Genomic DNA, 56,078 nt, shown 5'->3' with positions numbered 1-56,078 from the left:
CGCCGCTGAACGCGGTGATGGGGCTCACGCGCATGCTGATGGAATCGCCGCTGAACGCCGAGCAGACCAAATGGCTCTCGCTCATGGACGCTTCGGCGCACGCCTTGCTGGGCCTGCTCAACGACGTGCTGGATCTGTCGCGCATCGAAGCCGGGCGGCTCGAAATCGAAAACCTGCGCTTCGACCTGCACCAGGCGCTGGAGCTGGCCACCGTCACCTATGCCGAACAGGCGCGCGACAAGGCGCTTGATTTCCGCTTCGACCTGCAGTCCACCCTGCCGCAATGGGTGATGGGCGACGCCGGGCGGCTGCGCCAGGTGATGAGCAACCTGCTCTCCAACGCCATCAAGTTCACCCCCACTGGCGGGCTGGTCGAGGTGCGGGCCAGTGTGCTGGCGCCCTCGGGCGACTCGCCGAAGCGCCTGCAGGTGGCCGTGCGCGACAAGGGCGTGGGCATCGCGCCCGAGCTGCACGCCAACATCTTCAACGCCTTCACGCAGGCCGACGCGTCCACCGCGCGCCGCTACGGCGGCAGCGGGCTGGGCCTGGCGATCTGCGCCCGCCTCGCGCGCCTGATGGGCGGCGACATCGCGCTGGAAAGCAAGCCCGGGCTGGGCAGCACCTTCACCTTCACCATGCCGCTGCGCGAGGTGGAGACGCTGGCGCACAACACGCAGAACACGTCGGTCGAATGGCAGGAGCTGACGCAGGCCGGCACGCGTTACGTGGGCCTGGTGGTGCTGCTGGCCGAGGACCACCCGGTCAACGAACTGATGATGCGCCAGCTGCTGCTGCGCCTGGGCTGCACCGTGCGTGTGGCGCGCGGCGGCGTGCACGCCGTGTCCCAGTGGGAGCAGGGTGGCATCGACCTGGTGTTGATGGACGTGCAGATGCCCGGCATGAGCGGCCTGCAGGCGACGCAGGAAATCCGCGAAATCGAAGCGCGCCGCAAGCTGCCGCGCACGCCCATCATCGCGGTCACGGCCAATGCCATGAAGGGCGACCGCGAGGCCTGCCTGCAGGCCGGCATGGACGGCTACACCGCCAAGCCGGTGAGCCCGCAGGCGCTGATCGCCGAAATGGACCGCCTGCTGCAGTCCGATGAGGCCACAAACGACGCCGCCACCACTGGCAACGACGAAGACGAAGCCACGGAATGGCACGACACGCGGCCACCGCCCGGACCCACCGAACCCACCACCCCGCCCGCGGCGCGCGTGCCAAGCCTGGCGTCGCCCTCACCGGCGCAAGACGCTCTGGACCTGGACAAGCTGCTGCGCCGCCTGGACGGTGACGAAGACACGCTGAGCCAGCTGGCGCTGGCCATGCGGGCCGACCTGGCGTCGCGCCAGCGCGAGCTGCAGCAGGCGCTGGACATGCGCGACACCGCCGCCGCCATCGCCCACGCCCATGGCCTCAAGGGTTCGCTGGGCAGCATGACGGCCGAGCGCGGCGCGCGCCTGGCCAAGGGCCTGGAGCTGGCCGCGCGCGCCGGCGACTGGCACCTGTTCGAACGCGCCCTGCCGCTGATGCAGGCCGAAGCGCGCCTGATCGACAACGCCCTGGCGGCGCTGCTCGACGGGCGCAACGGCCGCGACCTGTTCGACACCCGGCACTGAGCTCGCAGCAGCGAGCCGCTTCAGCGCCTCAGCCGCCCGCCCTGACGCGCGCGAACACGCGCCAGAAAGCCGCGTCCTGCGTGGTCGCGAAGTTGATGCGCATCAGCGTGCTCGGCACCCGCGCGGCATGGAACAGCGCGCCCGGCGCGATCAGGTAACCCTCGTCCAGCATGCGCTGCGCCATGGCGTCGGTGTCCACGCCGGTGTCGACCCAGCCGAACAAACCCACCGGCTCGGCCGCAAAGGTGCAACCGGCCGCCAGCGCCAGCTTCACGCTGCGTGCGCGGGCCGCGTCGAGCCGGGTGCGGATGCGCTCGGCGTGGCGGCGCAGCTGGCCCTGCTCGATGCACAGCGCCAGCGCGCGCTCCAGCAAGGCCGGCGTGGTCAGGGTGGACAGGAGCTTGGTGTCGAGCAGCGGCTCCACCAGGCCCGGTGGCGCGGCCAGGTAACCGATGCGCCAGTTGGGCGCCAGGATCTTGGCGAAACCACTCACGTAGATGGTGCGCCGCAGGCCGTCGAGCGCGCTCAGGCGCGTGGCGTGCGCGGGCGCGAGGTGGCTGTAGGTGTCGTCCTCGACGATGTGGAAGTTGTGCCGGTTGGCCAGCTGCAGCAGGCGGTGCGCGCTGCCCGGCGACAGGCAATAACCGGTGGGGTTGTGGAACACGCTCACGCTCACATACAGCTTGGGCTGGTGCAGCTCGCAGTACTTCGCCATCACCTCCAGGTCGGGCCCGTCGGCGCGCCGCGGCACCGGCAGGATGCGCATGCCGAGCGCGGCCAGGCGCGCGAACTCCACCGCCCAGCCGGGCTCCTCCACCATCACCGGGTCACCCGCGCGCAGCAGGGTGCGGCTCACGATGTCCAGCGCGTGTGTCGCGCCCACCGTGGTGATGATGTGATCGGCCTCGGCGTGAATGTTCAGCGTGGCGAGCTTTTGCGACAGCACGCGGCGCAGGCCGCTGTCGCCCAGCGGCTCGCCGTACTGCAGCGAGAAATCGTGCAGCGCGCGCGTGCCGGTGACCTTGCGCACCGCCGCCGGCATGAAGGTGGCCTCCAGCCAGTCGGGCGGGAACACGCCCATGCCGGGCTGCGGCTTGTTGCTGACCTTGTGGAACATGCCGCGGATCAGCGCCGTGGCGTTGATGGGCGACGCACCCGCTGCGGCGGCGCGCCCCGCCACGCTGCTGCGCGGGCCCTCGGCGGCGCGTGGCGTGGCCAGCTCGCGCACGAAAAAGCCGCGGTTCTTGCGCGCGTCCACCAGGCCCTGGGCCAGCAGCTGGTCGTAGGCCGCCACCACGGTGGACGGGCTCACGCCATGCTGCTCGGCGCACTGCCGCACCGAGGGCAGGCGCGCGCCGGGCGGCAGCAGGCGGCTGCGGATGCGGTCGGCAAAGCGCACGGCGAGTTGCTCGGTCAGGGACTGGGCGGGGGTCTTCATCAACATGGCGGTCGGGTCCGGAGGCGGGTTTTTCTGTACTGTTCAGTCCACCCATACAGTGGATCAACTGCGCTGGCCAACTGTACTGGTGGTGTATTGCCCGGAAGATTACATTGAAGCTCCTGCATTCACAAGACCCGCCCCGCCCATGAGCGCCACCGAATTGACCACCCTGCTGCTGTTCTGCACGGCGATGAGCTTTTCGCCCGGGCCCAACACCACGCTGTCCACCGCGCTCGCGGCCAACCTCGGCCTGCGCCGCGCGCTGCGTTTCTGCCTGGCCGTGCCCACCGGCTGGACGCTGCTGATGCTGGCCTGCGGCCTCGGCCTGGGCGCGCTGGTGCTGGGTGTGCCGGCGCTGCGCTGGGGCGTGAAGCTGCTGGGCGTGGCCTACATGCTGTGGCTGGCCTGGAAGCTGGCCGGCGCCTCGACGCTCTCCGAGGTTGACGCCTCCCGCCTCAACGTCACCTTCCTGCAGGGCGTGGGCCTGCAGTTCCTCAACATCAAGGCCTGGATGCTGGCGCTCACGCTCTCCGCCGGCTGGGTCGTCAACGCCGCCGGGCAGCCGTCAACCAACCCGGGCCAGCGGCTGGCGATCATCTGCGCGGTGATGGTCTTCTTCGCCTTCACCAGCAACTTCACCTACGCGGTGGCCGGTTCGCTACTGCGGCAGTGGCTCGCGCGGGGCTCGCGCCTGGTGTGGTTCAACCGCGCGCTCGCCGTGGTGCTGGTGGCCACCGCGCTCTGGATGCTGACCGTATGAGCACCCGTACCCTGCCCGCCCCGCGCTGGATCGACCAGCCCGCCAACCAGGGCCTGCTGCTCGGCCTGCTGGGCGTGACCACCTTCGCCCTTACCCTGCCCATGACGCGGCTGGCCGTGGGCACGGTCGACGCGCCGCAGATGTCGGGCGTGTTCGTCGCCCTGGGCCGTGCGGTGGTCGCCGCGCTGCTGTCCATCGTGTTCCTGCTGGTCACGCGCGCGCCGTTGCCGCGGCGCGAACAGCTGCTGCCGCTGGCCATCACCGCGTCGGGCGTGGTGTTCGGCTTCCCGCTCTTCACCTCGGTCGCCATGCGTTACGTGGAGGCGGTGCACGCCAGCGTGATCGTGGGCGTGTTGCCGCTGGCCACCGCCGCCGTGGGCGCGCTGCTGCACCGCCAGCGCCCGTCCACCGGCTTCTGGCTCTGCGCCGCCCTGGGCAGCGCGCTGGTGGTAGCTTTTGCGGTGCTGCGCTCGGGCAGTTCCGGCCTGAGCATCCACCCGGCCGACGGCCTGCTGCTGGTGGCCATGCTGTTTGCCGCCGTGGGTTACGGCTACGGCGCACGCCTGTCGCAAGGCATGCGCGCCGAACACGTGATCTGCTGGGCGCTGGTGATCGCGCTGCCACTCACCCTGCCGCTGGCCTTCGCCACCCGCCCGCAGGTGCCGCTGCAGGCCTCGGCCTGGTGGGGCTTTGCCTACACCGCGGTGTTTTCGATGTGGCTGGGCTTTTTCGCCTGGTACCGCGGCCTGGCCATCGGCGGCACGGTGCGCGTGAGCCAGGTGCAGCTGGTGCAGCCCTTCCTCGGCATGTTGTTCGCGGTGCCCTTGTTGGGCGAATCGCTGGACACGGTCACACTCGGTTTTGCCGCGGCCGTGATCGCCACCGTCTTCATTGGCAAGAAAATGCCGGTACACGCAGCCGCGCCCACCGAACGGATTTGAACGGAGCTCTCCTCATGAAACCCAACGACCTGCCCACCCCTCCGCCGTCCAATGCCTGGACCCTGGCGCGCCGCGCCGAGCGCATGAACCCTTCGGTGATCCGCGAGATCCTCAAGGTCACGGAAAAGCCCGGCATCATCAGCTTCGCCGGTGGCCTGCCCTCGCCCAAGACCTTTCCCGTCACCGCCTTTGCCGAAGCCTGCGCCAAGGTGCTGCGCGAAGACGGCCAGAGCGCGCTGCAGTACGCGGCCAGCGAAGGTTATGGCCCGCTGCGCGAAGCGGTGGCCGACATGCTGCCCTGGGCGGTGGACCCGGCGCAGGTGCTGATCACCACCGGCAGCCAGCAGGGCCTGGACCTGGTGGCCAAGGTACTGGTCGACAGCGGCAGCCGCGTGCTGGTGGAAACGCCCACCTACCTCGGCGCGCTGCAGGCCTTCACGCCAATGGAGCCGCAGATCGAGGCCGTGGCCAGCGACGACGAAGGCATCGACATGGCCGACCTCGAACGCCGCATCGGCCAGGGCGCGGACCGCGCGCGTTTCCTCTACGTGCTGCCCAACTTCCAGAACCCGACCGGGCGCAGCATGAGCGAAGCGCGCCGCGCCGCCCTGGTGGCCTGCGCCGCCGCACAGGGCTTGCCGCTGGTGGAAGACAACCCCTATGGCGACCTCTGGTTCGACACGCCGCCGCCACTGCCGCTGAGCGCGCGTAACCCCGAGGGCTGCCTCTACCTGGGCTCCTTCTCCAAGGTGCTGGCGCCCGGCCTGCGGCTGGGCTTCATCGTGGCGCCCAAGGCGGTCTACCCCAAGCTGCTGCAGGCGAAGCAGGCGGCCGACCTGCACACCCCCGGCTTCAACCAGCGCATGGTGGCCGAGGTGATCAAGGGCGGTTTCCTCGAGCGCCACGTGCCCACCATCCGCGCGCTCTACAAGAGCCAGTGCGGCGCCATGCTCGCCAGCCTCAAGCAGGAAATGCAGGGGCTGGACGTGCAGTGGAACTCGCCCGACGGTGGCATGTTTCTCTGGGTGCGGCTGCCGGAGGGCATGAGCGCCATCGACCTGCTGCCACACGCGGTGGACAAGGGCGTGGCCTTCGTGCCGGGTGCTGCGTTCTACGCCGACGAGCCCGATGCACGCACACTGCGCCTGAGCTTCGTCACCGCCAGCGTGGAGCAGATCCGCATCGGCATCGCCGCGCTGGCCCAGGCCGTCCGGGAACGGCTCAAGGGCTGAGCACATGTTGCACCTGTGGGGCCGCCTGAGTTCGATCAACGTGCGCAAGGTGGTGCTGTGCGCGCAGGTGCTCGGCATCGAGCTGCCGCGTACCGACGCGGGCCTGTCGCACGGCGTGGTAAACACCCCCGAGTACCTGGCCAGCAACCCTAACGGCCTGGTGCCGCTGCTGCGGGACGGTGACTTCACGCTCTGGGAATCAAACGCGATCGTGCGCTACCTCTGTGCGCGCGCCGGCCGCCTGTATCCCCACGACCTGCAGCAGCGGTTCAACGCTGAGCGCTGGATGGACTGGCAGCAGACCACACTCAACCCCGCAGGCAGCCCTGCCTTCAAGCAGTGGGTCCGCACACCAACCGAGCAGCGCAATGTCCAGCTGATCGAGCAATCCGTCGCCGCCACCGAGCCGCTGTTCGCCATGCTCGACACGCACCTCGCGCGCCAGGCTTTCATGGCTGGCGATGCGCGCTCCATGGCCGACATCCCGATCGCTTGCGAGGTGCACCGCTGGTGGGGCCTGCCGCAACCACGCCCGCCGTGGCCGCACCTTGAACGCTGGTACGAAGGCTGGCTGGCCATGCCTGCGAGCCGCGGCGTGCTCGACCTCCCCCTGTCCTGAACCTGGAGCACCCCATGGCCCAAGCCCGCGCCTTTCAGCAAGTCGACGTCTTCACCGACATCCCCTACCTCGGCAACCCACTGGGCGTGGTGCTGGACGGCACCGGCCTGGACACCGCCGCCATGCAGCGCTTCACCGACTGGACCAACCTGTCGGAATGCACCTTCGTGCTGCCGCCCACCGACGAAGGCCATGCCGCGGGTGCCGACTACCGCGTGCGCATCTTCTGCCCCGGGCGCGAGCTGCCGTTCGCCGGCCACCCCACGCTGGGCACCTGCCACGCCTGGCTGCAGGCGGGTGGCCAGCCGCGCGCCGAACAGCACGTGGTGCAGGAGTGTGGTGTGGGCCTGGTGCGCATCCAGCGCGACGGTGAGCGCCTGGCGTTTGCCGCGCCGCCTTTGCGCCGCAGCGGCCCGCTGGACGAAGCCGACGTGGCGCAGATCGCGCGCGCCATCGGCCTGCAGCGCGACGACATCGTGGCGCACGCCTGGTGCGAAAACGGCCCGCCCTGGCGCGGCGTGATGCTGCGCTCGGCCGAGCAGGTGCTGGCGGTGCGGCCCGACGCAGCACAACTGGCGGGCATGGAGATCGGCCTGGTCGGCCCGCAACCGGCGGGCTCGGACACCGCCTTCGAACTGCGCGCGTTTTTCCAGGGCCACCAGACCGTGGCCGAAGACCCGGTCACCGGCAGCCTCAACGCCGCCGTGGCGCAATGGCTCATCGGCGCCGGCCTGGCGCCTGCGCGGTACGTGGCGTCTCAAGGCACGGCCATGGGCCGCGCCGGGCGCGTGCACATCGAACGTGATGGCGACGGCACGGTCTGGGTCGGTGGTGCGTCCGTCACCTGCATCAGCGGCGAGGTCACGCTGTGAAACCCGTGGCGCTCACCGCTGCCCAGGCGCCGCTGCGCACCAAGCCCTCCAACTACCCCGAGCCTTTCGCCTCGCGCATGGCCGGGCGACAAAAGCGCCCGCTGGGCGATCTGTTTGGCCTCACGAACTTCGGCGTCAACCTCACGCAGCTCGCCCCCGGGGCGGTCTCGGCGCTGCGCCACGCGCACAGCCGGCAGGACGAGTTTGTCTACATCCTGCAAGGCCACCCCACCCTGCACACCGATGCGGGCCGCACCCCACTCGCGCCGGGTGACTGCGCGGGTTTTGCCGCCGGCACCGGCAACGGCCACCAACTCGTCAACGACACCGCCCAGGAGGTGGTCTACCTGGAAGTGGGCGACCGCACCGCAGGCGATCAGGGCACCTACCCGGACGACGACCTGCAGGCCGAGCAAGTTGACGGCCAGTGGTGCTTCACGCACAAGGACGGCACCCCCTATGAATGACACCCGGCCCCGCATCGACCACCTGGTGGTGGCCGCGCGCACGCTCGACGAAGGCGTGGCCTGGTGCGAGGCCGCGCTGGGCGTGACACCCGGGCCGGGTGGCGAGCACCCGCTGTTCGGCACCCACAACCGCCTGCTGCGGCTGGCGGTGGACGGTGGCGCGCCCGACGCCTACCTGGAGGTGATCGCCATCCAGCCGGATGTGCTGCCGCAACGCCCCCGCGGCCAGCGCCGCTGGTTCGACCTCGACGACCCGGCGCTGCAGCACCGCCTGCAACACCACGGCCCGCAGCTGGTGCACTGGGTCGCCCGCGTGCCCGACATCGACGCGGCGACCGCCGCGCTCGGCGCCATCGGCATCCAGCGCGGCCCGGTGGTGAGCGCGTCGCGCCAGACCGCGCAAGGCCTGCTGCAGTGGCGCATCAGCGTGCGCGACGATGGCCAGCGCCTGTTCAACGGTGCCCTGCCGACCCTGATCGAGTGGACCGGTGAACACCCCACGCGGCACATGCCCGCCAGCGGCGTGTCACTGCGCCGCCTGCAGCTGCGCCACCCCGGCGCGGCCGGCCTGCGCGCGGCGCTGCAAGCCATCGGCATGGCCGACATTGCGGTGGCCGACGGGCCGGGTGGCCTGACGGTGGAACTCGACACCCCGGCCTGCGCCCGCGTCAGCCTGTTCTCGTCGCCATGAACCACGCCCTGCCCACCCTGCACGACATCGAAGCCGCCGCCCAGGTGGTGTACCGCGCCTTCGCGCCCACGCCGCAATACCGCTGGGCCACGCTGAGCGCGCGCCTGGGCACGGACTGCTGGGTCAAACACGAGAACCACACGCCGGTGGGCGCCTTCAAGCTGCGCGGCGGCCTGACCTACTTCGAGCGCCTGGCGGCCACGGGCGCGCTGCCCCGCGAGGTGATCAGCGCCACGCGCGGCAACCACGGCCAGAGCATCGGCTGGGCCGCGCGCGCACACGGCGTGCCCTGCACCATCGTCGTGCCGCACGGCAACTCGGCGGAAAAGAACAGCGCCATGCGCGCGCTGGGCGTGAACCTGATCGAACACGGCGACGACTTCCAGGCCAGCCGCGAACACGCCATCGCGCTGGCCGAGGTTCGTGGCGCCCACATGGTGCCGAGCTTCCACCCCGACCTGCTGCGCGGCGTGAGCACCTATTGGTGGGAGTTCTTCCGCGCCGTGCCGCAGCTCGACGTGGTTTATGTGCCGATCGGCCAGGGCTCGGGCGCGTGTTCGGCCATCGCCGCCAAGCTCGCGCTGCGGCACCCGGTGCGCATCGTCGGTGTGGTCAGCGCGCACGCCACCACCTACGCCGATTCGCTGGCGGCCGGCCGCGTGGTGGAAGCGCCGGTCAGCACCGAGCTGGCCGACGGCATGGCCTGCCGTATTGCCGACGACGCCGCGCTGCACATCCTGCAACCCCATCTGCACCGGCTGGTGCAGGTGAGCGACAGCGAGGTGGCCGACGCCATGCGGGCCTTGTTTGCCGACACCCACAACGTGGCCGAAGGCGCGGGCGCGGCCAGCTTCGCCGCCGCCTGGCAGGAGCGTGGCTCGCTTCAGGGCAAAGTGGTGGGCACCACGCTCAGCGGGGGCAATGTGGACAGCCGCGTGATGGCCGCGGTGCTGGGCGGCGCGGCCTGAGGCCGGGCCCTGCGGTGCTCAGGCCGGCTTGACCAGCCGCGCCACGACCTCGCAGAAGGCCTCGACCGCATCGGTCTTGAACACCACCTCGCGCACGCCGACCACCTTGGCCTCGGCCTGCAGTTCGTCGGTGATGTAGCCCGAGGCCACGGCCACCGTGAGCTGGGGGTTGATCGCCAGCACCGCCCGCGCCACGTCCAGGCCCGACATGCCGGGCATGTTGTAGTCGGTCAGCAGCAGCTGGAACGCGTGCGGCTCGGCCTGCACTGCCTTCACCGCCTGTTGCTGGTCGGTGAACGAAGTCACCCGGTAGCCACGGCGCTCCAGCAGACGGCGTACCAGGAACACCAGGGTGTCGTCGTCGTCGAGGTACAGGATGTGCGCGGGTGCTGCGGGCGAGGCATCTGCCATCGTGGGAGGCTCCTGGTGATCGGCCGTGGTGGCGGCGGGTGAAGGAAGGCCCATTGTGACGGCATCGGTGCGCTTTGGCGAAACACCCGGCAAGGCGAGCAAGGGATCGTCCGGCGCCGCTGGAAAGTACAGCGAAAAGGTGGTACCCCGGTTGAGCTCGCTGACCACGTCGATGGCGCCGCCGTTCACCTCCACGATGCCCAGCACCACCGGCAGGCCCAGGCCGGTGCCGCGGCCCACCACCTTGGTGGTGAAGAACGGCTCGAAGATGCGGCTGCGCACGGCTTCGCTCATGCCGGTGCCGTTGTCGCTCACGCGCAGGCGCACCACGTCCACACCGGCCAAGCGGCAACGCCCCGCCAGCTCGGCCGGCACACGTTCGTCGTCGCGCGACAGGCGGTCGAGCTGGCAGAAGACACGGCCGGCGCGGCCATCGAGCGCGTGCACCGCGTTGGTTCCGAGGTTGATCAGCACCTGGCCCAGCTGCGTGGCGTCGGCCAGGATGGCGGGCGTGCCGGGCGCGCACTCGTGCAGCAGCTCCACCTGCGGCGGCACGGCCGCGCGCATCAGGTTGCAGGTTTCGGTGAGGATGGCGTCCACGTCCACGCGGGTGCGTTCGGCCGGTTGCTGCCGGCTGAAGGCCAGGATCTGCCGCACCAGCTCGCGGCCGCGGCGCGCCGCGGTGCTGATCTCGTGCAGGCTCTCGCGCGCGCTGGCGTCGTGCGCCAGGTCCTGGCGCGCCAGGTCGGCGTTGCCCAGGATGGCGGCGAGGATGTTGTTGAAGTCGTGCGCCACGCCGCCGGCCAGCGTGCCCAGCGCTTCCATCTTCTGCGACTGCGACAGCTGCGCCTGCAGCACCTTCTGTTCGCTCTGCGCGATCTTGAGCGAGGTGATGTCGATGAAGGTCAGCACCACGTGGCGCAGGCCGCCCTGGACGTCGTTCTCCGGGTAGGCGTTGAACAGCGCCCAGCGCACCGCACCGTCGTGGCCCACCGGCACACCGACCACCACGCTCTTGACCGGCTGGCCGGTGGCGAGCACGCGCTCGAACGGCATGTCGTGGCGGCGCATCGGCTGGCCGTCTTCGTACAACATCTGCCAGCCGGGCCCGGTGGGTTCGGCCAGCGCGGTGTTGGCGCCGCCCGCACTCCAGCCGAAGAAGCGGCGCGCCGCGCTGTTGATGCTGGACAGCGTGTGGTTGGGACGGAACACCATCACGCCGGCGCTCAGGTTTTCGATCAACGCGCGCGAATCGGCCTCGCGCACCTGCAGGCCCTGGCGGGCTCGGTCGCCCTCCAGCCGCAGGCGGTAGGTCACCAGGCCGCTGTAGAGCATCACGCGGCACAGGCCGGCGAGCATGAAGAAGAACAGCGTGGCCGGCGCCAGCAGCGGCACCGCCAGGCCCATCCCCGGCCCGAGCAGGGCGAACACCAGCATGGCGGCGATCTCGACCACCGTCAGCATCTTGAGCGCCTGCAACTCGGGCACCCGCCTCTGCGGATCGGCGCGCGCCATGTCGCAATAGGCGAATGCCATGCAGGCGAGCGCCGCCGATGCGAACAGGCCCTGGCGCACCTGGGGCAGGTCCCAGACCAGAAGGAACACCACCTGCAACACCAGCATGGCCAGCACGGCGCCGACCAGGCGCGACACCAGCACCTGGAACTTGAGGTGGCTGCGCAGGCCCATCCAGGCCAGCAAGGGCGCCAGCGCCAGCGTGGTGACACCGACGCCGATGGACAACACGTCGGGCACCAGATCGCGCAGCCACAGGCCCAGCGAGGCGAGGATGGAGGCTAAGGCCGACAGCGCCCACCAGCCCGGACCACCGATGTGACGGTAGCGGCTCAGCAGCCCGAAGAACGCCAGACCGGTCAACAGGTCGATGCCAACGCGCATCGCCAACAACGTGGACAAATCAAACAGCATGAAAACGGCGGAGGGCGCGCATGCAAGGATTGGAGCACAGGCATGTGTAGACACAGCGCGGGAAATGGGCGGTAAAGCCGCGCGATTTCCAACGACCGACGTGCTCAGACACCTGCGCGACTGGCAGCGCCGAAGCAGTCGCTGCGGCGACAAAGTGCAGCCACCGCAGCGTCACAGAATGCCGCCATGGGAACCCTTTACCTCGTGCGCCATGGCCAGGCCTCGTTTGGTGCCGACGACTACGACCAGCTCAGCGAACTCGGCCAGCGCCAGAGCGTGCAGCTGGGCCGCTACTGGGCCGAGCGTGGCCTGCGGTTCGACGCGGTCATCACCGGCAGCCTGCGGCGCCACCACCAGACCTGGGCCGGCATCGCCGAAGGCGCCGGCCTGGCGCTGCAGCCGCTGGTCTGGCCCGGCCTCAACGAGTACGACGCCGATGCGGTGATCCGCTGCATCCACCCGCACCCGCTGCAGAAAGCCACCAGCGCGGCCGAGACGCCCGAGCTCTACCGCAGCCACTTCCGTTTGCTGCGCGACGGCCTCACCCAATGGATGGCCGGCACGGTGAGCCCCCAGGGCATGCCGACCTACAACGACTTCGTGCGCGGCGTGACCAGCGCACTCGACCACGTGCGCGCGCAGCACCAACAGCAGAACGTGTTGCTGGTCTCCAGCGGCGGGCCGATCGCCACCGCGGTGGCGCACGTGCTCGGCCTGAGCCCCGAGGCCAGCATCGAGCTGAACCTGCGCATCCGCAACAGCGCGGTGACCGAGTTCCAGTTCAACCCCAAGCGCCACTCGCTGCTGAGCTACAACACGGTGGCGCACCTGGACCACCCGGACTTCAAGGACTGGGTGAGCTACGCATGAGGGCAGACCCGGCGGGGCCTGCGGGCGCGTTCAGCGCCGTGGCGGGAACGCGGTGCGCTCGCTGAGGGTGTCGGGCGGCAGGCGGTCGATTTCGGCCAGCAGCTGGGCCAGCGAACGGCCTGCGGCGTCGAGCACCGCCTGGCCCTTGTCGGCGCTGGCCGCGGCCGCGTTGCCCACGGCGCCCTGCGGGTTGTAGTCCTGCATCTGCCAGGCCAGCTTGGCGCTCTTGCCATTGCCCAGGATGGGGAAACGCTGGGCGCGGCTCTGCGAAGCGGAGCGGAAGTGTTCGGCCTCGCGCAGGTGCACACGCTCGGGCGACAGCGCCAGCATGAGCGAGGTTTCGATCTCGCCGGCGTGGATGCCGAAGCGGTGTTCTTCGGCGCTGAACAGGCCGTTGAGGTCGTGCCCCTTGGCATCGGTCAGCGGCAGGTGGAACCAGTTGACGCTGTAGACCAGCATGCCCAGCCGCGCGCGCAGGTCGCGCGCCACCAGATCGAGCGCGCCGACCTGGCCACCGTGGGCGTTGAACAGCACCAGCTTCTTCACCCCGCTGGCGGCCACGCACTCGGCCAGTTCGGTCCAGACGCGCATCAAGGTCTCGATCTTCAGCGTCAGCGTGCCGGCAAAACCGGTGTGCTCCGGGCTGTAGCCCACGGCCTGCGTGGGCAACACCAGCACCGGCAGGTCGTTGGCGAGGTGCGGCAGGGCTGCGCGCAGCACGCCGTTGACGATGTCGGTGTCGACCGACAGCGGCAGGTGCGGCCCGTGCTGCTCGGTGGCGGCCACGGGCAGCACGGCGATGGCGCGCTGGGTGTCGAGCGCCGCAAAGTCGGCGGTGGAGAGGTCGGACCAGTAACGTGACGGCGTGGGCATGCGCGCATCTTAGGGCCTGTGCCGCCCTGGTGGAGGCACACGTAAGATGGCGCGATGACCCACGACCTTTTCCGGCAGGACGCTTACCTGCCACAGTGCGACGCCACCGTGAGCGGCATCCAGGAACAGGGCATCGTGCTCGACCGCACGGTGTTCTACCCGCTCGGCGGCGGCCAGGCTGGCGACGCCGGCACGCTCACGCTGGCCGACGGCACGGTGATCACCCTCCTCGACACGCGCAAGGGCAAGGACGCCGAAGGCAAACCCACCGCGGCCATCGTGCACGTGCCGGCACCGGGGCAGGAGGCGCTGCTCGCCACGCTCGCCGTCGGCACGCCGGTCACGGCGCGCATCGACTGGGCGCGGCGCCACCGGCTGATGCGCCTGCACACCGCCACCCACCTGCTGTGCCACCTGGTGCCGGTGCCGGTGAACGGCTGCTCGATCTCGCCCGATGGCGCGCGCATGGACCTGGTGCTGACCGACCCGCTCGACAAGGACCTGCTCACCGCTGGCCTGGCGCGGCTGGTGGCCGAGGCGCATCCCTTGACGGTGGGCGCCATCACCGACGCCGAACTCGACGCCAACCCCGCGCTGGTGAAAAGCATGAGCGTGGCGCCACCGCGCGGCAGCGGCACGGTGCGCACCATCCGCATCGGCGAGCACACGCTGATCGACCTTCAGCCCTGCGGCGGCACGCACGTGGCCAACACGGCCGAGATCGGCCGCGTGGTCATCACGAAAATCGAGAAGAAGTCGGCCACCACGCGCCGGGTGGTGCTCGGGTTTGCAGAAACATCCCCCGCCTCGCCTTCGGCGCCTTCCCCCTGAAAGGGGCGCTGCCCGGGCCCGGCGAAACCGGCGCCTTGGTGTCTCTGCAGGAGGCTGGTTTCCAACGAACCGGCGTGCGATCTATTCGTAGATCCAGCGCCGCGACCACGGCAGGTTCTGCGCCGGCTGGCCGGCCGCGCGGCAGATCACCTGGTAGATCGACACCTCGTCGTGCTCGAAGGCCCAGGCGCAACCGGCCAGGTACACGCGCCAGATGCGCCAGCGTTTTTCGTCCACCAGCGGCTTGATCTGCGCGGTGCGCGCCTCGAAAGCCTCACTCCACAGCTGCGTGGTGCGCATGTAGTGGCGCCGCAGGCTTTCGATGTCGAAGGCCTCCAGGCCGCCTTCCTGCATGGTGCGCAACACGGTGCCGATGTGCGGCAGCTCGCCTTGCGGGAACACATAACGGTCGATGAAGGCACCACCGCCGTGGCGCGTCTCGCCGTCGTGCGCGTCGGTGCTGGTGATGCCGTGGTTCATCGCCCAGCCGTCGGGTTTGAGCAGCGAACGGATGTGGCCGAAGTAGGCAGCCAGGTGGTTCAGGCCGACGTGCTCGAACATGCCGACGCTGGTGATGCGGTCGAACGGGCCGTCCTGCACGTCGCGGTAGTCCTGCAGCCGGATGTCAATGCGGTCTTCCAGCCCGGCGGCCTTCACGCGCTCGGTCGCCAGTTCGTGCTGGTTCTTCGACAGCGTCACGCCCACGCACTGCGCGCCAAACTTCTGCGCCGCGCGCAGCACCAGCGCGCCCCAGCCGCAGCCGATGTCGAGCAGGCGCTGGCCGGGTTGCAGGCGGATCTTGGCCAGGATGTGGTCGATCTTCTTGAGCTGCGCCTCGGCCAGCGTCTCGTCGCCGTTCTCGAAGTAACCGCAGGAATACACCATGCGCTCGTCGAGCCACTGGGCGTAGAAAGCATTGGAGACGTCGTAGTGGTACTGGATCGCCTCGCTGTCGCTGGCGCGCGTGTGCGAGAAGCGCCGCCGCAGCCGCCCGAGCAAGCCACTTTCGGGTTCGGCTGTCTCGGCCAGGCGGTGCGCCACGGCCAGGATGTCGGCCATCGAGCCGTCCACGTCGACCAGACCCTCCACATAGGCCTGGCCCAGGGTGTCCAGGCCGGGGTCGATCAGCAGCGACAGCGCAGAACTGTCACGCACCCGGATCTCCACCTGCGGCTGCTCGAACTCACCCAGTGACAGCGACGAAGACACCGCGTCACCCCAACTCAGGCGCACCGGCAGGTTCACCCGCGTCTTGACCTTTTGCGCCCAGGGCAACAAAGCCCGTTCCACGATCGATCCCATGCATCACCTCCAAGTGCTGGCCAACCCATGTTTCGCAGACTCCCGGTTGTACCCAAACCCCAAACCCCTGTGAAGGGGCAGTCGAAAGACCACATGCCCACCCGGTCTGCCAGAAGAAGGGCGCTGTCTTATATTTGAGCGCGCCACGCCCAGGAACTTGGGCAGCGCCGCCCTCTCATACCCTCGGGCGCCGATGGCGCCCCCTGCCACTTCCCCCGCCCGCCCGCCTGCCCATGCCGCTCAACGCCTTTTCTTCGGTCCGCCGCGCCTCGCGCCTCCTTCTGGGCGGCCTGCTGCTGGCGCTCGCCCCGCTGGCGGCGCCGGCCCAGGGGCTGCTGTCGGCCACGCCCGCGCAGACCGTGGTGCAGAGCGACCAGGCGCGTGCCGAGCTGCTGGCGCACGCGCCCCAGGGCGCCGTCGCCGGCCAGCCGGTCTGGGCCGGCCTGCAGATCACGCACGCGCCCGAGTGGCACACCTACTGGAAGAACTCGGGCGATTCCGGCCTGCCCACCGAGCTGCGCTGGACGCTGCCACCGGGCGTGACCGCCGGCGACATCGCCTGGCCGACGCCGCGCAAGTTCCCGATCGGCAACCTCGCCAACTATGGCTACGACGGCACCGTGGTGCTGCCGGTGCCGCTCACGGTGTCGCCCGACTTCAAGGGCAGCCACATCGACATCCAGCTCGACGCCGCCTGGCTGGTCTGCCGCAAGGAATGCATCCCGGAAGAAGGCCGCTTTGCGCTGCGCCTGCCGGTGCAGGGCTCGACCGGCCTGAACGGCACGGTGTTCGACGCCAGCTTCCAGGCCGCCCCCAAGGACCAGCCCGCCCAGGGCAGCCATGTGGCGCCCGAAGCCGGTTTCCTGAACGTCGCCCTGTCCGGCCTGCCCGCCACCTGGCGCGGCAAGACGCTGGAGTTTTTCCCCGAAGCGCCCGGCCTCATCGAGCCCGGCCAGGCCTGGACGCAAGCTTGGGACGGTGAGCGCTGGAACGCGCGCGTGCCGCTCTCGCCGCACCGCAGCGACAGCCCGGCCAAGCTCGCCCTGGTGGTCGCGCAGGCCGCTCCACCCGGCCAGGGCCCGGGCAGCGCCGGTGTGCGCATGGACGTGCCGGTGCAGGGCAGCTGGCCCGGTGGCGCCGCCGCACCCGCCGCCGTGCCCGAAGCCCTGCAGGCCGCACTCGACGCCAACGCCGCGCGCGCCACGGCCCCCGCCGCCGCATCTTCCGGCAGCGGCGCCTCGTCACTCACCCTGGGTGCCGCCTTGCTGGGCGCGCTGCTCGGCGGCCTCATCCTCAACCTCATGCCCTGTGTGTTCCCGGTGCTGGCGATCAAGGTACTGGCCTTCGCCCAACACGCCGACGACCGCCGCGCGCACCGCGCCAACGGCCTGGCCTACACCGCCGGCGTGGTGCTGTCCTTCCTGGCACTCGGTGCCCTGCTGCTGGGGCTGCGCGCAGCCGGCGAACAGCTGGGCTGGGGCTTCCAGTTGCAGAGCCCGGCCGTGGTGGCCGCACTGGCCGTGCTGTTCACCCTGATCGGCCTGAACCTGGCCGGCCTGTTCGAATTCGGCAGCGTCTTGCCCAGCCGCATCGCCAGCCTGCAGGCCAAACGCCCGACCACCGACGCCTTCCTCACCGGCGTGCTGGCCACCGCCATCGCATCGCCCTGCACCGCGCCCTTCATGGGCGCCTCGCTCGGCCTGGCCATCGCCCTGCCAGCCGCACAGGCGCTGGCGGTGTTCGCCGCGCTCGGCCTGGGCATGGCCCTGCCCTACCTGCTGGCCAGCTGGGTGCCGGCGGTGGCGCGCGCGCTGCCCCGCCCGGGTGCCTGGATGAACAGCTTCCGCCAGCTGATGGCCTTCCCGATGTTCGCCACCGTGGTCTGGCTGCTCTGGGTGCTGGGACAACAAAGCGGTATCGACGGCGCCGCCGCCCTGCTCATGCTGCTGGTGGTACTCGCGCTGCTGGTGTGGGCGCTGGGCCTGCGCGGGCGCAGCCGCACCGTGCTCGCCGGCCTGTCGCTGGCCGGCCTGCTGTGGCTGGGCTGGAGCATCGGCCCGAACGTGACGCGCCTGCAGGACGCCACGCCTGGCCAGGCCGTGGCCACCGCCGTTGAAGGCGTGAGCTGGATGCCCTGGAGCCCGCAGGCCCAGGCCGAACTGCTGGCGCAGGACCGCGCGGTGTTCGTCGATTTCACCGCCGCCTGGTGCGTGACCTGCCAGTACAACAAGCGCACCACCCTGGCCAATGCCACGGTGCTCAACGACATGGCCGGTCGCCAGGTTGCCCTGCTGCGCGCCGACTGGACGCGCCGCGACCCGGCCGTGACCGCCGCCCTGGCCAGCCTGGGCCGCAACGGCGTGCCGGTGTATGCCATCTACAAGAACGGCCAGCCAACCCAGGTGCTGACCGAAGTGCTGACCGTCGAGGAGGTTCGCGCGGCCTTGTCCCGGCTCTAGTGGCTGGCGCGGCGCTGCAGGTTTCACCATCTGTCTTGAGGAGTTCCACCATGCAACGCCGCCCCCTGCTCGCGCTCGCTGCGTTCTCGCCCCTGGGCACCATGCTGGTCACGCCGGCCTTTGCCGCCGCGCCCCTCATCGGCCAGGCCGCGCCCGATTTCAGCCTGACCGACACCGCCGGCAAAACCGTCAAGCTGTCCGACCACAAGGGCAAGACCGTGGTGCTGGAGTGGAACAACCCCGGCTGCCCCTTCGTGCGCAAGCACTACCAGGGCAACATGCAGGCGCTGCAGAAGGAAGCCACCGGCCAGGGTGTGGTGTGGCTGGTGATCAACTCCACACGCGACGACAGCGCCGACTACCAGTCGCCCCAGCAACTCGGCCGCTGGATGGCCGAGCAGCAGGCCAGCCCCACGGCCACGCTGATGGACGAGGACGGCCAGGTTGGCGAGGCCTACGCCGCGCGCGTCACGCCGCACATGTACATCGTCAATGCCCAGGGCGTGCTGGTGTACGCCGGTGGCATCGACAGCATTCCCTCGGCGCGGGTGGACGACATCCAGAAGGCCACCAACTACGTGCGCCAGGGCCTGGGCGAACTGCGCGTGGGCAAGCCCCTGAGCGTGGCCACCAGCCGCGCCTACGGCTGCGCCATCAAATACAAAAACAGCGTGGACTGAAAAGGCTGAAACGCGGGTTTACGGCTGCTTGCCCGCGGCACGCGCCTTGGCCAGCACCTCGGCCACCAGGCCTTCCATCACCAGTTTGGCGTCTCGAAAACCATGCAGGGCCGAGTCGGCCCATTGGCCCAGCACCAGCAAGTCGCCGGTCTGCGCGTCGTAGACGCTTGACGGTGAGGTTCTTCATGTACATCGTGACGTCCCAACGCCAGACGTCGACATAACTCACAAGCACATCCGCCTGGGCCGAGGTGCTGCTGCCTCGGGGCAGCGTGGGTTTGACCACCATGCCCTCCTTCTGCAGCGCCACCAGCAGGTGGTTGTTCATCTCTTCCGAGTTGTCGTGTTCGAGCACCTGCGCGACCGAGACGATGGATTTGCTGAAAGAAGGCTTGGTGAGCGTGACCTCCTGCGTGGTGGAACAACCGGTCACGAACAGGGCCAGGGTCAGCAGGGGCACGAACAAAAAGCGCATGGGAAATCCGCAAAGGTGGGTTGAACAAGGGGGGCCATCGAGCCGCGCCGGATCATAGGCGATATGCCTCAGGCCGCCGCCGCACCCAAGACGGGATAATCCCCGGATACCCACCACCTCAGGACACCGGACCGACATGCCCTTTGCTTCCCTGCAGAACGACACCTTTCTGCGCGCCTGCCTGCGCCAATCCACCGACCATACGCCTGTCTGGCTGATGCGTCAGGCCGGCCGTTACCTGCCCGAGTACCGCGCCACGCGCGCCCAGGCCGGCAGCTTCATGGGGCTGGCGACCAACACCGACTACGCCACCGAGGTGACGCTGCAACCGCTGGAGCGTTATGCGCTGGACGCAGCCATCCTGTTCAGCGACATCCTCACCGTGCCCGACGCCATGGGCCTGGGCCTGTCGTTTGCGCTTGGCGAAGGGCCGAAGTTTGCGAAGACCGTGCGCACCGAGGCCGACGTGGCCGCGCTGGCCGTGCCCGACATGGACAAGCTGCGTTACGTGTTCGACGCCGTGACCTCGATCCGCAAGGCGCTCAACGGCCGCGTGCCCCTGATCGGCTTCTCCGGCAGCCCCTGGACGCTGGCCTGCTACATGGTCGAAGGCGGCGGCAGCGACGACTACCGCGCCGTCAAGTCGCTGATGTACAGCCGGCCCGACCTGATGCACCGCATCCTGGCGATCAACGCCGACGCGGTGGCGGTTTACCTCAACGCCCAGATCGACGCCGGCGCACAAGCTGTGATGGTGTTCGACAGCTGGGGCGGCGTGCTGGCCGACGGCAAGTTCCAGGAATTCAGCCTGGCCTACACGAAGCGGGTGCTGGCGCAGCTCAAGCGCGAGCACGAAGGCGTGGTGATCCCGCGCATCGTCTTCACCAAGGGCGGTGGCCTCTGGCTCGACGACATGCAAGACCTGGACTGCCACGCCCTCGGCCTGGACTGGACCGTGAACCTGGCCCGCGCCCGCGCCCAGGTGGGCGAAGGCCCGAACGGCAAGGCGCTGCAGGGCAACATCGACCCCAACGTGCTGTTTGCCCCGCCCGAGCGTATCGAAGCCGAGGTGGCCGCGGTGCTGGACAGCTTCGGCCGCCCGCACCAGGGCGCCGGCACCGGCCCCACGCACATCTTCAACCTGGGCCACGGCATCAGCCAGCACACGCCGCCCGAACACGTGTCGGTGCTCGTCGACGCGGTGCATTCGCATTCGAAGCGCCTGCGCGCGCAGGCCTGAGGCGCTGTCTTTTTGGCAGCGGGCCGGCGTGATCTGGCGCATTCCGGGGGCCGCCGGTCGGCTCGCCGGGGCCTGCGCCAAGCCGTCACAACCGTGTCAAAAAGGGGCGGTGCATGCGGCACTAACACAAATAATGCCGAAATAGCGACTTGACAGGCCTTACTTATGCACAAAACTCGTGCTGCGGTGCGCCAAACACCGCCCCCGGTTAGAACCCCCGGGGTTTCCCTTTAATACCGAGCCAAGTTGTTGATTCATATAGATTTTGCTTTCTGCTTTTTTTCCGGGCAGTTTAAGAAAAGCCTTGATTCGCAAGGCTTCCGGAGCCCCGAACGCAATCTATCAACAAAGTTATCCACAGAAAGTCTGGATATGTTCCGATGCGCTGTCAAATCAACGACTTAGCGCACATTCCGCCAGTTGAACCGAGGAAGCGACGCTAAGCATGACTTTCTGGCCCAGCGTGGTCGTGGCCACTCCCGCACACAGCGGGGTGGGTGCCCTGCTCACTTACCGAAGTGAGTTGTCGCTCGCGCCCGGCACGCTGGTGCGGGTGCCGCTGGGTGCGCGCGAGGTGCTGGGCGTGGTCTGGGAATCGTTCGACAGCCCGCCCGACGGCCTGACCGAAGCCCAGACCAAGGCCGTGGCCGGCGTGCTCGAAGGCCTGCCGCCGCTCAATGTGCGCTGGCGCCAGCTGGTGAAGTTCACCGCCCAGTACTACCAGCGCAGCCTGGGCGAGGTGGCGCTGGCCGCCTTGCCGCCACAGTTGCGCGACCTGAGCAACGTGCAGCTGGCGCGCCGGCTCAAGCGCCACGCCAAAAACCCGGTCGCCGCCGCGGCCACGCCGGATGCGCCCGCCGAAGACGAAGGCCCCGCGCTGAGCGAGGAACAGGCCGCAGCCCTGCAGGCCCTGGCCGGCGCCCAGGCGCCGGTGTTGCTGTACGGTGCCACCGGCAGCGGCAAGACCGAGGTTTACCTGCGTGCGGCGCGGCGCGCGCTGGCCGAACACGCCGATGCCCAGGTGCTGGTGATGGTGCCCGAGATCAACCTCACGCCCCAACTGGAGGCGCGCTTCCGCGAACGCTTCGAACCGCTGTGCGGCGCCGGTGCGGTGGTCTGCCTGCACAGCGGCATGACACCGGCGCAGCGCCTGGCCAGCTGGCTGGCGGCGCACGCCGGCCAGGCGCGCATCGTGCTCGGCACCCGCATGGCGGTGCTGGCCAGCCTGCCCGGGCTGCGCCTGATCGTGGTCGACGAGGAACACGACCCGAGCTACAAGAGCCAGGAAGGCGCTCGCTATTCGGCGCGCGATCTGGCGGTCTACCGCGCCAAGGTGGAAAGCGAAGCGCTGCTGGCCGAGGGCGCCTCACGCTGCCAGGTGGTGCTGGGCTCGGCCACGCCCTCGCTGGAGAGCTGGCACGCGGCCGAACAGGGGCGCTACCTGCGCCTGGCCATGCCGGCGCGCATTGGCGGTGGTGCGCTGCCGCGCCTGCGCCTGGTCGACATGAACCACCAGCCCAAGGGCGCGCTGTTCGCACCGCCCTTGCTGGACGCCATGGCCGAGCGCATCGCGCGCGGCGAGCAGTGCCTGGTGCTGCTCAACCGGCGCGGATACGCCCCGGTGCTGGCCTGCCACGACTGCGGCTGGAAAAGCGCCTGCCCGCACTGCAGCGCGTTCCGCGTCTTCCACAAGATGGACCGCACGCTGCGTTGCCACCACTGCGGCTTCACCGAGCGCGTGCCACGCTCCTGCCCGGACTGCGGCAACCTCGACATCGCGCCGGTCGGCCGCGGCACCGAACAGGTGGAAGAACAACTGGCCGCGCTGCTGGCCGAGGTGAAACGCCCGGACGGCGGGCCGGCGCGCGTGGCGCGCATGGACGCCGACTCGACACGCCTCAAGGGCAGCCTGGAGATCCAGCTCGCCACCGTGCACAGCGGCGAGGTCGACGTGCTGGTCGGCACACAGATGATCGCCAAGGGCCACGACTTCCGCCGCATCACGCTGGTGGCCGGCATCAACGCCGACTCGGGCCTGTTCGCCAGCGACTACCGCGCGCCCGAACGCCTGTTTGCCTTGTTGATGCAGGTCGGCGGGCGCGCAGGGCGCGACGCGGCCTTCATGGACCAACAGGGTGCGGCGAGCGAACTCTGGGTGCAGACCTGGACCCCGCTGCACCCGCTGTTCGCCGCCTTGCGCCAGCACGACTTCCCGGCCTTTGCCGCCGACCAGTTGAGCGAACGCGAAAGCGCCGGCATGCCGCCGTTCGGCCACCAGGCGCTGCTGCGCGCCGACGCGCGCACCCAGCAGGCGGCACAGGCCTACCTGAACGCCGCCGCACAAGCGGCCGACGGCCTGCCGCACCGCGAAGACGTGACGCTGTACCCGGCCGTGCCGCTGACCATCCAGCGCGTGGCCAATGTGGAGCGCGCGCAGATGCTGGTGGAGGCGGCTTCCCGCACGGCGCTGCAGCGTTTCCTCAGCGCCTGGCAGCCGGTGCTGCTGGCCAGCCGCAGCCTGCCCGAGGCGCGTGGCCTGGTGCGCTTTGCGGTGGACGTGGACCCGCTGGTCATCTGATCCCCCCGCGCCGCCTGCGGCGTCACCCCCAAGGGGCAACACCTGCGGCCCGGCGAAGCCGGTTCCGCGGTGCTGCTGGATCCAGGCCTTTCGCGCCTACGCCGCCAGCGCTTCCGGCAGCGGCCAGAGCTGTTCCAGCGTGTGCACCACGTCGCGCAGGCGGAACGGCTGCAGCAGCACGCGGCGCACTTCGAGTTCTTTCAGGCGCACCACCAGCTCGGCGTCGGCGGTCGGGGCCATCACCACCACCGGGATGTCGGCGCTGCAGCGCAGATTACCGGCGCGCAGCCGGGTGATCAGCGCCAGCGCCGCTTCGCCTTCGGCGACCGAGATCACCAGGCCGTCTTCGGCCGCGCTTTGCAGCCACTTTTCTCCCTGCGCGGTGCTGGTCGCCTGTTGCAGGCGCACCAGCTGCAGTTCGCGGCAGACCGAGGCCACGGTGCTGCGCACCAGGCCATCGGGCTCGATGAGCAGCACGCCCGGGCGTGACGCGGCGCTCACGACACCGCCTCCTCGCGGCGGAACAGCTCTTCCACCACCAGGTCGCGCAGGCCACCCAGGATGACCTCGTCGAGCTTGTCGAAGGTGCGCGGGCGGCGGTCCATGATGCACAGCGTGCCGACCACCTGGCCATAAGGCAGGCGCAGCAGGGCGCCGGCATAGAAGCGGATGTAGGGCTTGCCGATCACCATCGGGTTGTCGGCAAACCGTGGGTCTTTCAGTGCATCGGGCACCACCAGGGTCTTGGCCATGGCAACGGCGTGGCCGCAGAACGAGATGTCGCGCGGCGTCTCGTGCATGCCCTCGACACCGAACGAGGACTTGAACCACTGGCGGTCCTGGTCGACCAGGGAGACCAGCGCAATCGGCACGTCGAACTCCTTGGCCGCAAAGCTGGAGATGCGGTCGAAACGCTCCTCGGGCGGGGTGTCGAGGATCAGCAGGTCTCGCAGGGCCCGCAGGCGTTTGGCTTCGTTGTGGGGCAAGGGGGCCGTGATCATGGGTGCTCCGTCTGGCGGACAAAAAGGACTTGTCAGGTCATCGGCAGCCCACGGCAAAACGTGAGGCCCGGCCAAATATAAGCAAACTACGATATAAGGGTAGATCACCAACGGAGACAAGCTGTGCCACGTTTTTCCTTGCCCCGGCGCCTGAGGGCGCCCCTGCTCGCCCTGGCGGCCCTGGCCATCCAGGCCCCGGTTCTGGCCCAGGCCCCTGCCGATGCCGGCCCCGCCATGGCGGTGGCCGCGGTCGGGCCGCACAGCCACTATGTCGAAGGCCTGACCCAGCTGGGCTCGCCGAAGAACCAGAACTTCATCAGCAACGCCGGTTTCGTGATCACGCCCGAAGGCGTGGTGGTGGTCGATGCGCTGGGTTCGCCGCGCCTGGCCGAGCGCCTGGTGCAGGCGATCCGCCGGCTGACGGACAAGCCGATCACGCACGTCATCGTCACCCACTACCACGCCGACCACATCTACGGCCTGCAGCACTTCCAGCAGCTGGGCGCGAAGATCGTGGCGCACTCGGCATCGCGCGAGTACATCCAGTCGGACACCGCGCGGCTGCGCCTGGAAGCCTCGCGCACCGACCTCGCGCCCTGGATCGACGGCAACACGCGCATCGTGCCGGCCGACGTCTGGATCGACGGCCCGACGGCACTCAAGGTCGGCGGCGTGGTGTTCGAGCTCACGCCAGTCGGGCCTTCGCACACCCCCGAAGACCTCACGGTGTACGTGCCGTCGGAGAAGCTGCTGTTCGCGGGCGACCTGTTCTTCAACGGCCGCCTGCCCTTCGTGGGGCAGGCCAACAGCAAGCAGTGGATCCTGTCGCTGGAACGCCTGCTGGCCTTCGACGCCAAGGCCGTGGTGCCCGGGCATGGCGCGGTGTCCACGGAGCCGAAGAAGGACATCGGCACCACGCGCGACTACCTCAAGCACCTGCGGCAGACCATGGGCGAGGCGGTGGAGAACTTCGTGCCCTTCGACGAAGCCTACGAGCAGGCCGACTGGTCGGCCTTCGAGGCCATGCCGATGTTCGGCCCGGCCAACCGCATGAATGCGTACAACACCTACCTGCTGCTGGAGCAGGAGACCTTGCAGAAGAAGTGACGTGAACAGCGAGAAATGAAAAAGCCCCGGGGTGGTGAACCCCGGGGCTTTTGTTGCCGCCTGCGGTGGCGGCGTTCGGTCAGGCGAGGTCGTAGCGGTCGAGGTTCATCACCTTGACCCAGGCGGCCACGAAGTCCTTGACGAACTTCTGCTGGCCGTCGGCGCTGGCATACACCTCGGCGTAGGCGCGCAGCACCGAGTTGGAGCCGAAGATCAGGTCGTTGCGCGTGCCGCTGTACTTCAGCACACCGCTCTTGCGGTCGCGGCCTTCGAACAGCTCGGACTCGGCGTCCGCCGCTTTCCAGACCGTGTTCATGTCGAGCAGGTTGACGAAGAAGTCGTTGCTGAGCGCGCCGACGCGGTCGGTGAACACACCTTGCGTGCCGCCATCGGCGTTGGCGCCGAGCACCCGCAGGCCACCCACCAGCACCGTCAGTTCCGGCGCGGTCAGGGTCAGCAGCTGGGCGCGGTCGATCAGCAGCGCTTCGGTGGTGGCGCCGATCGGGCCCTTGCGGTAGTTGCGGAATCCATCGGCCTTCGGCTCCAGGAAGTTGAAGGACTCGATGTCGGTCTGCGCCTGCGTGGCGTCCACACGGCCGGGAGCGAACGGCACGTCCACCGCCACGCCGGCGGCCGCGGCGGCCTGCTCGACACCGACCACACCGGCCAGCACGATCACGTCGGCCAGCGAGGCCTTGCCGGAGGCCTGCTGGATCTCCACCAGCCTGGGCAGTGCCTGCACCGCGCCCCGGTTCACCGCCCAGTCTTTCTGCGGCGCCAGCGCCAGGCGCGCGCCGTTGGCGCCGCCGCGTTTGTCACCACCGCGGAAGGTGGAGGCCGAGGCCCAGGCCACCGACACCAGCTCGCTCACCGACAGGCCCGAGGCGGCGATCTTCGCCTTCAGGTCGGCGATGTCGGCCGCCGACGGGTTGTGCGTGGCGGCGGGCAGCGGGTCTTGCCAGATCAGGTCTTCCTTCGGCACTTCCGGGCCGAGGTAACGCGCCTTCGGTCCCATGTCGCGGTGGGTCAGCTTGAACCAGGCGCGGGCAAAGGCCTCGGCAAAACTCTGCGGGTCTTCGTGGAAGCGTTTGGAGATCTTGCCGAACTCGGGGTCGAAGCGCAGCGTGAGGTCGGTGGTGAGCATGGTCGGCTTGTTCATCTTGCCCGGCACGTGCGCGTCGGGAATGATGTCCGGGCCGTCCTTGGCCTGCCACTGCTTGGCGCCGGCCGGCGAGTGCACCAGCTCCCACTCGAACTTGAACAGGTTCTCGAAGAAGTTGTTGCTCCACAGCGCGGGGGTTTTGGTCCAGGTCACTTCCAGGCCGCTGGAGACCGTGTCCTTGCCGTGGCCGCTGCCGAAGTTGCTGTTCCAGCCCAGGCCCTGCGCCTCGATGCCGGCGCCTTCGGGCTCGGGGCCCTTGTGCGATTCGGGCGCGGCGCCGTGGGTCTTGCCGAAGGTGTGGCCACCGGCGATCAGCGCCACGATTTCCTCGTCGTCCATCGCCATGCGGTAGAAGGTGGCACGGATATCGTGCGCCGCGGCCATGTAGTCGCCACTGGCGTTCGGGCCTTCCGGGTTCACATAGATCAGGCCCATGTGGGTGGCGCCCAGGTTGTCGTCCAGCTCGCGCTCGCCATGGAAACGTTTGTCCGTGCCGAGCCAGGTGGATTCACCGCCCCAGTTCACGTCCATGTCGGGTTCCCACACGTCTTCGCGGCCGCCGGCAAAACCGAAGGTGCGAAAGCCCATCGACTCCAGGGCCACGTTGCCGGTGAGGATGAACAGGTCGGCCCAGGAGATCTTCTGGCCGTACTTCTGCTTGATCGGCCACAGCAGGCGGCGCGACTTGTCGATGTTGACGTTGTCGGGCCAGGAGTTGAGCGGCGCAAAACGCTGCTGCCCGCGGCCACCGCCGCCGCGCCCGTCCTGCGTGCGGTAGGTGCCGGCCGAGTGCCAGGCCATGCGGATGAACTGCGGGCCGTAGTGGCCGAAGTCGGCCGGCCACCAGTCCTGGCTGTCGGTCATGAGCTTGACCAGATCGGCCTTGAGCGCCTTGTAGTCCAGGGTCTTGAAGGCTTCGGCGTAATTGAACTGTTCACCCAGCGGATCGGATTTGTTGGCGTGCTGGTTCAGCAAGTCCACCCGCAGCTGATTCGGCCACCAGTCCTTGTTCGTGGTGCCACCACCGGCGGCATGGTGGAAGGGACATTTGGCTTCTGACATGGAAACTCCTTTTTCGAGGGCTGTGCGTGGGCTAAGACAGTGCATCCACGGCCGGGCAACCCGGCGCTGGAGGCACCTGTGCACTGTAGGCAGGCATCAAAGGGGTGTCAAAGCAATTGGCCGGATGGGCAATATAGGCAATCCCTATTGATCCACCGCGGGCGGGCCGCGGCTGCCCTGATCGGAGCAGAGCCTCAGGTCAGCAGCGTGACAGCGGCCGAAAAACTCAGGAAGGCTGCCGCCGTGGTCACCAGGATGATGCGGGCGATGCGCCCGTTGTCGGCGCCGAAACGTTCGGCCAGCAGCGAGACGTTGCTCGCGCTCGGCAGCGCCGCCACCAGCACCATCACCGTGAGCGTGCTCCAGGGCAGCGGCGCGCCGGCCTGCATCGCCAGCCAGCCGACCGCCAGCACCAGCAGCGGGTGCACGAACAGCTTCACCAGCGCCACCGGCAGGTAGTCGGCCAGCGGCATCGGGTGGTTGGCCGTCATCTGCGCGCGCGCCAGCACCGCGCCGATGGTGAACAGCGCCACCGGCGAGGCCGAGTCGGCCAGCAGCCACACGGTGGTCTGCACCGGTGCCGGCAGCTGGAAGGCGGTGGCCGAGGCCAGGCCGCCGAGCAGGATGGCCCAGGGCATGGGGTTGGCGGCCACGCCCTTGAGCGCGTTGCGCGCCGCGTCCAGCACCGCCGAACGGCCGTTGCCCTGGGTCTGGTCCAGCCGCGAGAGCGCGATGCACAACGAGCTGGTGACCACCATGTCGACCACCATGGTGAGGATCACGGTGCCGGCGGTCGAAGCCCCCAGCAGGGCCACGATCAGCGGCACGCCCATGAAGCCGGAGTTGGGGAAGGCCGCCACCAGCGCACCCATGGCGGCATCGCCCCAGCGCAGGCGCGCGTTCAGCGTGAACGCGATGGTGCCGGCGACCACGATCAGCCCGCACAGCAGGTACAGGCCGGCCACCCAGCCGTCGAGCAGTTGCGCAATCGGCGTCGTCGAGCCGAAGCGGAACAGCATGCAGGGCAGCGCAAAGAACAGCACGAAACCGTTGAGTCCGGGTATCGCCTCCAGCGGCAACAAGCGCCGGCGCGCCGCCACATAGCCGGCCAGCACGAGCGCAAAGAACGGGAAGGTGACGAGCAGGATGTGCAGCACGGGGGCGATTGTCTCAGGCGGGCGTGGGCGGGCCACGACACCCTGCCCGGTATGATCCAGCGCTCCTGTCTCCCGCCTTTCCCGACGCCTTCCGCCCCTCATGTCCCACGGCCTGAACCAAGCCCAACTCGAAGCCGTGAACCACCTGGGTGGCCCCTGCCTGGTGCTGGCCGGTGCGGGCTCGGGCAAGACGCGCGTGATCACGCACAAGATCGGCCGGCTGATCCAGGCGGGCCTGGCGGCCGACCGCATTGCCGCCATCACCTTCACCAACAAGGCCGCCGCCGAAATGCGCGAGCGTGCCGCCCATCTGGTGGGGCGCGAGGCCAAGAAGGTGCTGATCTGCACCTTCCACGCGCTCGGCGTGCGCCTGCTGCGCGAAGACGGCTCGGTGCTGGGGCTGAAGAAGCAGTTCTCCATCCTCGACACCGACGACATCACCAGCCTGCTGAAAGACTGCGGCGGCACCAACGACACCAACACCGCGCGCGGCTGGCAGTGGGACATCAGCGCCCTGAAGAGCGCGGGCCTCAATTCGGCACAGGCGCTGGCGCAGGCCAAGGACGAAGACGAACGCGTGACGGCGACCATCATGGCCCGCTACGAAGAACGCCTCACCGCCTACCAGAGCGTGGACTTCGACGACCTCATCAGCCTGCCGCTGAAGCTGCTCAACGAGCACGAGGACGTGCGCCTGCGCTGGCAGCAGAAGATGGGCCATGTGCTGGTGGACGAATACCAGGACACCAACGCCACGCAGTACGAGCTGCTCAAGCTGCTGGTGGGCGAGCGCGCGCGCTTCACCGCCGTGGGCGACGACGACCAGTCCATCTACGGCTGGCGCGGCGCCACGCTGGACAACCTGAAGAAGCTGCCGCACGACTACCCCGAGCTCAAGATCATCAAGCTGGAGCAGAACTACCGCTCCACCAGCGCCATCCTGCGCGCGGCCAACAACGTGATCGGCCCCAACCCCAAGCTGTTCCCCAAGACGCTGTGGAGCGACCTGGGCGAAGGCGAACCGGTGCGGGTGGTTGATGCCGACAACGAGGACCACGAGGCCGAGCGCGCGGTGGCGCGCATCCAGAGCCTGCGCGCGAACTCGCCGCACAAGGAGTGGCGCGACTTCGCCATCCTCTATCGCGCCAACCACATGGCGCGTCCGTTCGAGCAGGCATTGCGCCGCGCGCAGGTGCCCTACAAGGTTTCGGGTGGCCAGAGTTTCTTCGACAAGGCCGAGATCCGCGACCTCTGCGCCTGGATGCGGCTGCTGGTGAACAACGACGACGACCCGGCGTTCCTGCGCTCGGCCACCACGCCCAAGCGCGGCATCGGCCACACCACGCTGCAGGCCCTGGGCGCCTTCGCCACGCAGTACAAGCTGAGCCTGTTCGAAGCCCTGTTCGCCAACTCGCTGGGCAGCGCCCTGCCGGCGCGTGCCGTCGCCACGCTGCACGAGTTCGGCCGCGCGGTGAACGACCTGGAGTACCGCGCGAAGAGCACGGCGGGCCACGAGGCGGCACGCGCCTTCCTCAACGAGTGGCTGAAAGACATCGACTACGAGAAGCACCTCTACGACAGCGAGGACAACGAGAAAGTGGCGGCCGCGCGCTGGACCAACGTGATGGATTTCTGCGACTGGGTCGCAGGCCGCTGCGGCGGCAAGATCGAGGACGAGGCCGGCGTGCAGGTGGAGAGCGAGCGCAAGACCTTGCTGGAAGTGGTGCAGACCATCGCCCTGATTTCCACCCTGAGCGAGCGCGAGCAGGACCAGAACGTGGTCACGCTCTCGACCCTGCACGCCTCCAAAGGCCTGGAGTGGCCACACGTGATGCTGGTCGGCGTGAACGAAGGCCTGCTGCCGTTCAAGATGGACGAGGAGCCGGGCCAGAGCGACGCGCAGGCGGCCGACATGGCGCAGCGCCTGCAGGAAGAGCGCCGCCTGATGTACGTCGGCATCACACGCGCGCAGCGCACGCTGGCGGTGAGCTGGCTCAAGCGGCGCAAGAAGGGCCGCGAAAGCATTCCCGGCCAGGCCAGCCGCTTCATCAAGGAGATGGGGCTGGACCAGGCCACCGTGAAAGAAGACCCGCGCGAAAAACTGCGCGCCCTGCGCGCCGAGTTCGCCCAGCGCGCCACCGAACAGGCGGCCCAGAAGGCCACCGAGCCACGCCCATGAACCGTCTTGCCCCGCCCCGCCCTCTGCTGGCCGCCGCCCTGCTGGCCTGCTGCATCCACCTGCCCGCTGCCGCGCAGGCGCAGGCACCGGCCAACCCCGCACCCGCCGCGGCCGGCACCAGTTGCAAGAACCCGGGCGAGATGGTGCCCAGCCAGCTCTACGGCCTGTGGCAGTTGGTGTTGTGGACGCAGGACGGCCAGTCCAGCGAAGCCGCGCCCAGCTCCCGCGGTGCCGTGCTGTTCCAGCCCCACCCCGAGTACCCGGGCAGCGTGCGTGGCACGCTCAAACGCAGCGGCGACGGCAACGACCTGGAGGCCCAGGTCTCGGGCGATGTGACGCAGGGTGGCGAGTTCAACCTCGACGAGTCGGCCGACGGCGTGGCCATGGACGCGGTGTGGGAAGGCAGCGTGCCACCCACGGCCTGTGGCCAGGAACTGCGTGGCATCCGGCGTTCGGCCCAGGGCACGGCGCGGCCCGAACCGGTGATGAACTTCGTGTTGAAGAAGGCGTCGGGCTGGCGCTGAAGCGCCGCAGCGTCAGGGCCCCGGCGTGCGTGCAGACGCGGGCGCGCTCTCCAGCAGATGCCGGTTCTCCGGCGCGCGGAAAAAATCCACCAGCACCTGCAGGTCGCGCTTGTTGAACTGCGCATAACCGTCGCCCGAGGCGATGCGCGTGGACAGCACCGCCACGCTCTCGTCGAAGAAGTGCAGTGACAGGCCGCGCTCCAGCACCACGTCGGTGATCTCGCCCTGCGCCGACACCGCGGCACCCGCGCGTGCGCGGGCCGCGGCGGTGCTGGCTGGGGCGGTGCTTCGGCCCATCAGAAGCCCAGCGCGTGCGGCAACCAGACGGAGATGGCCGGCACGAAGGTCAGCAGCATCAGCACCACCAGATGCGCCCACAGGAACGGCGGCAGCTCGCGCGTGAGCGCCATCAGCGGCACCTTGGTGGCGACCGAGGTGACGAACAGCAGGCCACCCACGGGCGGCGTGATCATGCCCAGGGTGAGGTTGACGATCACCACCATGGCGAAGTGGATCGGGTCGATGCCGAGGGTGGCCGCGATCGGCGCCAGGATCGGCACCAGGATGGTGACGCCCGGCAGCGGCTCCATGAATATCCCGAACACCAGCAGCAGGATGTTGACCGCGATCAGGAAGGTCATGGGCGAGAGGTTCCAGCCGATGATGGTCTGCGCCAGGTCTTGCGGCACACCTTCGATGGTCAACACCCAGGCGAAGGCGGACGAGGCCGCCACCACGAACAGCACCGAGGCGGTCAACATGGCCGAGCGTGCGGCAATCGCCGGCAGCGCCGACCAGCGCAGCGTGCGGTACACCCACTTGCCGCAGAACAGCGCGTAGAACACCGCCACCACCGAGGCCTCGGTGGGCGTGAAGACACCGAAGCGGATGCCGACCAGGATCAGCACCACCAGCATCAGCGCCGGCACCGCCTTGAGGGTGTTCATCAACATCACGCGCGCGCTCGGGCGCGGTTCGTTGGAGCGGAAACCGCGCCGGCGGCAGACCCACCAGTTGACCCAGCTCATGGCCGCCGCGATCAGCAGGCCGGGGATGAAGCCTGCGATGAACAGCGCGCCGACCGAGACGTTCTCGTCCTGCAGCGCGTAGATGATCATGATGATCGAGGGCGGGATGATCGGCCCCACGATGGCGGTGCTCGCCGTCAGCGCGGCGGCGTAGGCGCGGTCGTAACCGGCCTTGTCCATCATGCGCACCATCATCGAACCGGGGCCGGCCGCATCGGCCAGCGCCGAGCCCGAGATGCCCGAGAAGATGGTGAGCGAGAGCACGTTGGCATACCCCAGGCCACCACGCAGGTGGCCGACGAACTGCGACGCGAAGCGCAGCAGCACCAGCGTGAGCGCGCCGCCGGTCATGATCTCGGCCGCCAGGATGAAGAAGGGCACGGCCATCAGCGGGAAGCTGTCCAGGCCGGTGAACATTTCCTTGAAGACGATGATCTGCGGGTACTGGCCGCCGAGGGCGACCGCGATGGCGGCCGCGCCGGCGAGCGCAAACGCCACCGGCACACCGATCACCATCAGCACGATGGCAGCAACAAACAGGGTGAGGGCCATGAAGGGGTTCCGCTTCGTTCGGTGGAATCAGACAGTGGGGCGCGGGCTCAGAGCGAGGCCGCGGCTTCGGCGTCCATCTCGGGCGATTCGTGGAAGCTGCCGTCGCGCACGTAGCGCCGCACCACCAGCGCCAGGTGCACCAGCAGCAACAGGAAGCCAGCCGGCAGGGCGGCGTAGATCCAGGCGAAGGAGATGCCGGTGGCCGGTGTGGTCTGGAAACGCATCAGCATGGTGTAGCTGAGCGAGAACCAGGTCATGGACAGGCAGAAGATGGCGATCACCAGCACCACCAGCACCCGCAATGCCAGCGCCAGCGGCGTCGGCACCACGTTGTGCAGGTTGTCGATGGCCACGTGGCCGCCAAAGCGCAGCACCAGGCCGGCGCCGAGGAAGGTGCCCCAGATCATCAGGTGGCGCGCCACCTCTTCGGCCCAGACGATGGAATCGCCGGTGGTGTAGCGCAGCACCACGTTGGAGAAGACGATGACCGCCATGGCCATCAGCATCAGGATCAGCAGCCAGCGGTTGACAGCCACCAGCGTGTTCTCGAATCGGTCAAGCATGTGGGGTTCCTGCTGCGGTGAGGCGTGCCACCGCACAAAGGCGCGGCGCCCGGCGCGAGACGCCGGGTGCCGCCGGAGACAACAGCGCTCAGCGCGTGTTGGCGATGCGGTCGATCAGCTCTTTGCCGAACTTCGAGGCGTACTGCGTGTAGGCCGGCGACAGCGCCTGCTGGAACGGTGCCTTGTTGGTCACTTCGGTGACCTGCATGCCCTGGGCGCGCAGCTCGTCCACGCCCTTTTTCTCGATGTCGTCGACGAACTGGCGCATGGCTTGCGCGCCTTCCTTGGCACCCGCGAGCACGGCGGCCTTCTGGCTGTCGTTGAGCGAGTCCCAGAACTTGGGCGAGACCAGCAGCATGGCCGGCGAGTACACGTGGCCGGTGAGCGCCAGGTGCTTCTGCACCGCCGACAGCTTGGCCGAGGTGATCACCGAGATCGGGTTCTCCTGGCCGTCGATGGTGCCCTGCTGCAGCGCGCCGGTGACTTCCGGCCAGGCCATCGGCGTGGGCGATGCGCCCAGCGTGCGGAAGGCGGTGAGGTGCACCGGGTTTTCCATCGTGCGCAGCTTCAGGCCCTTGAGGTCTTCCGGCTTGTTGATGGCGTGCTTGCTGTTGGTGATGTGGCGAAAGCCCTGCTCGCCCCAGGCCAGCGCGATCAGGTTGCGCGACTTGAACTTGCCCAGCAGCTCCTGGCCGATCGGGCCGTCGAGCACGGCGCGCGCGTGTTTGATGTCGCGGAACAGGAAGGGGATGTCGGTCACGCCGACTTCGGGCACGAAGTTGCCCAGCGTGCCGGAGGACACCACCGCCGCTTCCACCGTGCCCAGTTGCAGACCTTCGAGCAGCTCGCGCTCACCACCCAGTGCGCTGGAAGGGAACTGGCGGAACTTGAACTGGCCGTTGGTGGCCTTCTCGACCGAGGCCGACCAGGCGTTGGCGGCGGCGCCGTAGTGGGAGTTGGGAGCGAGTGCATAGCCGACCTTGATCTCTCGGGTCTGGGCGTGTGCGGCGGTGCTCAGGGCGAGGACGGCGGCGCCCACGGCCAGCAGGCCGGTGCGGCGGGAAAAGGACATCATGCTTGTCTCCAGATCGTTGTATGCCGGGTATGGCGGTCGCCACTTTATTTTCAGGCCGGCATTCGAGCCAATACCGATTACAGGCCTCTGTTATATGATTTTCGAATGCCTGATATCCGCCAGCTGCGTTACTTCATTGCGGTCGCCGAGGAGTTGAACTTCATGCGCGCGGCCGAACGCCTGCACATCAGCCAGCCGCCGCTGTCGGTGCAGATCAAGGCACTGGAAGAAGAACTCGGCGTGCAGCTGTTCGAGCGCACCAACCGCGGCGTGGTCATGACACCGGCCTCGCAGACCTACTACGTCGAGGTCCGCGCGGTGCTGGCGCGGCTGGAGCACGCACGCATCCTGGCGCAACGCAGCGCGCGCGGCGACGCGGGCTCGCTCGCGGTCGGCTTCGTGTCGATCGCCAACGTCACCATCCTGCCGCAGGCACTCAAGCTGTGCCGCGAGCGTTACCCCGGCGTCGAGCTGCACCTGTCGGAAGAAACGCTGGACGCGCAGTTGCCCAACCTGAAGGCCGACAGGATCGACATCGGCATCGCCCCCGGCCCGATCAACGAACCCGGGCTATCGTTCCAGCCGCTGTTCGACGAACGCCTGCTGCTCGCGCTGCCGCAAGACATGAAAGAGGCGCGCATGAAGAGCCCGAGCATGGCGCTGTTCAAGCACCAGCCCTTCGTGATGTTCGAGCGGCCGATGGCGCCGGGCCTGTACGACGCGGTGCAGGCCTATTGCGGGCGCGCCGGCTTCACACCGGAGATCGTGCAATACGCGCGGCAGATGCAGACCATCCTGTCCATCGTCTCCACCGGCTTGTGCATCTCGCTCATCCCCTCGTCCATCGCGCAGTTGCAGCGCCCGGGCGTGGCCTACGTGGCGCCGAAAGAGCCCAGCCCCATCGTGCGCATGGGCCTGATCTACCGCACGCTGGACCGCAACCCGGCGGTGAAGAACTTCATCGACATCGCCATCGAAGCGTCCCGGCCCTGGACGCGGCGGCGCACGGCCGCCCGGCGCTGAGCCGGCCTTGTGCAGCCACCCGCGCATGCCGCGGGCCTGCCAAAGAAACGGCGGGGCAAGGACCAGGCGAGGCGCAACAGCACCCCGCCCGACCTGCCCCGCCGCAGCGCCATCAGGTGTGGCGGATCTCCGTGCCCAGCACCTTGAGACATTCGCGGATGAAGGCCGCCAGCGCGGTCCAGCCCTTGGCCGACACCATGGTGCCATCCACGTACGCGTCGGTCGGCGACAGGTCGATGTAGGTGCCACCGGCCAGCTGCACCTCGGGCTCGCAAGCACCCAGGGCCGCCACCTTCTTGCCACGCACGACACCGTCCACCGCGATCAGGATCTGCACGCCGTGGCAGATCGTGAAGATCGGCTTCTGCTTCTCGTGGAAGTGGCGCACCATCGCCTGGATGCGCTTGTCGGTGCGGATGTACTCGGGACCACGGCCACCGGCTGCGTACACGGCATGGTATTGGTCGAGCTGGGCTTCGGCTTCCGAGAAGGTCTTGTTGATGTCCGCGTAGTGGCCCATCTTCTCGGTGTAGGTCTGATCGCCCTCGAAGTCGTGCAGCGAGGTCTTGATCCGGTCGCCGGCCTTTTTGTCGGGGCAGACGACGTGGACCGTGTGGCCCACCGCCTCCATGGCCTGCTGGAACACGAAGATTTCGTACTCCTCGGTGAACTCGCCGGTGAGCATCAGGATTTTTTTGCCTGGCATCGTATGAATCTCTCTCTGGTTGCGGGAAGACAATGGTTCGGAACGGGGTTCGGAACGGGGCTCAGAACGGCGAGTCGGGGAAGTAGTATTCCTTCGCGTTCTGCTTGGTGATCAGGGGGGCGTCGAGCTTGATCGCACCGCGCACGGGCGCCTGGCCGACCAGGTTGGCCACGGTCAGGTAGATCGCGGTCTTGATCATCGACGGCGGGTACGGGGTTTCAACCGGGGTGACCGGGTCGCCATCCATCACCTTCTTGATGATCTCCTTCATGCCGTTGCCACCCAGCGCGTACTTGATCTCCTTGCGGCCGGATTGTTTGATCGCTTCCAGCACGCCGAGCAGCATGTCGTCGTCGTTGGCCCAGACCGCATCGATCTTCGGGTACTTGGCGAGGTAGTCCTGCATCAGCTTGAAGGCCTGGTCGCTGTTCCAGTTGGCGTACTGGATGTCCAGCACCTTGAGGTCCGTGCCCTTGATGGCGTCCTGGAAGCCCTTGATGCGTTCGTCGTCGATCACCGTGGGAATGCCGCGCAGCACCACCAGGTTGCCCTTGCCGCCCAGCTTGTCGACCAGGAACTTCGCGGTGTTGCGGCCGACGGCGATGTTGTCACCCGCCACATACAGATCCTGGATGGCCGGGTCGTTCAAACCGCGGTCCACGACCGTCACGAAAGCACCCTTGCCCTTGACCGACTTGACGGGGCCCGACAGTTCCTCGGAGCTGAACGGCAGGATCACCAGCGCGGCCAGGTTGCGGGCGGCAGAGAGGTCTTCCAGCGCGCTGACCTGGGCGGCCGCCGATGGCGAGGTTTTCACCACCACGTTGACACCCGGAAATGCCTTGTTGATTTCCTTGGCGGCGGCCTGCGCGTGGTAGACCACGCCAGCCGTCCAGCCGTGGGTGGCTGCGGGGATCGACACCGCCACCGTCTTCTGCTGGGCGTGCACCGCACCGGCTGCCATGAGCGCGCCGAGGGCCAGTCCTGCAATCCACTTTTTCTTGAACATTGTTGTCTCCTGGGGGTTGAGTTATGGAATGGAAAGGACCCCTGAAAAATGCCTCGCGGGGTCCGGAAACGAGGCTGTTTCTATTTCCTGGAGAAGCGCTGGATCAGCATGGCGATGATGATGATGGCGCCCTGCACCGCACCGACCAGGTACTCGGAAACCAGATCGGACAGCACCATGAGGTTGGCGATCAGCTCGAGCACCACAGCGCCCACCACGGTGCCCCACACGCGGCCCTTGCCGCCGCGCAGGACCGTGCCGCCGATCACGACCGCCGTGATCACCTGCAGCTCCCAGAGCAGACCCGTGGTCGGCGTGGCGGCGCCCAGGCGCGGCACGTAGCACATCGCGGCGACGGCGACACAGGCGCCCTGGATCATGTAGGCGATGGTCCGTGTGTTCACCACCGAGATGCCGGAGTAACGCGCCACATCCTCGTTGGCACCCACGGCGGCGCAGCGGCGGCCGTACTTGGTCTTGTAGAGAATGAAAGCGCCCACCGCCGCCACCGCCAGTGCGACGAGGATCGGAATCGGAATGCCCGCCACGGTGCCGAAGTAAACCGGGCGATACGCCTCGCGCAGCGAGCGGTCGATCGGGATGGTGCCGCCGTCCGACATGTAGGTGATGAGCGCGCGGAAGATGCCCATCGTGCCCAGCGTCGCAATGAACGCCTCGATCTTGCCGACGGTGACGATCAGCCCGTTGACGAGCCCGCAAAACAGGCCCACGAACAAGGCCACCGCCATGCCGATGGGGATCGCCCAGCCACCGTAGTCACCGGCCAGGCCGTTCATGCACATGATCATGACGCCGGTGATGAAGGCCGCCATCGAGCCGACCGACAGGTCCAGGCCGCCGGAGGAAATGACGAACGTGGCACCGACCGCGATGATGGCGATGAAAGCACTGCGCGCGACCACGTTGCCCAGGTTGGTGGCCGAGAGGAAGTCCGGGTTGATCAGGTAACCGATCAGCAACAGGGCGCCGAGGGCGAGGAACGGCCCCGCATCGGTCCAGTTGATGGAGAGGTCGAATTCGCGTCTGCTTCGCAGATCTTGGGGAATGGCATTCATGCGCGGGTCTCCTGGTGGGCCTGGACGTCGCTGGTGGCCAGCAACGCAATGTTCTTTTCCGTCATCTGTTCGCCGACGACTTGTCCGTTGATCCGCCCCTGGCGCATGACCAGGATGCGGTCGCAGATGCCGATCAATTCCTGCATCTCCGAAGAAATCACGATGCACGCCTTGCCCTGCTCCACCAGCTGCTGGATGAAGGCGTAAATCTGCGCCTTGTTGGCGATGTCGATGCCACGCGTGGGCTCGTCGATGATCACCACCGAGGGGTCGGTCAACATGACCTTGGCCAGCATCAGCTTCTGCTGGTTGCCGCCCGACAACTGGCCGGCATGCGCCTTGGTGCTCTTGAGCCGGATGTCGTAGTCCTGGATGCTTTGCGCCAGTGCCTGCGACTCCTGCCGCCCGCGCAGCCAGAGGCCCGGGTGGAAACGGCCCAGGGCCGACAGCGTCAGGTTTGGCGCGAGCCGCTCGTGCAACAACAGGCCCTTGCCCTTGCGGTCTTCCGTCAGGTAACCGATGCCGGCATCGATCGCGGCGCGCTGCGAGCGCAGCTGAATCGGTGCGCCGTGCAGCTCCACCTGGGCGCTCGCAGGACGCAGGCCGACGATGCCTTCGAAGAGTTCGGTGCGCCCGGCACCGATCATTCCCGCGAAGCCCAGGATTTCGCCCTTGTGCACGGTGAACGAGACACCATGGACCAGCCCCGGCACGTGGGCATCGCGCACGCTCAACACCGGGTCGCTGGTCGTGAGCGCTTTTTTCTCCGGGTACAGCGCGGCCAGTTCACGGCCCACCATCAGGTGCGCCATCTCCATCTGGCTCAGCGTGTGGCCTGCATAGGTACCGACGACACGGCCGTCGCGCAGCACGGTGAGGCGGTCGGCCAGGCGCTGCACCTCCTCCAGGCGGTGGCTAATGTAGAGCACCGCAACGCCTTGTTCCTTGAGCCGGAAGATGATAGCCAGCAGCCGCTCCACCTCTTCGCCCGTCAGCACCGCCGTGGGTTCGTCGAAGATGACCAGCCGGTGCTCGTCCAGCAGGGCGCGGGCGATCTGCACCAGCTGGCGCTCGGCCAGCGGCACGTCGCGCACCAGCGCATTGGGCGAGACATGGCAGCCGAGTTCGGCCAGCTTCTCGGTTGCGATGCGGCGCATGGTCCGGTCGTCCACCACGCCGTTGCGCACCAGCTCGCGGCCGAGGAACAGGTTCTCCGCAACCGTCAGCCCTTCCGCCAGCAGGATTTCCTGGTGCACCAGCACCACGCCGGCTTCTTGCGCCTGATGGGGCGTGGCGAAACGCACCACCTGGCCGTCCAGCACCAGCGCACCTTCGCTCGGGGCTATGTAGCCCGACAGCAGCCGCATCAGCGTGGACTTGCCGGCGCCGTTCTCGCCAATGATGGCGTGGATCTCGCCAGGCAACACGTCCAGCGAAGCCTCTGTCAGCACCGTGACGGGGCCATACCGCATGACCAGCTTGTCCGCACGCAGCAAGGGCTGCGGCGCGGGGCGGTCTTCGTCGGCTTGCGGCAACGCCGGGCGCAATGTGTCCATGCGGTTGTGTTCGCGCAGCATGTCGGTGCTCAATCGAAAGCAGGCAACAGCCGGTCGCGTGAACGCTCGATGTGGATGCGCATGGCCTCCCGGGCCGCCTTGGCGTCCCCGGCGGCAAAAGCGTCCAGCAAGGCCTGGTGTTCGTCCAGCGCTTCTTCGGTCACGCGCCGGTGGAACATCAAACGGAAGATGTGGAAGTGCGTGTGCTGGAAGGCCAGCGTCTCCTGGATCAGGCCATTGCCCGCGAACGCCATGATGCTGTCGTGGAAGAGCCCGTCCTGGCGCGCAAAGCTGGAGTAACGCAGCCGCTCGTCCGTGTCGTCGTCACGGCTCATCACACCGGCGGCTTCGCGCAGCACGGCCAGCTTGGCCGCGTCCATGGCAGCGGCCGCCTTGCCCGCCGCATGCGGCTCCAGCAAGAGCCGCAGTTCGTACAGCTCGTCGAAACGCTCGCGCGTGATCTGCGGCGCAGCGCGGTAACCGATCAGGTGCTGCTTGACGACCAGGCCCTCACCTTCCAGGCGCCCCAGGGCCTCCCGGATCGGCGTGTGCGACACGTTGAATTCTTTCACCAGGTTGTCGACCGTGATCCGCGCACCGGGCGCGATCTTCAACACCATGAGCTGGTTGAAGATGGCTTCGTAGACATCTTCGGCAAGGCCGTTGGACCGCGGAATGGCCTTGCTGGCAAGCGAAGAGGGATCGGCTGGGATCGGGGAAATCATGGGCGGTTGTCTCTCGGTATTTGGTGACGGGCACCTTACCAGTCGGGTTCGTTTGCGATACTATATCCTATACGATCTTATTTCGGGGACAAGTTTTGTGAAAGTTTTGCACCACGAGGCCACCGCCCTTGGCACGTCGCTGCTCATGCAGCGCGATACCCCCAGGGAGCACGCAGAACTGCAAGCCCGCGTGCTTGTGGACGCTGAACTCAAAGGCCATCCCTCACATGGATTGCAGCGCTTGCCCCGCCTGCTCACCCGCATCGACCGCGGCCTGGCCGATCCCCGTGCCACCGGCAGCAGCCGCTGGCGCTCCGACGCCGTGCTGGAAATCGATGGCGGCCGTGGCCTGGGGCCGGTGGTCGCCATGAACGCATTGCATCTGCTTGGTCAGCGAGTCACCTCCTCGGGCATCGCGCTGGCCGCCATCCACAACAGCAACCACCTCGGCATGCTGGCCTGGTATGTGGAACAGGTGGCGGCGCTCGGCCACATCGGCATCGCGCTGTCGACCAGCGAGGCGCTGGTCCACCCCCACGGCGGCACACGCGCCATGCTCGGCACCAACCCGCTGGCGATTGCCGTTCCCACCGCGGCGCGTCCGCTGGTGCTGGACCTGGCCACCAGCACCGTGTCGATGGGCAAGGTGCACCACCACGCGCGCAACGGCCGCCCCTTGCCAGAGGGCTGGGCGCGCGACGCCGACGGCCATCCGACCACCGACGCGGAGCGCGCCAAGAGCGGCTCCATCGCGCCCTTCGGCGGCGCCAAGGGTTACGGCATCGGCATGGCCATCGAACTGCTGGTCGCGGCCCTTGCCGGCTCGGCCCTGGCGCCCGAGATCCGCGGCACGCTCGACGCAGAAGCCGTGTGCAACAAGGGCGATGTGCTGATGGTCATCAGCGCCGCCTCCGCGCCGCACATCGCTCAACAGCTCGCGGACTACCTGGATGCGGTGCGGGCCTCGCCCGCCGCAGAGCAGGACTGTCCCGTGCGCGTGCCCGGCGATGGCGCTGCCGAGCGGCGTGCGCATTCGCTGCACAACGGATTCGACATCTCACCCTCCCTGTGGGCAGAGCTGCAAGCCCTCACACGCTCCGCCCCTGCTTCCCCTGCTTCCCCGGCCTCTCCATCCACCCATCAAGGACAACAACAATGACTCTTTTCGCCGCCTTGCGACTGCCTCGCGAAATCCTCTTCGGCAAAGGCCAGCGGCACGCGCTGCCCGCGGTCGCCGGCCGCTTCGGCCGGCGGGCCCTGGTCTGCACCGACGCCCGCCTGGCTCAGACGCCCGAATTCGCCGCGCTGATCGAGGGACTGAAAGCCGCCTCGATCGAGGTGCTGGTGCACGACCGCGTGCAACCCGATGTGCCCCGCGACAGCGTGGCGCAGTGCGCCGACGAAGTCCGCTCTTTCAAGCCCGACATGGTGATCGGCATGGGCGGCGGCAGCTGCCTGGACATGGCCAAGTGCGTCTCGTTGCTGCTCACGCACGGCGGCGCCCTGTCGGACTACTACGGTGAGTTCAAGGTGCCGGGCCCTGTGCTGCCCATCATTGCCGTGCCCACCACGGCGGGGACCGGCTCCGAAGTCACACCGGTGGCCGTGGTGAGCGATCCCGAACGCACGCTCAAGATCGGCGCCTCAAGCCCTTACCTGATCCCGGCGGTTGCGATCTGCGACCCCGAACTCACCCGCACCTGCCCGCCCGGCCTGACCGCCATCGCCGGCGCGGACGCCATGACGCACGCCATCGAGGCCTTCACCGCTGCCCGCAAGACCCCCAGCCACGAACTGGCGCAGGAAAACGTGTTCATCGGCAAGAGCGCGCTCAGCGACCACTTCGCGCTCTACGCAATCCGCCTGCTGGGACGCAGCCTGGAAAAGGCCGTGAGCAATGGCACGGACGAAGACGCCCGCGCCGACGTGATGATGGGCGCCCTGGCCGCAGGCTGCGCCTTCGGCACGGCAGGCACGGCCGCCGCCCACGCCGTGCAATACCCGGCCGGCGCGCTGACCGACACGGCACACGGCATGGGCGTGGCCGCGATGCTGCCCTATGTCATGAGCTACAACCGCCAGACCTCGGCATCGGCGCTCGCCGAAGTGGGCGAGGCCTTGGGCCTGCCCGTCACCGGCAGCATCGAAGACCGCGCGGGTGCGGCCATTGCTGAAGTCAGCCGGCTCTTCGCGGCCATCGGCATCACGCCCACCCTGGCAGGGCTCGGCCTGGCCGCGGACCAGATCGAATGGACCTGCGAGCAGGCCGTCGGCATCCAGCGCCTCATCAAGAACAACCCGCGCCCCATCGACCTGGCCGGCATGCGCCAGCTGGTGCAGGCCGCTTACGACGGCGACCTCGCCGCGGCCGCACGTTAACCATCACAAGGACCCACCATGAATGCACCGCACCCTTCGATCCAGCCCACCGCACTGCCGTTCGACATCAACACCCTGCCGCAGGGCATGTACATCGGCGGCCAATGGCGCGCTGCCAGCAGCGGCCAGCACATCGACGTCGTTGATCCGTCCACCGAGCAAGTCATTGCGACCGTGCCCGACGCCACCATCGGCGATGCCAACGCCGCCGTGGAGGCCGCCGCTGCCGCCGCCCCGGCCTGGCGCAACACCGCGCCGCGCCAGCGCTCCGAAATCCTGCGCCGCTGCTTCACCCTGATGACGGAGCGCGCCGACATGCTCGCCGCGCTGATCTCGCTGGAGAACGGCAAGGCGCTGCGCGACGCCCGCGCAGAGGTGGCCTACGCCGCGGAGTTCTTCCGCTGGAACGCCGAAGAGGCGGTGCGCATCACCGGCGAGTTCGGCACCGCGCCCTCGGGCAGCAACCGCATCATCGTGGACTACGTGCCCATCGGCATCTGCGTGCTGATCACGCCCTGGAACTTCCCCGCGGCCATGGCAACGCGCAAGATCGCGCCCGCGCTGGCAGCGGGTTGCACGGTCGTGCTGAAGCCCGCCAGTGAAACGCCCTTGACCGCCTATGCCCTGGCGGCCCTCTACGAAGAGGCCGGCGTGCCGGCTGGCGTGGTCAACGTGCTCACCACCTCCGACCCGGGCCCGGTAACGGCCGCCATGCTGGCCGACCCGCGGGTGCGCAAGCTCTCCTTCACCGGCTCGACCCAGGTGGGCCGCACCCTGCTGGCCGAAGCGGCCAAGAGTGTGGTCTCGTGCGCCATGGAGCTGGGCGGCAACGCGCCCTTCCTGGTGTTCGACGACGCCAACCTGGAAGCCGCGCTGGACGGCGCCATGATCGCCAAGATGCGCAACGCTGGCGAAGCCTGCACGGCGGCCAACCGCATCTACGTGCAGGCCGGCATTCACGACGCCTTTGCCAAGGGCCTCGCCCAGCGCATGGCCGCGTTGAAGGTCGGCCCGGGCGTGCAGACCACGACCGAGTGCGGCCCGATGATCACGCACAAGGCGGTGCAGAAAATTCACCGGCTGGTGCAGGATGCGGTCGAGCGCGGCGCGCAAGTGCTCAGCGGTGGTGTCATCCCCGACGGCAAGGGCTACTTCTATCCGCCCACCGTGTTGACGAACGTGTCGACCGACGCGCTGATGGCCCACGAGGAAATCTTCGGCCCGGTGGCCCCCATCCGCCGCTTCGACACCGAGGAGGAAGCCATTGCACTCGCCAACGACACCGAGTACGGCCTCGCGGCGTACATCTACACCGGTGACACCGGACGCGGCATGCGGGTGGCGGCGGCAATCGAGTCCGGCATGATCGCGCTCAACCGCGGCCTGGTGTCGGATCCCGCCGCACCCTTCGGTGGCGTCAAGCAGAGCGGCCTTGGCCGCGAAGGTGGGCAGCACCATGGCATCGCCGAGTTCATGGAAAGCAAGTACATCGCCACCACCTTCTGACGCCCGCCGGATGACCGCCTCCTCACCATCCAGCGCCCTTGCGTTGAAGCTGCCACATGGCCATGAAAGCCTGGACGCAATCGACCAGGCCTACAACCCGCGGCTGCGCGCAGTGAACCTCGATGGCGAGTTGCAGCGCTGCGCACAACGCAGCGCTGCCACGCGGCAGACCCTGCCCTACCGCGCCGGCGTGCGTTATGGCGCCACGCGGGCAGAGACGTTGGACATCGTGCCCGCCACCCAGCCCGACGCGCCGGTGTTTTTCTACATCCACGGCGGCTACTGGCGCGCCAACGCCGCACGCGACTTCAGCCATGTGGCACTGGGTGCGCATGCCATGGGCTACACCACCGTGCTGGTCGACTACGCCCTGTGTCCCACGGTGACACTCGATGAGATCGTGCGGCAGGTGCGCGCCGCCGCCGCGTGGGTGGTACGCCACATCGGCGAACATGGCGGCGATGCACGCCGCATCGTCATCGGCGGCCATTCGGCTGGCGGCCACCTCGGGGCCATGCTGCTGTGCACCCCCTGGCAAGACATGTACGGGCTGCCAGAAGACCCGTTTGTCGGCGCCGTGCTGGTCAGCGGCCTGTTCGACATTGCGCCGCTGCGCTACAGCTATCTGCAACCCGCGATCCAGCTCGATGACGGCATCGTGGCGCGCAACTCGCCCCAGCATCTGGTGCGGCCGTCACGCACACCGCTGGTGCTCAGCTGGGGCACACTGGAGCAAACTTCCTTCGAAGCGCAGTCCACCCAGATGCACCGAGCGTGGCTGCAGGCAGGCAATGGCGCGGAACTGCTGCCGCAAGCCGGCAAAGACCACTTCTCGGCAATCCACGGCTTCGAGGAGCCCGACAGTCCGCTATGTGTTTCGTTGCGCCGCATGGTTGAGGCGGTGCGCGGCTGAGATCCACGGCGCTCACTGAAGCGGCGGCGCGCACATGTCGCAAGCCAGGCTCAGGCCTGACTTGGCGCCATCCCCGCTGCCAGCGGCGTGCACACGAGAGACCCTGACTCGGCGTCGATGCCCTCGCACAGCAGTTCACTCAGCAAGGCCGGCACATCGTTGTCGAAGCTCATCAAGGCGTCGTTGGGCTGCTGTGCTGCCGCGGCCTGCAGCAGTGCAGTCAGCCGCGCGCGCAAGGCCTCGTCGGCCGGCCGGCCCAGGCGTTCCTGCACGGCGGCCAGCGCCGCATCGTGCAGGCGCGTGGAGCCCAGCACCTGCCAGGCGTAGTCGATCTCGTAGCGCTCCACCAGCTGCTGCAGGCTTTCGCCGTCCTCTCGCGCCTCATCTGCAATCTGACCCAGGGTGCGGATCACCAGGGTTTGTGTGAGGCGGCGCAGGCATTCACCGTGCGCCCATGCGGTGTTCTCGACAGACATCGGGGGTTCTCCAAAGCCAGGAGGAGGGCGTTGCGCATTCGCCTGGAATGGACCACTCGGAAAGACAAAAGCCCACTGCAAAGTGGGCTTTTGAAAGATTTGGTGGCCTGGGACGGAATCGAACCATCGACACGACCAACAACATGTTTGCCCGTTGATTTTATTAGGATTTTCCACCGCCAGCCATAAGGCGGTGTACCAATGAAGTGTACCCGCCTTTCTACTGCTCGATGGCTTTGCACCACTTGAGTGTGGCGCTCGCAAGGCTGAAGAACGAACGCTCGTGGCAGATCGTCCGACGGAAGAACACAAGCGGCGGTATGCTGATTTGATTCCTGACTATCAAGCACAGCCATGGCAGAGCAAAGCAGATCTCAACACGTCCGACTACTAGCCCGCGAACTTCTCGACGATATCGAGTTGAGCAGGACAAGCGCCGAGAGCTTGATCCTCAAAACTACACGCTTGGCGAGGTGGGTTGGCAGCGACGACATCAAATCGTGGCTCAAGCTTGAAATGGGTGGCTACAACAGTTCCGACGCGATCTCGCTCAAATACATGTACAAGACTGGTCGTTGGCTGGACCATGAGAAAAAAACTGGTTACTGGGGCCCGCTCGCGCAACAAGAGGCTCTTATTGCCGCCGAGAAGGCCAAGCTTGCAGTTCTGCGCACGCCGGACTCTAGTTCAAACTATGCCGCCATTGCGATCGGCAATGTGACAAAGGCGATGGAGCAGGCCGCGAACACGATCACCCGAGTAAGCGGTATCCGCACAAAGGTGTTAAGCCTGTTGCACCAGTTCGTCAGCGAGGTGTACTACGAGCAAGAATTTGAAGCGCTCACCGAGTCGATCTTTGAGCGTTATCAGACGGATGTTGACTCGCTCGTCGTCGCTAACTGCAAGGATATTCTGGAGAAAATCCCAGCCGTAATGGATCGTCTCGCGGACGGAAACGAGGAGTCAGTGGCTCAAGCCCTCACGACCTGCAGGCGGATCATCGAGGCTTTCGCTGACTCTATCTACCCTCCATCGCAGGAGACTGTCGAGATCGGAGGCAATACGCTAAAGCTAGACGGTAGCAAACATCAGAACCGTATTAACGCGTATGTGCATGCTAGAACCGACAGTCACTCACGCAAACAACGGATTCGGCAGAATTTGGCCAACCTGTTTGACAGAGTCTCGACTGGCGTCCATACAGATGTGACACCGGAGGAGGCACGAGCGCTGTTCCTGAACACCTATCTCTTCCTGGGCGAGGTTCTGCACCTACCATCAAATGCCCCAAAACCTTAATAGGATGCTGGGGGCCAAAACGTTATTGGCCTTGGATGAAACCAATCCAATGACACGAGCAACCGCAGTCTCACTCGTTGATTGTTGAATCTTCGCTAAATCGAAGAAGCGCGAGCGTACCAACGGGTATCAATCAAACTGTCTCAAGACTAGGCCCCAGCCTCCCGACAGCTTGCATGAAATCTCTTGTATTTAAGCGCCGCCGCTGGGGAGTCTTCAAGCCCCTGAATGACGTGGCCAAAGACTGTCTCATCCAACAGCGGCTTAGCAACAAACTCCCCGTGCGCAACGCTTTGTTCCAATTGAGCTGGGTCAACTATCTGACAGAAACGGTACATGACAACACTATCCCTCACGACAAAGGGGTGCTCGCCCGGAAAGAGGGTACAGCTAGGGTCATAACCACCCTGAGTCGGAATGGTGCACACGCACACAATTAAGACGCGTGGACCATCGCCAAAATCGATGGGATCGTTGAGAACGATGTAAAGGTGTTTTCGCTCAGTGCCCAGCGCCTCCCGAAGCTGTTTGGGCACCTGCTGCGCGTGTTTGGGCACAGGCCCATCGACCTGATCGCGCCCATGCACATCCGCGAATACCTCGACATTCGAGGTCAGGCGGCCAAGGTCCTCGCGAATCGCGAGAAGGCGCTCTTTTCGCACATCTTCAACAAAGCTAGAGAGTGGGGCTACACGACCGCACCGAACCCGTGTCAAGGGGTCAAGGGCTTCAAGGAAACGGGCCGCGACAGATATGTGACCAATGAGGAGTTTGAGAAAGTTCGATCGATCGCGCACTTCACCGTGGTGGATGCCATGGACCTGGCGCTACTCACCGGCCAGCGCCCTGCGGACGTGTTGAAGTTGCAGCGCACGGACATTCGCGACGGAGCCCTCTGGATCGTGCAGAACAAAACAGGGGCACGCCTCGGCATCGAAATCACTGGCGAGCTGGCGGCCGTCATCGAACGGATAAACGGCAGATCCCGCACCGCCATCAGCGCCTACTTGATTCAGGACGAAAAGGGCCAGCCGCTAAGCCAGTACGCCCTGCGTTCACGCTTCGACAAGGCCCGCACGCTGGCAAAGGTGAGCTTTCAGTTTCGAGATATTCGGGCCAAAGCAGCTACCGACACCGGCGACTTAGCTCACGCCCAAAAGCTCTTGGCGCATAGAAACCGGGATATGACTGAACACTATGTACGAGCCCGCCTGGGAGATCGCGTCCGTCCGCTTCGTTGACTACGACGCATCCTTCTTCTTACGAATTCCAAGGGAGTCGGGGGCCACTCCGCCGATCATAGAGACCTCTTGCTGCTGGAAGAAACGCAGCAAGAAGGCGAGGAAATTGAAGTCCCGATACACATCGTTCGCGAACGCATACTCGACAGTTTGAGTCTTGATAACTCCACCCAAAAGGCTTGCGGCCTCATCGATATCGATTAGAAACGAGTGGTCCTTGTAATGATTGACAAAGTGATTCGCCAAGCTTTTCGGCGTCTGCCCATCAGGCAACACTTTGCCTTGTAGAAGTCGTTCGGCGTATTGAGCTGCGGACTCGCCCAACCTCTCTAGAAAACCCAGGTGTCTAAGGCTCAGGTTCTCAGAGAGGTACTTAGCCCACATCTCTGCGGATGCTGGGTATTCACAGACTAGCTGCGCCACCTTTGTGAGTCCATTCGCTAGCCCAAGAGCCGGAAGGTCGTTCACTTGCGGGTCTATAGGTCCTAGCTGACTCATCATCCCCAAGTGAATCTCGTCCGCACCCAACGCAAGTAGCGTGGCCGCAGATTTCGCACGCCGAGGAACAGCCACAACGAACTTGTTCGCGGAAAGCTTCTTACATGTTTTGCTGATCAAGTACGCTGGCTCGATCTTCCCTCCCCGGCTGTGAACCAGCAAAAGAAGACTTTGATCGGGCTCCCTCGATACATCTGAGTAGATCCGATCGGCATGGAAGTCGCTAATCGAGTCGAGATCATCAAAGAGGAAAACAATCTTGTAGGCGCCCGCGATGCCGTGTTGGACCGCCAGCTCTTTTACTCGATCTGCGAACAGCGCCTGCAGTGCCGGCTCATCGCCCGCCTTTGCAGCATTGATGAGCTTCGCGGTGAACGTTGGTGCCTCTTGTTGGACCTGCGCTTCAGGTTTTTCTACTACAGGGACCGGCTGCAATTGTTCTTCAGGCATTCCATCTCCTAGAAAGATGGCAAATTGTAGAAAGTTCGCGCGAAATGTAGAAACGCCCCAGGACCCTTATCGGGCGCTGGGGCGCATAAATACTGGTGGCCTGGGACGGAATCGAACCATCGACACGCGGATTTTCAATCCGCTGCTCTACCAACTGAGCTACCGGGCCTGAGAGAAGCGAGATTGTAGCAGCTTCCGGAGGCCGCTTTTCCGATGCCCCCTCGGCTCAGAACGCGTTGCGCTTGCTGCGCGCCAGATCGACGCCGAGTTGCTTGAGTTTGCGGTACAGGTGGGTGCGCTCCAGACCGGTCTTTTCTGCCACGCGCGTCATGGAGCCAGACTCCTTGGCCAGGTGGAATTCGAAGTAGGCCTTCTCGAATTCGTCGCGGGCTTCGCGCAGCGGGCCTTCGAGGTTGAACGACTGCAGCGGCTGCGGGCCGAGGTCCAGAATGGGCTCGGGCAGTGTGCCGCCGGTCATCGCGACTTCCACCGTGAGCTCGGGGTTGAACAGGCCGTTGCCGCTCATGCGCAGCACGGGCGCCGCGGGGCCGGGCTTGGCCGGTGTCTTGTTGAGGCCCTGGTCCACCGCCTTCAGCAGCTTGGCCATGGTGATGGGCTTTTCGAGGAAAGCCGTGGCACCGATGCGCGTGGCTTCCACCGCGGTGTCGATGGTGGCGTGGCCGCTCATCATGATCACGGGCATCGACAGCAGTCCATTGCTGGCCCACTCCTTGAGCAGGGTCACGCCGTCGGTGTCGGGCATCCAGATGTCGAGCAACACCAGGTCGGGGCGCAACTGGGCGCGCACGTTGCGGGCCTGTGCCGCGTTTTCGGCGAGCTCGACGGTGTGGCCTTCGTCGTTGAGGATCTCGGAAAGCAAATCCCGAATGCCCAGTTCGTCGTCTACGACCAGAATAGTTGCCATGGCGCGCGTGTTTCCCTCAGTGCGTGTTGTCAATTTGCAACTGCGAATGATAACGACACTTGCGCACCCACGATCTTGCCTTCCGTCACGCGGTTGCTGAGGTCCACCCGGCCGCCGTGTTCGTCCATGATTTTCTTCACGACGGCCAGTCCCAGGCCGGTGCCCTTGACCTTGGTGGTGACGTAGGGCTCGAAGGCGCGCTTGAGGATGTGCTCGGCAAAACCCGGCCCCTGGTCGAGCACCGACAGGCGCACCCACTGGCCGGTATCGGAGCGCCGCGTGCGCAGCAGCACCTGGGCGCCGGGCACGCCGGCCATGGCGTCCTGCGCGTTCTGCACCAGGTTGTGCAGGGTCTGACGCACTTGCTGCGGGTCGGCCTGGGCCTTGGGCAGGTCGGCCGCCAGCTCCAGCTGCACCGGCACCGCCGCGTTGTCGTACAGGCCGACGATGTCGCGCACCAGCGCGTTGAGGTCGACCGGCGTGAGCTGTGCAGCGGGCAGGCGGGCGTAGTCGCGGAATTCGTTGACCAGGCGCTTCATCGCATCGACCTGGTCGACGATGGTGCGCACCGACTTGTTGAGGATGGCCTGCTCGGGCGCCTGCACCTTGCCGTCGAGCTTCATGGCCAGGCGTTCGGCCGAGAGCTGAATGGGCGTGAGCGGGTTCTTGATTTCGTGCGCCAGCCGGCGCGCCACCTCACCCCAGGCTTTGGCGCGCTGGGCCGAGACCATGTCGGAGACGTCGTCGAACACCAGCAGGCGTTCGCCGTTGGGCAGCAGGGCGCCGCGCGCGATCACGGTCAGGCCTTCGCCGAAGGGCGTGGCGCCGTCGGCGCTGAGTTCAAACGATTGCTGCCAGTGGCCGCCCTCCTGCTGCAAGGGTTCGGACAGGAAACGCTCGAACTGCTGCAGCACACCGCTGGCGAACGCCTCCAGCCCCGGCACCTCGGCCAGCGGCCGGCCCAGGTGTTCGAGCAGCGGGGTGTGCAGGATGCGCGCCGCGCCGGGGTTGACGCTCTGCACCCGGTCTTGTTCGTCCAGCACCACGACACCGGCGGTGAGGTTGTCCAGGATGGTCTGCAGGTTGTCGCGCGCGGCGTCCACCTGCTCCATGCTGTGTTGCACCGCCTCGCGGGCGTCCGACAGGTCCTGCGTCATGTGCGCAAAGGTGCGCGTGAGGCTGGCGAGTTCGTCGCGCGAGGCCAGCGCGGTCTTGGGGCTCAGGTCGCCGGCCGCCACCTCGCGCATGCCCTCGGCCAGCACCAGCAGCGGCCGCACCAGCTGGTTGCCCAGCAGCACCGCCAGCAGCACGGCACCGAACACGGCGAGAAACAGCGCCAGCGTGAGCGTGCCGATGTACATGCGGCGCAGGCCCTCGCGCGTGAGCGCGCGCTCCTGGTATTCGCGGTTGGCCACCTGCACCGCCAGCGCGTCGGTCACCAGCGCGCCCGGCAGCAGGGCGGTGACCTGCAGGTAACGCGGTTCGGTGTCGAGGCCGAAACTCGGTGGGCTCACCAGCGCCATCACCTTGATGCGCGGCGGCGTGGCGGCGATCAGCGCCTCCACGTCCGCGCTGCCGTCTTCTTCCAGCCCTTCAATCTGCGCCACCACGCGTGCGCTGCGCACGTTGCGCAGCAGCGCGGGCGAGGGCCGCTCGGGGTTGATGTCGAAACGTGAGACACCCGAACTGCCCAGGGCCTGGCCGCTGCCGCTCCACAGCACCAGGTCACTCGCGCCGAGCTGTTCGCGCACGCGCTCCAGTGCCAGCGCGGCCGACGCGTTGGGCACCCGCGCCAGGCTTTCGGCGGCCACACGGGTCTTGCTGCTGAGGTCGGCGGTGAGGGTATCGAGCGTGGTGCGGCCCAGGTTCAGGCCGGCGCTCAGGGCGGACTCCACGCGCACGTCGAACCAGCTCTCGATGGAGCGCGAGACGAACTGGTAGGACACGGTGTAGATCAGCATCCCGGGCAGGATGCCGACCAGGCCGATGATGGCGGCGAGCTTGATCAGCAGCCGGCTGCCGAACTTGCCGCGCCGCAGGCGCAGGGCCAGGCGCAGCGCCAGCCACAGGATGACCAGCAGCAGGAAACTCGCCACCGCCACGTTGATGCCGACCAGCCAGGGGAAATTCTGCTCGTAGAAGGCGCGGTTGTTGGTGGCCAGGGTGAGCAGGAAGAACAGCACCATGCCGACACCGACCATGAACACCAGGCCGGCGCCGATGGCCCAGCGCACGGCGGCGGGCTTGCTCTTGGGCGCGGTGGTGTGCACGCGGGTCAGTTCGGGATCCGGCCGGCGCGGCTGGCCGGGCACTGGTGTGGTGGCCACTAGCGTGCGGGCTCGCTCACGTTGGACTCACTGCCAAGTTCGGCGGCGGGCGTACCGGCACCATGCTCGGTGCCGTGGTCGGTTTCGACGCGTTGCGGCACCGGCAGGGTCTGGCGCAGTTCCACCGTCCACTCGGGCTGGTTGGCCATGCCGATCTGGAACGGCCGTGGCAGCAGGGAGAGGTCCAGCCGGAAGGAGAAGGCCACTTCGTGGTCGGCGCCAGGCTCCAGCCGCGCGGCATCGGCAAGCCGCCAGCGCGCCACCCGGCCGACGCCGGCGAGGGCCTCGGGCAAAGAGTCAAAGTTCTGGTGCAGGGCGTACTGCAGGCCGGCCCCACCCGAGCCGGCGGCGCTTTCGTTGGACAGGCTCACACGCCAGCGCCGCGTGAGCGGCTGGTAGGCCAGGCGCAGCGTGCGGGTGGCACTGGCGACGCGCTTGTCGGTCCAGTACCAGCGGCTGCGGTACACGTCGGCGTGCCACACGAAGTACAGCGGCACCGCCTTGTACAGGGCGTCTTCCACCACCGCGGCGGGTTGCAGCTCCATGCGGGCCGAGAGAATCAGCGCCTCGGGCGTGCGCTGCAGGCTGAGCTGCTGCAGTTGCGGCGCGTCGGCATGGGCCATGGGCCACACCAGCAGCCCCGCCAGCCACCAGGCCAGGGCCCAGGTGCGCCAGGCCCTCATACCGCGGGCCAGCCGGTCAAGGACCGGCCTTGTCGAAGCGGGCGTAAAAGAAACCGTCGTGTCCACGTGAGCCATTGTCGTTGAACTGCCCTGGCGGGGCGGCCAAACCGGGCAGCAAATGGCCCGGCGAGGGGGCTTCACGCGCATCGGTGTGGTGCACAAGGAACGCCCGCGCCTGTTCCGCGCCCTCGGCCCGGAACACCGAGCAGGTGGCATAGAGCAGGCGGCCGCCGGGCTTGAGCAGGGGCCACAGGGCCGCCAGCAGCTGGCGCTGGATGGCCACCAGCGCGTCCACGTCGCTGGCGCGGCGCAGCCAGCGCACGTCCGGGTGGCGGCGCACGATGCCGGAGGCGGTGCAGGGTGCGTCGAGCAGGATGGCGTCGAACTGCTGGCCGTCCCACCATTGCGCGGGCTGGCCGGCATCGGCGGCACGCACCTGGGCCTGCAGGCCGAGGCGGGCCAGGGTGTCGGTGATGCGCTCGCAGCGGCGCGGGTCGACGTCGAGCGCCAGCAGGTTCAGCTCGGCGTGCTCCAGCAGGTGCGCCGTCTTGCCACCGGGGGCGGCGCAGGCGTCGAGCACGCGGTCGGACGGGCCCCAGTGACGGCCGTCGAGCAGCAGCTCGGCCGCCATCTGGGCGGCGGCGTCCTGCACCGAGCAGTCGCCCTGGGCAAAACCGGGCAGGCGGTCCACCGGCTGGGGGGCGTCCAGCACCAGGCCGTCGCTGCCCACCGGGGTCGATGCCAGGCCGACGGCCTGCAGCGCCTGCTGGTAACGGGCGCGGTCGGTGCGGCGGCGGTTCACGCGCAGCACCATCGGGCCGGGCTGGTTGTTGGCTTCCAGGATGGCCTGCCAGTTGTCGGGGTGGTCGCGCTGCAGGCGCTCTATCCACCACAGCGGGTGGTTCCAGCGCGCCACCGGGTCGTGCGCCACCGCGGCCATGAGCGTCTCGCGCTCGCGCAGGAAGCGGCGCAGGCAGGCGTTGACGAACGGCGCCTGGCGTTCGCTGCGGCGGTCCTGCCGGGCCGCCTCCACCGCCTGGTTCACCACGGTGTGGGCGGGGTAACGCGGCGCCTGGCCATCGTCACCCGCATCCAGCAGCAGCGCGACCGCGCTGCACAGCAGGGCCTGCACCGGCGGCGCCGGCTTGCGGCTCACCAGTTGCGCCACCAGGGCACGCGCCGTGCCGAGCTGGCGCAGGGCATGAAAAGTGAGTGCCTGCACGCCGGGACGCAGCGATGGCGGCAGGGCCGGCAGCGCTTCGCTGAGCGAGCGCCCCTGCTCCACCGCGAGCACGCAGGCGGCGGTGTGGCGCAGCTGGGTCGCCAGGGTGGGCCCTTGTGGGGCGGCGGAGGGGGATGGGGGCGAGGCCGGGGCGGTCAAAACGGGAGGTCCGGTGCAGGAAGGTCGAAACGGCGAGTGTCACACACGCCGCCCCGGCCGTCAGACCAGGGTCCAGCCCGGACCCGCCTCCTCACCGGGCGGCGGCGCGGGACTGGCGCTGGCCGCGGGTGCGGGTTCGTCGTCGCGCTGCAGCGGCAGCGGGCCCATGTCGCGGCCGTAAATGCGGCGGATGCGCCGCGCCAGCGGCGGGTGCGAGTCCAGCCAGTGTTCGGTCTGGCGGCCGCCCTCGTTGGCCACCAGCAGCATGTGCTGCACCATCGAGCCGACCTGGCGCGGCACCACGCCTTCGCGGCGCTGGCTCAGCACCTTGCGCAGCACACCGCCCAGGCCGTCGCGGCTGCGTGTCCATTGCACGGCGCGCGCGTCGGCCAGGTATTCGCGCTGGCGCGAGATCGCGGCCTGCAGCGCGTGGCCGGCGAGCCAGCCCAGCCAGCCGGCGGCCATGACGGCCAGGCCGATCAGGGCGGCGGCCATGCGCCGGTCCTTGCTGTCGGGCTCGAACAGGGTCTGGCCCATGCGGTACAGCATCTCCAGCCCGAACACCATGCCGACCAGGCGCATGTTCAGGCGCGTGTCGCCTTCGCCGATGTGGCTGAACTCGTGCGCCACCAGGCCTTGCAGCTCGTCGCGCGTGAGGTGGTCGAGCGCGCCTTGCGTGACCGCGACCACGGCGTCGTCCTCGTCCCAGCCGGCGGCGAAGGCGTTGATGCCCTGGTCGCGCGCCAGCACCATGGCCTGCGGGCGCTTCATGCCGGAAGAGATGGCCATCTCGTCGACGATGTTGCAGAAGCGCTGCTCGTCAAAGTTGCCCGAGGGCTGCGCCAGGCGTGCGCCCATCTGCTCGGCCAGGCGCTGGCCGCCGCCTTCGGCCAGGCGCGAGGTTTCGACCCACCAGCCGCCCAGCACGAACAACAGGGTGACGCCGGTGTTGACGGCAAAGTAGTGGCGCGGGTAGCTGAGCGCGCCCGGCACCCAGAAACCCCAGGTCAGGCCCCAGGCCAGCGCCAGCGCCGCATTGACCGCGAGCACCAGCAGCAGCACCGTGAGCCCGAAGGCCAACAGCAGGCGCCGGGTCTGGCCCCGGGCATCGCGCTGGAATTCGAAGAAGCGCATGTCAGCGGCCCTCAGCCCAACGAGGAAGAAGAGGGAAAGACGACCACACTTGCCACGAACGAGACCACGCCAAACCCAGGGGCATCCAGGGTCCGGCTCCGCC

Annotated in this window: 50 protein-coding genes and 1 tRNA gene (1 of these 51 running past the window's edge); 25 read left to right on the top strand and 26 right to left on the bottom strand. The window is 67.7% G+C overall.

Annotated features, from left to right (window positions below):
- A protein-coding gene (locus HPA01S_RS17010; protein ID WP_066271960.1) for an ATP-binding protein crosses the window boundary here: on the top strand, nt 1-1,619 show its 3' portion. Its footprint begins 643 nt before the window's first position; the window shows 1,619 of its 2,262 coding nt (coding positions 644-2,262); the start codon falls outside the window, past its left edge; the stop codon is at nt 1,617-1,619.
- A 28-nt stretch (nt 1,620-1,647) separates the two neighbouring features.
- On the opposite strand, the gene HPA01S_RS17005 is transcribed toward HPA01S_RS17010, so the two are convergent.
- Nucleotides 1,648-3,063: an aminotransferase-like domain-containing protein gene (locus HPA01S_RS17005; RefSeq protein WP_066271959.1), complete on the bottom strand. Its 1,416-nt coding sequence runs from the start codon at nt 3,061-3,063 to the stop codon at nt 1,648-1,650.
- Between the two features lie 142 nt (nt 3,064-3,205).
- Here HPA01S_RS17005 and HPA01S_RS17000 point away from each other — a divergent pair, with 142 nt between their 5' ends.
- Genes HPA01S_RS17000 through HPA01S_RS16965 form a run of 8 tightly spaced genes read left to right on the top strand, consistent with a single transcriptional unit; the run spans nt 3,206 to nt 9,610 of the window.
- Nucleotides 3,206-3,820 carry a LysE family translocator gene (locus tag HPA01S_RS17000; RefSeq protein ID WP_066271958.1) on the top strand — a complete coding sequence of 205 codons (615 nt, stop codon included), beginning with the start codon at nt 3,206-3,208 and terminating at the stop codon, nt 3,818-3,820.
- On the top strand, nt 3,817-4,761 hold the full coding sequence (locus HPA01S_RS16995) for a DMT family transporter (RefSeq protein ID WP_066271957.1): 945 nt from the start codon (nt 3,817-3,819) through the stop codon (nt 4,759-4,761). The genes HPA01S_RS17000 and HPA01S_RS16995 overlap by 4 nt, the downstream gene beginning before the upstream one ends.
- 14 nt (nt 4,762-4,775) lie before the next feature.
- The gene (locus HPA01S_RS16990) at nt 4,776-5,993 is read left to right on the top strand and encodes an aminotransferase-like domain-containing protein (protein WP_066271956.1); all 1,218 of its coding nucleotides are present in this window, start codon (nt 4,776-4,778) and stop codon (nt 5,991-5,993) included.
- A gap of 4 nt (nt 5,994-5,997) precedes the next feature.
- Entirely contained in the window at nt 5,998-6,612 is a 615-nt protein-coding gene (locus tag HPA01S_RS16985) for a glutathione S-transferase (RefSeq protein WP_066271955.1), read from the top strand.
- Nucleotides 6,613-6,626: 14 nt separating this feature from the next.
- Nucleotides 6,627-7,484, top strand: coding sequence for a PhzF family phenazine biosynthesis protein (locus tag HPA01S_RS16980; RefSeq protein WP_066271954.1), 858 nt, complete (start codon nt 6,627-6,629; stop codon nt 7,482-7,484).
- A gap of 5 nt (nt 7,485-7,489) precedes the next feature.
- Nucleotides 7,490-7,951 carry a cupin domain-containing protein gene (locus tag HPA01S_RS16975; protein WP_245638682.1) on the top strand — a complete coding sequence of 154 codons (462 nt, stop codon included), beginning with the start codon at nt 7,490-7,492 and terminating at the stop codon, nt 7,949-7,951.
- Entirely contained in the window at nt 7,944-8,642 is a 699-nt protein-coding gene (locus HPA01S_RS16970; protein ID WP_066271952.1) for a VOC family protein, read from the top strand. Before HPA01S_RS16975 ends, HPA01S_RS16970 begins: the two co-directional genes overlap by 8 nt.
- Nucleotides 8,639-9,610 (top strand): threonine dehydratase, encoded by a 972-nt coding sequence (locus HPA01S_RS16965; protein ID WP_066271951.1) that lies wholly within the window; start codon nt 8,639-8,641, stop codon nt 9,608-9,610. The genes HPA01S_RS16970 and HPA01S_RS16965 overlap by 4 nt, the downstream gene beginning before the upstream one ends.
- 18 nt (nt 9,611-9,628) lie before the next feature.
- On the opposite strand, the gene HPA01S_RS16960 is transcribed toward HPA01S_RS16965, so the two are convergent.
- Entirely contained in the window at nt 9,629-11,950 is a 2,322-nt protein-coding gene (locus tag HPA01S_RS16960) for a hybrid sensor histidine kinase/response regulator (protein ID WP_066271950.1), read from the bottom strand.
- A gap of 186 nt (nt 11,951-12,136) precedes the next feature.
- On the opposite strand from HPA01S_RS16960, the gene HPA01S_RS16955 reads away from it, so the two are divergent.
- Nucleotides 12,137-12,820: a histidine phosphatase family protein gene (locus HPA01S_RS16955; protein ID WP_066271949.1), complete on the top strand. Its 684-nt coding sequence runs from the start codon at nt 12,137-12,139 to the stop codon at nt 12,818-12,820.
- Between the two features lie 30 nt (nt 12,821-12,850).
- On the opposite strand, the gene HPA01S_RS16950 is transcribed toward HPA01S_RS16955, so the two are convergent.
- The gene (locus HPA01S_RS16950) at nt 12,851-13,693 is read right to left on the bottom strand and encodes a creatininase family protein (RefSeq protein ID WP_066271948.1); all 843 of its coding nucleotides are present in this window, start codon (nt 13,691-13,693) and stop codon (nt 12,851-12,853) included.
- Nucleotides 13,694-13,747: 54 nt separating this feature from the next.
- Here HPA01S_RS16950 and HPA01S_RS16945 point away from each other — a divergent pair, with 54 nt between their 5' ends.
- Nucleotides 13,748-14,524: an alanyl-tRNA editing protein gene (locus HPA01S_RS16945; protein ID WP_066271947.1), complete on the top strand. Its 777-nt coding sequence runs from the start codon at nt 13,748-13,750 to the stop codon at nt 14,522-14,524.
- An 81-nt stretch (nt 14,525-14,605) separates the two neighbouring features.
- Here HPA01S_RS16945 and HPA01S_RS16940 read toward each other — a convergent pair whose 3' ends face one another.
- Entirely contained in the window at nt 14,606-15,826 is a 1,221-nt protein-coding gene (locus tag HPA01S_RS16940) for a class I SAM-dependent methyltransferase (RefSeq protein ID WP_066271946.1), read from the bottom strand.
- Nucleotides 15,827-16,059: 233 nt separating this feature from the next.
- Here HPA01S_RS16940 and HPA01S_RS16935 point away from each other — a divergent pair, with 233 nt between their 5' ends.
- On the top strand, nt 16,060-18,285 hold the full coding sequence (locus HPA01S_RS16935; RefSeq protein WP_084360765.1) for a protein-disulfide reductase DsbD family protein: 2,226 nt from the start codon (nt 16,060-16,062) through the stop codon (nt 18,283-18,285).
- Nucleotides 18,286-18,335: 50 nt separating this feature from the next.
- Complete coding sequence (locus HPA01S_RS16930) at nt 18,336-18,965, top strand: redoxin domain-containing protein (RefSeq protein ID WP_066271945.1); 630 nt, start codon at nt 18,336-18,338, stop codon at nt 18,963-18,965.
- Here the strand turns inward: HPA01S_RS16930 and HPA01S_RS23210 are convergent.
- On the bottom strand, nt 18,940-19,440 hold the full coding sequence (locus tag HPA01S_RS23210) for a hypothetical protein (protein ID WP_157085075.1): 501 nt from the start codon (nt 19,438-19,440) through the stop codon (nt 18,940-18,942). The two genes, HPA01S_RS16930 and HPA01S_RS23210, sit on opposite strands and share 26 nt — an antisense overlap.
- A gap of 136 nt (nt 19,441-19,576) precedes the next feature.
- Here HPA01S_RS23210 and hemE point away from each other — a divergent pair, with 136 nt between their 5' ends.
- Nucleotides 19,577-20,680 (top strand): uroporphyrinogen decarboxylase, encoded by a 1,104-nt coding sequence (gene hemE, locus HPA01S_RS16925; protein WP_066271944.1) that lies wholly within the window; start codon nt 19,577-19,579, stop codon nt 20,678-20,680.
- 445 nt (nt 20,681-21,125) lie between these two features.
- Complete coding sequence (gene priA, locus HPA01S_RS16920) at nt 21,126-23,258, top strand: replication restart helicase PriA (protein WP_066271943.1); 2,133 nt, start codon at nt 21,126-21,128, stop codon at nt 23,256-23,258.
- Nucleotides 23,259-23,354: 96 nt separating this feature from the next.
- Here priA and HPA01S_RS16915 read toward each other — a convergent pair whose 3' ends face one another.
- Both HPA01S_RS16915 and HPA01S_RS16910 read right to left on the bottom strand, forming a co-directional pair.
- Nucleotides 23,355-23,759: a response regulator gene (locus HPA01S_RS16915; protein ID WP_066271942.1), complete on the bottom strand. Its 405-nt coding sequence runs from the start codon at nt 23,757-23,759 to the stop codon at nt 23,355-23,357.
- Nucleotides 23,756-24,259: a GAF domain-containing protein gene (locus HPA01S_RS16910; protein ID WP_066271941.1), complete on the bottom strand. Its 504-nt coding sequence runs from the start codon at nt 24,257-24,259 to the stop codon at nt 23,756-23,758. The genes HPA01S_RS16915 and HPA01S_RS16910 overlap by 4 nt, the downstream gene beginning before the upstream one ends.
- Before the next feature lie 123 nt (nt 24,260-24,382).
- Between HPA01S_RS16910 and HPA01S_RS16905 the strand changes: the two genes are divergently transcribed.
- The gene (locus HPA01S_RS16905) at nt 24,383-25,366 is read left to right on the top strand and encodes an MBL fold metallo-hydrolase (protein WP_066271940.1); all 984 of its coding nucleotides are present in this window, start codon (nt 24,383-24,385) and stop codon (nt 25,364-25,366) included.
- Between the two features lie 79 nt (nt 25,367-25,445).
- On the opposite strand, the gene katG is transcribed toward HPA01S_RS16905, so the two are convergent.
- Together katG and HPA01S_RS16895 are read right to left on the bottom strand one after the other, a co-directional pair.
- Nucleotides 25,446-27,590, bottom strand: coding sequence for a catalase/peroxidase HPI (katG, locus tag HPA01S_RS16900; protein ID WP_066271939.1), 2,145 nt, complete (start codon nt 27,588-27,590; stop codon nt 25,446-25,448).
- A 194-nt stretch (nt 27,591-27,784) separates the two neighbouring features.
- Complete coding sequence (locus HPA01S_RS16895; RefSeq protein WP_066271938.1) at nt 27,785-28,747, bottom strand: AEC family transporter; 963 nt, start codon at nt 28,745-28,747, stop codon at nt 27,785-27,787.
- Between the two features lie 100 nt (nt 28,748-28,847).
- Here HPA01S_RS16895 and HPA01S_RS16890 point away from each other — a divergent pair, with 100 nt between their 5' ends.
- Together HPA01S_RS16890 and HPA01S_RS23205 are read left to right on the top strand one after the other, a co-directional pair.
- The gene (locus tag HPA01S_RS16890) at nt 28,848-30,926 is read left to right on the top strand and encodes an ATP-dependent helicase (protein ID WP_066271937.1); all 2,079 of its coding nucleotides are present in this window, start codon (nt 28,848-28,850) and stop codon (nt 30,924-30,926) included.
- Entirely contained in the window at nt 30,923-31,450 is a 528-nt protein-coding gene (locus HPA01S_RS23205; protein ID WP_066271936.1) for a hypothetical protein, read from the top strand. Before HPA01S_RS16890 ends, HPA01S_RS23205 begins: the two co-directional genes overlap by 4 nt.
- Nucleotides 31,451-31,462: 12 nt before the next feature.
- On the opposite strand, the gene HPA01S_RS16880 is transcribed toward HPA01S_RS23205, so the two are convergent.
- The 4 genes from HPA01S_RS16880 to HPA01S_RS16865 form a co-directional block, all read right to left on the bottom strand.
- Complete coding sequence (locus HPA01S_RS16880; RefSeq protein ID WP_066271935.1) at nt 31,463-31,747, bottom strand: hypothetical protein; 285 nt, start codon at nt 31,745-31,747, stop codon at nt 31,463-31,465.
- Entirely contained in the window at nt 31,747-33,030 is a 1,284-nt protein-coding gene (locus HPA01S_RS16875; protein ID WP_066271934.1) for a TRAP transporter large permease, read from the bottom strand. The genes HPA01S_RS16880 and HPA01S_RS16875 overlap by 1 nt, the downstream gene beginning before the upstream one ends.
- A 47-nt stretch (nt 33,031-33,077) precedes the next feature.
- Nucleotides 33,078-33,593, bottom strand: coding sequence for a TRAP transporter small permease (locus HPA01S_RS16870; RefSeq protein WP_066271933.1), 516 nt, complete (start codon nt 33,591-33,593; stop codon nt 33,078-33,080).
- A gap of 88 nt (nt 33,594-33,681) precedes the next feature.
- Nucleotides 33,682-34,665: a TRAP transporter substrate-binding protein gene (locus HPA01S_RS16865; protein ID WP_066271966.1), complete on the bottom strand. Its 984-nt coding sequence runs from the start codon at nt 34,663-34,665 to the stop codon at nt 33,682-33,684.
- Nucleotides 34,666-34,773: 108 nt separating this feature from the next.
- On the opposite strand from HPA01S_RS16865, the gene HPA01S_RS16860 reads away from it, so the two are divergent.
- Entirely contained in the window at nt 34,774-35,691 is a 918-nt protein-coding gene (locus HPA01S_RS16860) for a LysR substrate-binding domain-containing protein (protein ID WP_066271932.1), read from the top strand.
- 112 nt (nt 35,692-35,803) lie between these two features.
- On the opposite strand, the gene HPA01S_RS16855 is transcribed toward HPA01S_RS16860, so the two are convergent.
- The 5 genes from HPA01S_RS16855 to HPA01S_RS16835 all read right to left on the bottom strand — a co-directional run bounded on the left by HPA01S_RS16855 (nt 35,804) and on the right by HPA01S_RS16835 (nt 40,763).
- Nucleotides 35,804-36,397 (bottom strand): DJ-1/PfpI family protein, encoded by a 594-nt coding sequence (locus tag HPA01S_RS16855; protein WP_066271931.1) that lies wholly within the window; start codon nt 36,395-36,397, stop codon nt 35,804-35,806.
- Between the two features lie 61 nt (nt 36,398-36,458).
- Nucleotides 36,459-37,406 (bottom strand): substrate-binding domain-containing protein, encoded by a 948-nt coding sequence (locus tag HPA01S_RS16850; RefSeq protein ID WP_066271930.1) that lies wholly within the window; start codon nt 37,404-37,406, stop codon nt 36,459-36,461.
- 80 nt (nt 37,407-37,486) lie between these two features.
- Entirely contained in the window at nt 37,487-38,482 is a 996-nt protein-coding gene (locus tag HPA01S_RS16845) for an ABC transporter permease (RefSeq protein ID WP_066271929.1), read from the bottom strand.
- Nucleotides 38,479-40,059, bottom strand: coding sequence for a sugar ABC transporter ATP-binding protein (locus HPA01S_RS16840; protein WP_245638681.1), 1,581 nt, complete (start codon nt 40,057-40,059; stop codon nt 38,479-38,481). The genes HPA01S_RS16845 and HPA01S_RS16840 overlap by 4 nt, the downstream gene beginning before the upstream one ends.
- 8 nt (nt 40,060-40,067) lie before the next feature.
- Nucleotides 40,068-40,763 carry a GntR family transcriptional regulator gene (locus tag HPA01S_RS16835; RefSeq protein WP_066271928.1) on the bottom strand — a complete coding sequence of 232 codons (696 nt, stop codon included), beginning with the start codon at nt 40,761-40,763 and terminating at the stop codon, nt 40,068-40,070.
- 97 nt (nt 40,764-40,860) lie between these two features.
- Between HPA01S_RS16835 and HPA01S_RS16830 the strand changes: the two genes are divergently transcribed.
- The 4 genes from HPA01S_RS16830 to HPA01S_RS16815 are packed head-to-tail and all read left to right on the top strand — an operon-like array spanning nt 40,861 to nt 45,561.
- Nucleotides 40,861-41,922, top strand: a complete 1,062-nt coding sequence (locus HPA01S_RS16830; protein WP_066271927.1) for an Ldh family oxidoreductase — start codon at nt 40,861-40,863, stop codon at nt 41,920-41,922.
- Complete coding sequence (locus HPA01S_RS16825; RefSeq protein ID WP_066271926.1) at nt 41,919-43,142, top strand: iron-containing alcohol dehydrogenase; 1,224 nt, start codon at nt 41,919-41,921, stop codon at nt 43,140-43,142. Before HPA01S_RS16830 ends, HPA01S_RS16825 begins: the two co-directional genes overlap by 4 nt.
- Nucleotides 43,143-43,160: 18 nt before the next feature.
- Nucleotides 43,161-44,648 (top strand): NAD-dependent succinate-semialdehyde dehydrogenase, encoded by a 1,488-nt coding sequence (locus tag HPA01S_RS16820; RefSeq protein ID WP_066271925.1) that lies wholly within the window; start codon nt 43,161-43,163, stop codon nt 44,646-44,648.
- Nucleotides 44,649-44,658: 10 nt separating this feature from the next.
- Nucleotides 44,659-45,561, top strand: coding sequence for an alpha/beta hydrolase (locus tag HPA01S_RS16815; protein WP_066271924.1), 903 nt, complete (start codon nt 44,659-44,661; stop codon nt 45,559-45,561).
- A 50-nt stretch (nt 45,562-45,611) separates the two neighbouring features.
- On the opposite strand, the gene HPA01S_RS16810 is transcribed toward HPA01S_RS16815, so the two are convergent.
- Nucleotides 45,612-46,037, bottom strand: coding sequence for a hypothetical protein (locus tag HPA01S_RS16810; protein ID WP_066271923.1), 426 nt, complete (start codon nt 46,035-46,037; stop codon nt 45,612-45,614).
- A 354-nt stretch (nt 46,038-46,391) separates the two neighbouring features.
- Here HPA01S_RS16810 and HPA01S_RS16805 point away from each other — a divergent pair, with 354 nt between their 5' ends.
- Entirely contained in the window at nt 46,392-47,336 is a 945-nt protein-coding gene (locus HPA01S_RS16805; protein ID WP_066271922.1) for an AbiTii domain-containing protein, read from the top strand.
- Between the two features lie 581 nt (nt 47,337-47,917).
- Nucleotides 47,918-48,577, top strand: a complete 660-nt coding sequence (locus HPA01S_RS23600) for a tyrosine-type recombinase/integrase (protein ID WP_084360767.1) — start codon at nt 47,918-47,920, stop codon at nt 48,575-48,577.
- Here HPA01S_RS23600 and HPA01S_RS16795 read toward each other — a convergent pair whose 3' ends face one another.
- The 7 genes from HPA01S_RS16795 to HPA01S_RS16760 all read right to left on the bottom strand — a co-directional run bounded on the left by HPA01S_RS16795 (nt 48,578) and on the right by HPA01S_RS16760 (nt 55,975).
- Nucleotides 48,578-49,525, bottom strand: coding sequence for an SDH family Clp fold serine proteinase (locus tag HPA01S_RS16795; protein ID WP_084360762.1), 948 nt, complete (start codon nt 49,523-49,525; stop codon nt 48,578-48,580).
- Between the two features lie 93 nt (nt 49,526-49,618).
- Nucleotides 49,619-49,694, bottom strand: a tRNA-Phe gene (locus HPA01S_RS16785).
- A gap of 57 nt (nt 49,695-49,751) precedes the next feature.
- Complete coding sequence (locus tag HPA01S_RS16780; RefSeq protein ID WP_066271919.1) at nt 49,752-50,450, bottom strand: response regulator; 699 nt, start codon at nt 50,448-50,450, stop codon at nt 49,752-49,754.
- Between the two features lie 29 nt (nt 50,451-50,479).
- Nucleotides 50,480-52,720 (bottom strand): sensor histidine kinase, encoded by a 2,241-nt coding sequence (locus HPA01S_RS16775; RefSeq protein ID WP_245638683.1) that lies wholly within the window; start codon nt 52,718-52,720, stop codon nt 50,480-50,482.
- Nucleotides 52,721-52,776: 56 nt separating this feature from the next.
- The gene (locus tag HPA01S_RS16770; protein WP_066271918.1) at nt 52,777-53,460 is read right to left on the bottom strand and encodes a DUF4390 domain-containing protein; all 684 of its coding nucleotides are present in this window, start codon (nt 53,458-53,460) and stop codon (nt 52,777-52,779) included.
- Between the two features lie 16 nt (nt 53,461-53,476).
- Nucleotides 53,477-54,841 (bottom strand): 16S rRNA (cytosine(967)-C(5))-methyltransferase RsmB, encoded by a 1,365-nt coding sequence (gene rsmB / locus HPA01S_RS16765; RefSeq protein WP_084360760.1) that lies wholly within the window; start codon nt 54,839-54,841, stop codon nt 53,477-53,479.
- A 60-nt stretch (nt 54,842-54,901) separates the two neighbouring features.
- Nucleotides 54,902-55,975: a M48 family metalloprotease gene (locus tag HPA01S_RS16760; protein WP_066271917.1), complete on the bottom strand. Its 1,074-nt coding sequence runs from the start codon at nt 55,973-55,975 to the stop codon at nt 54,902-54,904.
- Nucleotides 55,976-56,078 lie beyond the last annotated feature (103 nt).

It is taken from the genome of Hydrogenophaga palleronii NBRC 102513 (assembly GCF_001571225.1).
GTDB classification, from domain to species: Bacteria; Pseudomonadota; Gammaproteobacteria; order Burkholderiales; family Burkholderiaceae_C; genus Hydrogenophaga; species Hydrogenophaga palleronii.
The sequence above is the reverse complement of the archived record's forward strand: the minus strand, read 5'-3'. Positions and strand labels throughout refer to the sequence as shown.

What these genes read in the sequence shown, in the direction of transcription:
- HPA01S_RS17005 (WP_066271959.1), bottom strand. Translation starts at nt 3,063, where the DNA reads ATGTTGATGAAGACCCCCGCCCAGTCCCTGACCGAGCAACTCGCCGTG.
- HPA01S_RS17000 (WP_066271958.1), top strand. Translation starts at nt 3,206, where the DNA reads ATGAGCGCCACCGAATTGACCACCCTGCTGCTGTTCTGCACGGCGATG.
- HPA01S_RS16995 (WP_066271957.1), top strand. Translation starts at nt 3,817, where the DNA reads ATGAGCACCCGTACCCTGCCCGCCCCGCGCTGGATCGACCAGCCCGCC.
- HPA01S_RS16990 (WP_066271956.1), top strand. Translation starts at nt 4,776, where the DNA reads ATGAAACCCAACGACCTGCCCACCCCTCCGCCGTCCAATGCCTGGACC.
- HPA01S_RS16985 (WP_066271955.1), top strand. Translation starts at nt 5,998, where the DNA reads ATGTTGCACCTGTGGGGCCGCCTGAGTTCGATCAACGTGCGCAAGGTG.
- HPA01S_RS16980 (WP_066271954.1), top strand. Translation starts at nt 6,627, where the DNA reads ATGGCCCAAGCCCGCGCCTTTCAGCAAGTCGACGTCTTCACCGACATC.
- HPA01S_RS16970 (WP_066271952.1), top strand. Translation starts at nt 7,944, where the DNA reads ATGAATGACACCCGGCCCCGCATCGACCACCTGGTGGTGGCCGCGCGC.
- HPA01S_RS16965 (WP_066271951.1), top strand. Translation starts at nt 8,639, where the DNA reads ATGAACCACGCCCTGCCCACCCTGCACGACATCGAAGCCGCCGCCCAG.
- HPA01S_RS16960 (WP_066271950.1), bottom strand. Translation starts at nt 11,950, where the DNA reads ATGCTGTTTGATTTGTCCACGTTGTTGGCGATGCGCGTTGGCATCGAC.
- HPA01S_RS16955 (WP_066271949.1), top strand. Translation starts at nt 12,137, where the DNA reads ATGGGAACCCTTTACCTCGTGCGCCATGGCCAGGCCTCGTTTGGTGCC.
- HPA01S_RS16950 (WP_066271948.1), bottom strand. Translation starts at nt 13,693, where the DNA reads ATGCCCACGCCGTCACGTTACTGGTCCGACCTCTCCACCGCCGACTTT.
- HPA01S_RS16945 (WP_066271947.1), top strand. Translation starts at nt 13,748, where the DNA reads ATGACCCACGACCTTTTCCGGCAGGACGCTTACCTGCCACAGTGCGAC.
- HPA01S_RS16940 (WP_066271946.1), bottom strand. Translation starts at nt 15,826, where the DNA reads ATGGGATCGATCGTGGAACGGGCTTTGTTGCCCTGGGCGCAAAAGGTC.
- HPA01S_RS16935 (WP_084360765.1), top strand. Translation starts at nt 16,060, where the DNA reads ATGCCGCTCAACGCCTTTTCTTCGGTCCGCCGCGCCTCGCGCCTCCTT.
- HPA01S_RS16930 (WP_066271945.1), top strand. Translation starts at nt 18,336, where the DNA reads ATGCAACGCCGCCCCCTGCTCGCGCTCGCTGCGTTCTCGCCCCTGGGC.
- HPA01S_RS23210 (WP_157085075.1), bottom strand. Translation starts at nt 19,440, where the DNA reads ATGCGCTTTTTGTTCGTGCCCCTGCTGACCCTGGCCCTGTTCGTGACC.
- hemE (WP_066271944.1), top strand. Translation starts at nt 19,577, where the DNA reads ATGCCCTTTGCTTCCCTGCAGAACGACACCTTTCTGCGCGCCTGCCTG.
- priA (WP_066271943.1), top strand. Translation starts at nt 21,126, where the DNA reads ATGACTTTCTGGCCCAGCGTGGTCGTGGCCACTCCCGCACACAGCGGG.
- HPA01S_RS16910 (WP_066271941.1), bottom strand. Translation starts at nt 24,259, where the DNA reads ATGATCACGGCCCCCTTGCCCCACAACGAAGCCAAACGCCTGCGGGCC.
- katG (WP_066271939.1), bottom strand. Translation starts at nt 27,590, where the DNA reads ATGTCAGAAGCCAAATGTCCCTTCCACCATGCCGCCGGTGGTGGCACC.
- HPA01S_RS16890 (WP_066271937.1), top strand. Translation starts at nt 28,848, where the DNA reads ATGTCCCACGGCCTGAACCAAGCCCAACTCGAAGCCGTGAACCACCTG.
- HPA01S_RS23205 (WP_066271936.1), top strand. Translation starts at nt 30,923, where the DNA reads ATGAACCGTCTTGCCCCGCCCCGCCCTCTGCTGGCCGCCGCCCTGCTG.
- HPA01S_RS16880 (WP_066271935.1), bottom strand. Translation starts at nt 31,747, where the DNA reads ATGGGCCGAAGCACCGCCCCAGCCAGCACCGCCGCGGCCCGCGCACGC.
- HPA01S_RS16875 (WP_066271934.1), bottom strand. Translation starts at nt 33,030, where the DNA reads ATGGCCCTCACCCTGTTTGTTGCTGCCATCGTGCTGATGGTGATCGGT.
- HPA01S_RS16870 (WP_066271933.1), bottom strand. Translation starts at nt 33,593, where the DNA reads ATGCTTGACCGATTCGAGAACACGCTGGTGGCTGTCAACCGCTGGCTG.
- HPA01S_RS16865 (WP_066271966.1), bottom strand. Translation starts at nt 34,665, where the DNA reads ATGTCCTTTTCCCGCCGCACCGGCCTGCTGGCCGTGGGCGCCGCCGTC.
- HPA01S_RS16860 (WP_066271932.1), top strand. Translation starts at nt 34,774, where the DNA reads ATGCCTGATATCCGCCAGCTGCGTTACTTCATTGCGGTCGCCGAGGAG.
- HPA01S_RS16855 (WP_066271931.1), bottom strand. Translation starts at nt 36,397, where the DNA reads ATGCCAGGCAAAAAAATCCTGATGCTCACCGGCGAGTTCACCGAGGAG.
- HPA01S_RS16850 (WP_066271930.1), bottom strand. Translation starts at nt 37,406, where the DNA reads ATGTTCAAGAAAAAGTGGATTGCAGGACTGGCCCTCGGCGCGCTCATG.
- HPA01S_RS16845 (WP_066271929.1), bottom strand. Translation starts at nt 38,482, where the DNA reads ATGAATGCCATTCCCCAAGATCTGCGAAGCAGACGCGAATTCGACCTC.
- HPA01S_RS16840 (WP_245638681.1), bottom strand. Translation starts at nt 40,059, where the DNA reads ATGCTGCGCGAACACAACCGCATGGACACATTGCGCCCGGCGTTGCCG.
- HPA01S_RS16835 (WP_066271928.1), bottom strand. Translation starts at nt 40,763, where the DNA reads ATGATTTCCCCGATCCCAGCCGATCCCTCTTCGCTTGCCAGCAAGGCC.
- HPA01S_RS16825 (WP_066271926.1), top strand. Translation starts at nt 41,919, where the DNA reads ATGACTCTTTTCGCCGCCTTGCGACTGCCTCGCGAAATCCTCTTCGGC.
- HPA01S_RS16820 (WP_066271925.1), top strand. Translation starts at nt 43,161, where the DNA reads ATGAATGCACCGCACCCTTCGATCCAGCCCACCGCACTGCCGTTCGAC.
- HPA01S_RS16815 (WP_066271924.1), top strand. Translation starts at nt 44,659, where the DNA reads ATGACCGCCTCCTCACCATCCAGCGCCCTTGCGTTGAAGCTGCCACAT.
- HPA01S_RS16810 (WP_066271923.1), bottom strand. Translation starts at nt 46,037, where the DNA reads ATGTCTGTCGAGAACACCGCATGGGCGCACGGTGAATGCCTGCGCCGC.
- HPA01S_RS16805 (WP_066271922.1), top strand. Translation starts at nt 46,392, where the DNA reads ATGGCAGAGCAAAGCAGATCTCAACACGTCCGACTACTAGCCCGCGAA.
- HPA01S_RS23600 (WP_084360767.1), top strand. Translation starts at nt 47,918, where the DNA reads ATGCACATCCGCGAATACCTCGACATTCGAGGTCAGGCGGCCAAGGTC.
- HPA01S_RS16795 (WP_084360762.1), bottom strand. Translation starts at nt 49,525, where the DNA reads ATGCCTGAAGAACAATTGCAGCCGGTCCCTGTAGTAGAAAAACCTGAA.
- HPA01S_RS16780 (WP_066271919.1), bottom strand. Translation starts at nt 50,450, where the DNA reads ATGGCAACTATTCTGGTCGTAGACGACGAACTGGGCATTCGGGATTTG.
- HPA01S_RS16770 (WP_066271918.1), bottom strand. Translation starts at nt 53,460, where the DNA reads ATGAGGGCCTGGCGCACCTGGGCCCTGGCCTGGTGGCTGGCGGGGCTG.
- HPA01S_RS16760 (WP_066271917.1), bottom strand. Translation starts at nt 55,975, where the DNA reads ATGCGCTTCTTCGAATTCCAGCGCGATGCCCGGGGCCAGACCCGGCGC.